General features: G+C 70.8%; 51 protein-coding genes and 2 tRNA genes (1 of these 53 running past the window's edge). 27 read left to right on the forward strand and 26 right to left on the reverse strand.

Annotated features, from left to right (window positions below; all coding sequences use genetic code 11):
- Positions 1-1100, reverse strand: partial view of a trans-sulfuration enzyme family protein gene (locus LXM90_RS05335; RefSeq protein WP_020090793.1) — the 5' portion only. 103 nt of this gene lie to the left of the window's left edge; 1100 of the gene's 1203 nt are visible here — the first part of the coding sequence; the start codon lies at positions 1098-1100; its stop codon lies beyond the left edge, outside the window.
- A 131-nt stretch (positions 1101-1231) separates the two neighbouring features.
- On the opposite strand from LXM90_RS05335, the gene LXM90_RS05340 reads away from it, so the two are divergent.
- Positions 1232-1750 (forward strand): TspO/MBR family protein, encoded by a 519-nt coding sequence (locus LXM90_RS05340; protein ID WP_020090792.1) that lies wholly within the window; start codon positions 1232-1234, stop codon positions 1748-1750.
- Between the two features lie 187 nt (positions 1751-1937).
- Here LXM90_RS05340 and LXM90_RS05345 read toward each other — a convergent pair whose 3' ends face one another.
- The 4 genes from LXM90_RS05345 to LXM90_RS05360 all read right to left on the reverse strand — a co-directional run bounded on the left by LXM90_RS05345 (position 1938) and on the right by LXM90_RS05360 (position 7696).
- Entirely contained in the window at positions 1938-2465 is a 528-nt protein-coding gene (locus LXM90_RS05345) for a phosphate-starvation-inducible PsiE family protein (protein ID WP_043712027.1), read from the reverse strand.
- A 123-nt stretch (positions 2466-2588) separates the two neighbouring features.
- Positions 2589-3146, reverse strand: coding sequence for a DUF4337 domain-containing protein (locus LXM90_RS05350; protein WP_020090790.1), 558 nt, complete (start codon positions 3144-3146; stop codon positions 2589-2591).
- Between the two features lie 107 nt (positions 3147-3253).
- The gene (locus LXM90_RS05355; RefSeq protein WP_020090789.1) at positions 3254-6391 is read right to left on the reverse strand and encodes an efflux RND transporter permease subunit; all 3138 of its coding nucleotides are present in this window, start codon (positions 6389-6391) and stop codon (positions 3254-3256) included.
- A 21-nt stretch (positions 6392-6412) separates the two neighbouring features.
- On the reverse strand, positions 6413-7696 hold the full coding sequence (locus tag LXM90_RS05360; RefSeq protein ID WP_081636434.1) for an efflux RND transporter periplasmic adaptor subunit: 1284 nt from the start codon (positions 7694-7696) through the stop codon (positions 6413-6415).
- A 177-nt stretch (positions 7697-7873) separates the two neighbouring features.
- On the opposite strand from LXM90_RS05360, the gene LXM90_RS05365 reads away from it, so the two are divergent.
- Complete coding sequence (locus LXM90_RS05365) at positions 7874-8056, forward strand: hypothetical protein (protein ID WP_020090787.1); 183 nt, start codon at positions 7874-7876, stop codon at positions 8054-8056.
- Between the two features lie 72 nt (positions 8057-8128).
- Here the strand turns inward: LXM90_RS05365 and LXM90_RS05370 are convergent, their stop codons facing one another.
- The 3 genes from LXM90_RS05370 to LXM90_RS05380 form a co-directional block, all read right to left on the reverse strand.
- A complete protein-coding gene (locus LXM90_RS05370; protein ID WP_020090786.1) occupies positions 8129-9163 on the reverse strand; it encodes a glycosyl transferase in 1035 nt (344 codons plus the stop codon).
- The gene (locus LXM90_RS05375; RefSeq protein ID WP_020090785.1) at positions 9160-10254 is read right to left on the reverse strand and encodes a glycosyltransferase; all 1095 of its coding nucleotides are present in this window, start codon (positions 10252-10254) and stop codon (positions 9160-9162) included. The genes LXM90_RS05370 and LXM90_RS05375 overlap by 4 nt, the downstream gene beginning before the upstream one ends.
- 107 nt (positions 10255-10361) lie before the next feature.
- Entirely contained in the window at positions 10362-11456 is a 1095-nt protein-coding gene (locus LXM90_RS05380; RefSeq protein WP_020090784.1) for a glycosyltransferase family 4 protein, read from the reverse strand.
- Between the two features lie 330 nt (positions 11457-11786).
- On the opposite strand from LXM90_RS05380, the gene LXM90_RS05385 reads away from it, so the two are divergent.
- Positions 11787-12767: an SPFH domain-containing protein gene (locus tag LXM90_RS05385; protein ID WP_056531508.1), complete on the forward strand. Its 981-nt coding sequence runs from the start codon at positions 11787-11789 to the stop codon at positions 12765-12767.
- Positions 12768-12772: 5 nt separating this feature from the next.
- Positions 12773-13228 (forward strand): NfeD family protein, encoded by a 456-nt coding sequence (locus LXM90_RS05390; protein WP_056531510.1) that lies wholly within the window; start codon positions 12773-12775, stop codon positions 13226-13228.
- Between the two features lie 9 nt (positions 13229-13237).
- Here LXM90_RS05390 and LXM90_RS05395 read toward each other — a convergent pair whose 3' ends face one another.
- Positions 13238-16117 (reverse strand): phosphoenolpyruvate carboxylase, encoded by a 2880-nt coding sequence (locus tag LXM90_RS05395; protein WP_234081962.1) that lies wholly within the window; start codon positions 16115-16117, stop codon positions 13238-13240.
- A 232-nt stretch (positions 16118-16349) separates the two neighbouring features.
- Here LXM90_RS05395 and LXM90_RS05400 point away from each other — a divergent pair, with 232 nt between their 5' ends.
- Positions 16350-16652, forward strand: coding sequence for a hypothetical protein (locus LXM90_RS05400; RefSeq protein WP_056531515.1), 303 nt, complete (start codon positions 16350-16352; stop codon positions 16650-16652).
- Positions 16649-17350: a hypothetical protein gene (locus LXM90_RS05405; RefSeq protein ID WP_234081963.1), complete on the forward strand. Its 702-nt coding sequence runs from the start codon at positions 16649-16651 to the stop codon at positions 17348-17350. The genes LXM90_RS05400 and LXM90_RS05405 overlap by 4 nt, the downstream gene beginning before the upstream one ends.
- 3 nt (positions 17351-17353) lie before the next feature.
- Here LXM90_RS05405 and LXM90_RS05410 read toward each other — a convergent pair whose 3' ends face one another.
- On the reverse strand, positions 17354-17713 hold the full coding sequence (locus tag LXM90_RS05410; RefSeq protein ID WP_234081965.1) for a helix-hairpin-helix domain-containing protein: 360 nt from the start codon (positions 17711-17713) through the stop codon (positions 17354-17356).
- 225 nt (positions 17714-17938) lie between these two features.
- Between LXM90_RS05410 and rpmF the strand changes: the two genes are divergently transcribed.
- Positions 17939-18127 carry a 50S ribosomal protein L32 gene (gene rpmF, locus LXM90_RS05415; RefSeq protein ID WP_003601373.1) on the forward strand — a complete coding sequence of 63 codons (189 nt, stop codon included), beginning with the start codon at positions 17939-17941 and terminating at the stop codon, positions 18125-18127.
- A gap of 19 nt (positions 18128-18146) precedes the next feature.
- Here the strand turns inward: rpmF and LXM90_RS05420 are convergent, their stop codons facing one another.
- Positions 18147-18461, reverse strand: a complete 315-nt coding sequence (locus LXM90_RS05420; RefSeq protein ID WP_234081967.1) for a hypothetical protein — start codon at positions 18459-18461, stop codon at positions 18147-18149.
- A gap of 93 nt (positions 18462-18554) precedes the next feature.
- The gene (phaR, locus tag LXM90_RS05425) at positions 18555-19151 is read right to left on the reverse strand and encodes a polyhydroxyalkanoate synthesis repressor PhaR (RefSeq protein ID WP_056531522.1); all 597 of its coding nucleotides are present in this window, start codon (positions 19149-19151) and stop codon (positions 18555-18557) included.
- 325 nt (positions 19152-19476) lie between these two features.
- Between phaR and LXM90_RS05430 the strand changes: the two genes are divergently transcribed.
- The 4 genes from LXM90_RS05430 (at position 19477) to LXM90_RS05445 (ending at position 22670) form a co-directional block, all read left to right on the forward strand.
- On the forward strand, positions 19477-20661 hold the full coding sequence (locus LXM90_RS05430) for an acetyl-CoA C-acetyltransferase (RefSeq protein WP_056531524.1): 1185 nt from the start codon (positions 19477-19479) through the stop codon (positions 20659-20661).
- Between the two features lie 114 nt (positions 20662-20775).
- Positions 20776-21504 carry an acetoacetyl-CoA reductase gene (phbB, locus tag LXM90_RS05435; protein ID WP_020090774.1) on the forward strand — a complete coding sequence of 243 codons (729 nt, stop codon included), beginning with the start codon at positions 20776-20778 and terminating at the stop codon, positions 21502-21504.
- Between the two features lie 428 nt (positions 21505-21932).
- Positions 21933-22409, forward strand: a complete 477-nt coding sequence (locus LXM90_RS05440) for a hypothetical protein (RefSeq protein ID WP_234081968.1) — start codon at positions 21933-21935, stop codon at positions 22407-22409.
- Between the two features lie 21 nt (positions 22410-22430).
- Complete coding sequence (locus LXM90_RS05445) at positions 22431-22670, forward strand: hypothetical protein (protein ID WP_234081969.1); 240 nt, start codon at positions 22431-22433, stop codon at positions 22668-22670.
- Positions 22671-22890: 220 nt separating this feature from the next.
- On the opposite strand, the gene LXM90_RS05450 is transcribed toward LXM90_RS05445, so the two are convergent.
- Together LXM90_RS05450 and LXM90_RS05455 are read right to left on the reverse strand one after the other, a co-directional pair.
- On the reverse strand, positions 22891-24117 hold the full coding sequence (locus LXM90_RS05450) for a glycerophosphodiester phosphodiesterase family protein (protein ID WP_234081970.1): 1227 nt from the start codon (positions 24115-24117) through the stop codon (positions 22891-22893).
- Between the two features lie 95 nt (positions 24118-24212).
- Complete coding sequence (locus LXM90_RS05455) at positions 24213-24641, reverse strand: cupin domain-containing protein (protein ID WP_234081971.1); 429 nt, start codon at positions 24639-24641, stop codon at positions 24213-24215.
- Positions 24642-24739: 98 nt separating this feature from the next.
- Here LXM90_RS05455 and LXM90_RS05460 point away from each other — a divergent pair, with 98 nt between their 5' ends.
- The gene (locus LXM90_RS05460; protein WP_020090768.1) at positions 24740-25363 is read left to right on the forward strand and encodes a ribonuclease D; all 624 of its coding nucleotides are present in this window, start codon (positions 24740-24742) and stop codon (positions 25361-25363) included.
- A gap of 164 nt (positions 25364-25527) precedes the next feature.
- Here the strand turns inward: LXM90_RS05460 and LXM90_RS05465 are convergent, their stop codons facing one another.
- Entirely contained in the window at positions 25528-26166 is a 639-nt protein-coding gene (locus tag LXM90_RS05465; protein WP_042672157.1) for a VOC family protein, read from the reverse strand.
- Between the two features lie 218 nt (positions 26167-26384).
- Positions 26385-27794 (reverse strand): type I glutamate--ammonia ligase, encoded by a 1410-nt coding sequence (gene glnA, locus LXM90_RS05470; protein WP_012322030.1) that lies wholly within the window; start codon positions 27792-27794, stop codon positions 26385-26387.
- Between the two features lie 332 nt (positions 27795-28126).
- Here glnA and LXM90_RS05475 point away from each other — a divergent pair, with 332 nt between their 5' ends.
- Positions 28127-29161, forward strand: a complete 1035-nt coding sequence (locus LXM90_RS05475) for a glutamine synthetase beta-grasp domain-containing protein (protein WP_012322031.1) — start codon at positions 28127-28129, stop codon at positions 29159-29161.
- Positions 29162-29428: 267 nt separating this feature from the next.
- Here the strand turns inward: LXM90_RS05475 and LXM90_RS05480 are convergent, their stop codons facing one another.
- Both LXM90_RS05480 and LXM90_RS05485 read right to left on the reverse strand, forming a co-directional pair.
- Complete coding sequence (locus tag LXM90_RS05480) at positions 29429-29608, reverse strand: DUF2735 domain-containing protein (protein ID WP_103984682.1); 180 nt, start codon at positions 29606-29608, stop codon at positions 29429-29431.
- A gap of 184 nt (positions 29609-29792) precedes the next feature.
- Positions 29793-30131, reverse strand: coding sequence for a P-II family nitrogen regulator (locus LXM90_RS05485; RefSeq protein ID WP_003600526.1), 339 nt, complete (start codon positions 30129-30131; stop codon positions 29793-29795).
- 194 nt (positions 30132-30325) lie between these two features.
- On the opposite strand from LXM90_RS05485, the gene LXM90_RS05490 reads away from it, so the two are divergent.
- Positions 30326-31828 (forward strand): NAD(P)H-hydrate dehydratase, encoded by a 1503-nt coding sequence (locus LXM90_RS05490; protein ID WP_234081974.1) that lies wholly within the window; start codon positions 30326-30328, stop codon positions 31826-31828.
- Between the two features lie 16 nt (positions 31829-31844).
- Here LXM90_RS05490 and LXM90_RS05495 read toward each other — a convergent pair whose 3' ends face one another.
- Positions 31845-33347 carry a multicopper oxidase family protein gene (locus LXM90_RS05495; RefSeq protein ID WP_020090764.1) on the reverse strand — a complete coding sequence of 501 codons (1503 nt, stop codon included), beginning with the start codon at positions 33345-33347 and terminating at the stop codon, positions 31845-31847.
- A 148-nt stretch (positions 33348-33495) separates the two neighbouring features.
- Between LXM90_RS05495 and LXM90_RS05500 the strand changes: the two genes are divergently transcribed.
- The 10 genes from LXM90_RS05500 (at position 33496) to LXM90_RS05545 (ending at position 42309) form a co-directional block, all read left to right on the forward strand.
- Positions 33496-33580 (forward strand) — tRNA-Leu (locus LXM90_RS05500).
- A gap of 131 nt (positions 33581-33711) precedes the next feature.
- Positions 33712-35145 carry a trigger factor gene (gene tig / locus LXM90_RS05505; protein WP_234081975.1) on the forward strand — a complete coding sequence of 478 codons (1434 nt, stop codon included), beginning with the start codon at positions 33712-33714 and terminating at the stop codon, positions 35143-35145.
- A gap of 126 nt (positions 35146-35271) precedes the next feature.
- Positions 35272-35898: an ATP-dependent Clp protease proteolytic subunit gene (locus LXM90_RS05510; protein WP_012322036.1), complete on the forward strand. Its 627-nt coding sequence runs from the start codon at positions 35272-35274 to the stop codon at positions 35896-35898.
- Between the two features lie 184 nt (positions 35899-36082).
- Positions 36083-37354, forward strand: coding sequence for an ATP-dependent Clp protease ATP-binding subunit ClpX (gene clpX, locus LXM90_RS05515; protein ID WP_020090762.1), 1272 nt, complete (start codon positions 36083-36085; stop codon positions 37352-37354).
- A gap of 246 nt (positions 37355-37600) precedes the next feature.
- Positions 37601-40027, forward strand: a complete 2427-nt coding sequence (gene lon, locus LXM90_RS05520; protein WP_020090761.1) for an endopeptidase La — start codon at positions 37601-37603, stop codon at positions 40025-40027.
- An 83-nt stretch (positions 40028-40110) separates the two neighbouring features.
- Positions 40111-40830 (forward strand): aspartate/glutamate racemase family protein, encoded by a 720-nt coding sequence (locus tag LXM90_RS05525; RefSeq protein ID WP_020090760.1) that lies wholly within the window; start codon positions 40111-40113, stop codon positions 40828-40830.
- A 61-nt stretch (positions 40831-40891) separates the two neighbouring features.
- Positions 40892-40967: transfer RNA gene (locus tag LXM90_RS05530), tRNA-Val, on the forward strand.
- Between the two features lie 340 nt (positions 40968-41307).
- A complete protein-coding gene (locus LXM90_RS05535) occupies positions 41308-41529 on the forward strand; it encodes a hypothetical protein (protein ID WP_020090759.1) in 222 nt (73 codons plus the stop codon).
- 77 nt (positions 41530-41606) lie between these two features.
- Positions 41607-41915: a hypothetical protein gene (locus LXM90_RS05540; protein ID WP_128083349.1), complete on the forward strand. Its 309-nt coding sequence runs from the start codon at positions 41607-41609 to the stop codon at positions 41913-41915.
- Between the two features lie 148 nt (positions 41916-42063).
- Positions 42064-42309, forward strand: a complete 246-nt coding sequence (locus LXM90_RS05545) for a hypothetical protein (protein WP_128083348.1) — start codon at positions 42064-42066, stop codon at positions 42307-42309.
- A 306-nt stretch (positions 42310-42615) separates the two neighbouring features.
- Here the strand turns inward: LXM90_RS05545 and LXM90_RS05550 are convergent, their stop codons facing one another.
- Both LXM90_RS05550 and LXM90_RS05555 read right to left on the reverse strand, forming a co-directional pair.
- Positions 42616-43341: a class I SAM-dependent methyltransferase gene (locus LXM90_RS05550; protein ID WP_234081976.1), complete on the reverse strand. Its 726-nt coding sequence runs from the start codon at positions 43339-43341 to the stop codon at positions 42616-42618.
- 685 nt (positions 43342-44026) lie between these two features.
- Positions 44027-44344 carry a GCG_CRPN prefix-to-repeats domain-containing protein gene (locus LXM90_RS05555; RefSeq protein ID WP_170855074.1) on the reverse strand — a complete coding sequence of 106 codons (318 nt, stop codon included), beginning with the start codon at positions 44342-44344 and terminating at the stop codon, positions 44027-44029.
- Positions 44345-44708: 364 nt separating this feature from the next.
- Between LXM90_RS05555 and LXM90_RS05560 the strand changes: the two genes are divergently transcribed.
- Positions 44709-45671, forward strand: coding sequence for a phytanoyl-CoA dioxygenase family protein (locus LXM90_RS05560; protein ID WP_020090755.1), 963 nt, complete (start codon positions 44709-44711; stop codon positions 45669-45671).
- A gap of 36 nt (positions 45672-45707) precedes the next feature.
- On the opposite strand, the gene LXM90_RS05565 is transcribed toward LXM90_RS05560, so the two are convergent.
- The 3 genes from LXM90_RS05565 to LXM90_RS05575 all read right to left on the reverse strand — a co-directional run bounded on the left by LXM90_RS05565 (position 45708) and on the right by LXM90_RS05575 (position 49201).
- Positions 45708-46631 carry an alpha/beta fold hydrolase gene (locus tag LXM90_RS05565; RefSeq protein WP_020090754.1) on the reverse strand — a complete coding sequence of 308 codons (924 nt, stop codon included), beginning with the start codon at positions 46629-46631 and terminating at the stop codon, positions 45708-45710.
- The gene (locus LXM90_RS05570; RefSeq protein WP_234081977.1) at positions 46632-47645 is read right to left on the reverse strand and encodes an SDR family oxidoreductase; all 1014 of its coding nucleotides are present in this window, start codon (positions 47643-47645) and stop codon (positions 46632-46634) included. It abuts the gene before it with no gap.
- Positions 47646-47770: 125 nt separating this feature from the next.
- Entirely contained in the window at positions 47771-49201 is a 1431-nt protein-coding gene (locus LXM90_RS05575) for a mannose-1-phosphate guanylyltransferase/mannose-6-phosphate isomerase (RefSeq protein WP_026604556.1), read from the reverse strand.
- 190 nt (positions 49202-49391) lie between these two features.
- Between LXM90_RS05575 and selA the strand changes: the two genes are divergently transcribed.
- Both selA and LXM90_RS05585 read left to right on the forward strand, forming a co-directional pair.
- A complete protein-coding gene (gene selA / locus LXM90_RS05580; RefSeq protein ID WP_020090751.1) occupies positions 49392-50846 on the forward strand; it encodes an L-seryl-tRNA(Sec) selenium transferase in 1455 nt (484 codons plus the stop codon).
- Between the two features lie 123 nt (positions 50847-50969).
- A complete protein-coding gene (locus LXM90_RS05585) occupies positions 50970-51440 on the forward strand; it encodes a MarR family winged helix-turn-helix transcriptional regulator (RefSeq protein ID WP_020090750.1) in 471 nt (156 codons plus the stop codon).
- Between the two features lie 21 nt (positions 51441-51461).
- On the opposite strand, the gene LXM90_RS05590 is transcribed toward LXM90_RS05585, so the two are convergent.
- Both LXM90_RS05590 and LXM90_RS05595 read right to left on the reverse strand, forming a co-directional pair.
- Entirely contained in the window at positions 51462-52832 is a 1371-nt protein-coding gene (locus LXM90_RS05590; protein WP_205833820.1) for a pentapeptide repeat-containing protein, read from the reverse strand.
- 45 nt (positions 52833-52877) lie between these two features.
- Entirely contained in the window at positions 52878-55196 is a 2319-nt protein-coding gene (locus LXM90_RS05595; RefSeq protein WP_026604554.1) for an FdhF/YdeP family oxidoreductase, read from the reverse strand.
- Between the last annotated feature and the right edge of the window lie 83 nt (positions 55197-55279).

Here is a 55279-nt window from a genome sequence, read left to right on the forward strand (position 1 = left end):
CTGCCCGGGCCTTCCACCGAGGCGCGGTGCTCGATGAGGCTCTCGACGCCGCCGAGCGAGGTCGCCCGCTTCCAGAGCCGCACCCGCGCCGCCGTGGCGATGGCGCCGGCCTCGCCGCCGGCGACCCGGATCGACAGCATGAAGCCGAACCCGTCCCGCATCTGCCGGCAGGCGACCGCGTGGCCGGGATCGTCCGGAAGGCCCGGGTAGAGGACGCGGGTCACGTGCGGGTGCCCGCTCAGGCGCCCGGCGAGGCGCAGGGCGCCCGCCGCCTGCGCGGCCGCCCGCAGGTGCAGGGTCCGGAGCGAGCGCATCAGCAGGTAGGCCTCGAACGGCCCGAGGATGCCGCCGCTACCGGCGCGGATCCCCCGGATCCGTTCCCAGAACGCGTCGGCCCGCGCGCCCGCCAGCACGCCCGCCACCACGTCGGAATGGCCGTTGAGGATCTTGGTGGCCGAGTGCATCACGATGTCGGCGCCGAGTTCCAGGGGCCGCGTGTGCACCGGCGAGGCGGCCGTGGAATCCACGGCCAGCCGCGCCCCCGCCGCGTGGGCGATCTCGGCCGCCGCGGCGATGTCGGTGACCGTCCAGAGCGGGTTGCCGGGGGTCTCGATCCAGACGAGCTTGGTCCGGCCGGGCTCGATCACGGCGCGCAGGGCGTCCGCATCGTCCGTGTCCACGAAACTCAGTGTGAGGCCGCGCCGGGGCGCCTCCTCGCGCAGCCAGCGCTTCAGCGCCCAGTACATGACCGTGCCGGCGACCACGTGGTCGCCGGGCTCCAGCGCGCCGAACACCGCGGTCGCCGCCGCCATCCCCGAGCCGAACAGCAGCGCGCCGGCGGCGGCGCCCTCCAGCATCGCCAGGACCGACTCCGCCTCGCGCACCGTGGCGTTGTCCGGCCGCGCGTAGCTGTAGCCGGAGCTGTAGCCGTTGTCGGGATCGCGGATGAAGGTGGTGGCGACGTGGAGCGGCATCACCACCGCCCGCGTCTCCGGCTCGATCCGCCCCATGGCCTGGGCGGCGAGGCTCCGGCGCGTGTATTCCGGCTCGGCGTCGCTCCGGGTATCCGACGGACCCTGCGGCGCGTAAGGCTGTGACATCTGGCGATTCTCGGCGGATGGAGACGGGCGCGTGCCACGGCGCGCGGGTGCCGGCAAGCCGCGCCACATGCCGGGCCACATGCCGCGCCACATGCCGCGCCACATGCCGCGCCCCGTGGAGACAGACGATCATGACCGCCGCCACACAGGTCCCCGAGGGATCGCCCCTGCCGCGCTGGCTGCGCCTCGCCGCCGCGATCCTGCCCGTCGCGGCCACGGCCGCCGTCGGCTCGGTGTCGACCCAGGCGGAGATCCCGGGCTGGTACGCGAGCCTGAACAAGCCGGCCTTCAACCCGCCGAACTGGGTGTTCCCGGTCGCCTGGACGATCCTCTACACGATGATCGCGGTCTCGCTCTGGCGCCTGCTCGGCGCCATGCCGCGCACGGGACCGAGCCGCCAGGGCTGGTGGCTCGCCCTCGCGGCGTTCGTGGTGCAGATCGCGCTCAACGCCGCCTGGACGCCGGTCTTCTTCACCGCCCACGCGATCGGCGCCGGCCTGATCGTCGTCGCGATGCTGCTGGTGATGGTGCTCTGGACGATCCGGCTGACCTGGCGGTTCGACCGGCTCGCGGCGTGGCTCCTCGTCCCCTACACGGCCTGGGTCGCCTTCGCGACGCTCCTCAACGCCGCGATCCTGCGGATGAACTGATTTCCAATTCCGGTTCGGTTTCCTTCCGTCATCGCGAGCGAAGCGACCCAGTGCAGCGTTACCTCGGTCGGCGTGGCGCAACTGGATTGCTTCGCTGCGCTCGCAAGGACGGTCAGGGCAATCCGGACGCCGTCAGGCGTACGGATCAGTGCAGGTCCTTCGTGAACGCCGCGAAGGCGCGCGGATCTCAGGACACGTGCTCGGGCTTCTCCTCGCCGGCCGGCTTGCCGTCGTCGCGCGCGCGGTGCAGCAGGAAGATCGCGAACACCATCGTGAGGATCAGCCCCGCCAGCACGCCGAGCTCGATCATCGAGGCCTGGAACAGCGCCTGCTTCTCCGGCGACCAGTCCTTGGCGTGCATGATCTCCGACGATTGCAGGGTGATCACCAGAACCCGCCGGATCGAGGCGATCAGCCCGACGATCAGGAACGGCTCGCAGGTCAGCGTCCCCGACCGCATCGAGACCCGGACCGTGTGCAGGATCTCGATCAGCATCAGCAGGAACAGCAGCCGGTCGATCACCTCCAGGATCTGCTGCGCGCCGCCGAGCGCCCGCATCGCCTCCCAGGTCATCCCGGCGGCCTCGATCAGCGCCACGAGGGCGGTGAGCGCCAGCAGGATGCCGAGGGCCGCGTAGATCGCGTGCTCGGTGTGCAGGAAGATCGCGCTGGCGACCTTCGTCAGGCGTCCCTGGTCTTCTGAGTGTTCCGACATCATTCCCCCCTGGAATGCGCCGAGACGATCAGCTTCCGGACCGCGCGTCCAGCCCGGCGACGCTTGTGCTCGATCGATCGGGATCGGGGGTGGCGTTACGTCGCTGCCGGCGGCCGGGGCCGCTCAGTGGAAGAACGGCAGGGCGTGCGGCGCGAGGTAGCCGAAGCCGAGCAGCGCCGCCCCGGCGAGGCCCAGGAAGCCGCCGGCGAAGACCAGCAGGCTGATCCCGGTGATGACCTCGGCCGAGGCCAGCACGATCCCGATCTGGAAGGCCGCCGAGGCCAGCTCGTAGTGGTGGTAGCGCAGCAGCGCGAGGTCGCGCCGGCCCTCCGAGGCGCGGGCCTTCTCGGACAGCTCCTTGCGGCCCTCGCCGGTCGACGGCTCTGAATCCCAGCGTGCCAGCGTCTTCGACCACTCGGCGCGCTTGGCGGCGATGGCCTCCTGGTTCGGTCCCGGGGGCACCAGCGCCAGGGCCTCGTCGGCGGTCTTGAGCACCGTCGCGCGGATCGTGCGGGCCTGGAAATAGGCCCACTGGTTCGCGGCCTCGACGTTGGCGCCGATCGAATCCGTCTGGGACGCCTTGCCCAGTGTCTCGCTGAACGCGAGGAACAGCGCCAGCACCGAGATCAGCAGCGCCACGCGCTTGTTCGACCCCTCGACCGCCCCGTGACCACCCGACATCGTCTCGCTCGTCTCCGTTGATTCGGCGGGGCCGAGTCACAGCCCATCGCGGCGCGCGACGCAATCCGCGACACCGATCCGGCACCCGCTCTCCGCGCCGACCCGCTCTACTCCGCGGCGATCCGCGGCGGCGGCGGGTGCCCGTCATTGGCCGGATGGGCCGGATCGAAGACGGAGGCATCCTCCGGATCGTCGCGCTCGCCGATGAAGCGGCCGAACAGCCGCGTCAGCAGGCGGGACAGGTCGTCCATCAGCACGAAGATTGCCGGCACGAAGACGAGCGACAGCACCGTCGAGACGATCAGGCCGCCGATCACCGCCACCGCCATGGGCGAGCGGAACTCGCCGCCGATTCCGTAGGCCATCGCGGAGGGGACCATGCCGGCCGCCATGGCGATGGTGGTCATCACGATCGGCCGGGCGCGCTTGCGGCCGGCATCGACGATCGCGACGTTCCGGTCGACGCCGGCGCGGATCTGCTCGACGGCGAAATCCACCAGCATGATGGCGTTCTTGGTCACGACGCCCATCAGCATCAGGATGCCGATCACCACCGGCATCGAGATCGGCATGTGGCAGATCAGGAGCGCCAGGATCGCGCCGCCGATGGAGAGCGGCAGCGAGAACAGGATGGTCAGCGGCTGCAGGAAGTTGCCGAACAGCAGGATCAGCACGCCGAAGACCATCATCAGGCCGGCGCCCATGGCCAGCGCGAATCCCTCGAAGACCTCGCCCATCACCTCGGCGTCGCCGGTCTGGCTGATCGTGACGCCGGGCGGCAGGTTCTTGGCGGTCGGCAGGTTCATCACCTGGCCGATCAGCGCGGCGAGCGCGTCGGTGCCCTGCATGTCGCCCTCGAGCGCGACGCGCACGGCGCGGTCGTAGCGGTCGATGCCGGTCGGGCCCTGGCCGAGGCTGATGTCGGCCACGGTCGCGAGCGGCACGGCCGTCCCGCCCTTCACCGGCACCTTCAGGGTCTCGAGGTCGGAGAGCCGGCCGCGCACGCTCTCGGGGAGCTGCACGCGGATCGGGATCTGCCGGTCCGTGGCGTTGAACTTGGCGAGGTTCATGCCGATGTCGCCGATCGTCCCGACCCGCACGGTCTCGGCGATGGTGTCGGTGCTGACGCCGAGATCGGCCGCCACGGCGGGCTTCGGCCGGATCCGGACCTCGGTCCGGTCGAGGGGGGCCGTCGACATGACGTTGACGAGGTGCGGGACCTGCTGGGCCTCGCGCTGGAGCTTGGCCGCCGTCTCGGCCACCACGGCCTTGTCGGGGCCGGCGATGATCAGCGCGAGGTCGCGCTGGCCGCCCTCGCGCAGGGCCCAGAAGCGCAGGTCCGGCTCCTCCCGGAGGATCGCCGCGACCTCGGCGTCGATCTGCTTCTGCGTCTTGTCGCGGCTGTTCTTCGGCGTGAGGTTGATGGTGAGGCTCGCGAGGCGCACCTCCTTCTTGGCCGGCAGCTGGCGGCCGCCGTCCACGAACACGCTCTTCACCTCGGGCAGCGCGCGGATCTTCTCCTCGATGCGGTCGGTGACCCGGACCGTGTCCTGGAGCCGGGCGCCCGGCGGCAGCTCGACCACGAACAGGGTGCGGGCCTGGTCCTCCGCCGGCAGGAAGCCCGCGGGCAGCAGGCCCGTGGAGGCGATGGAGCCGGCGAAGCACGCGAGGCCGAGCACCAGCGTGATGAACTTGTGCCGGACCGACCACGCCACGAGGCGGGTGTAGCCGCGCATGACGACGCCGTCCCGCTCGTGGTCCGGCCCGTGGTCGCGCAGGAAGTAGGCGGCGAGCAGCGGCGTGATCAGGCGCGCCACGAGCAGCGACATGAACACCGCGGCCGCGATGGTCAGGCCGAACTGCTTGAAGTACTGGCCGGCGATGCCGCCCATGAACGACACCGGCGAGAAGATCGCGATGATCGTCGCGGTGATGGCGATGACCGCGAGGCCGATCTCGTCCGCGGCCTCGAGCGACGCGCGGTAGGGCGATTTCCCCATCCGCATGTGCCGGACGATGTTCTCGATCTCCACGATCGCGTCGTCCACCAGGATGCCGGTGACGAGCGTGATCGCCAGCAGGCTGACGGCGTTGAGCGAGAAGCCCAGGGCGCTCATCACCCAGAAGGTCGGCAGCACCGAGAGCGGCAGCGCCACCGCGGCGATCAGGGTCGCGCGCCAGTCGCGCAGGAACAGCAGCACCACCACGACGGCGAGGAGGGCCCCCTCGATCAGGCCCATCATGGCCGAGTGGTAGTTGCCGATCGTGTTGACGACGCTGGTGTCGATCAGGTCGAACCGCACGTTGGGATTGGCCGCGTGCAGCGCCGCGATCTTCTTGGCGACGCCCACCGACACGTCGGCGTCGCTGGCGCCGCTGGCGCGGGAGATCGCGAAGGCGACCACCGGCTCGCCATTGAAGCGCGCGAAGGTGCGGGGCTCCTCGGCGGTGTCCGATAGGGTCGCGAGCTCGTCGAGGCGGACCTTGCGGTTGCCCGGCACCACGATGGAGGTCTTGGCGAGCGTCTCGAGACTCGCCGAGGCGGCCAGCGCTCGGATGGACTGCTCCTGGCCGCCGACCTCGGCCCGGCCGCCGGCCATGTCGGCCGAGGTCAGGCGCAGCTGCCGGTTCACGTCCGCGGCGGTGATGCCCAGCGCCAGCAGGCGGTCGGGCTTCAGGGTGACGCGGATCTCGCGGGCGACGCCGCCGAGGCGCTCGACGCCGCCGACGCCCTTCACGCTCTGCAAGCCCCGGGCGACGACGTCGTCCACGAACCACGACAGGTCCTCGGGCGTCATGGCGGGTGCTGAGGCGCCGTAGACCATGATCGGCAGGCCGGCGATCTCCACGCGCGAGACGATCGGCTCGTCGATCGTCCGCGGCAGGTTCTGGCGGATCTTGGCGATCGCGTCCTTGACGTCGTTGGTCGCCCGATCCTGGTTCACCTCCAGGCGGAACTCGATCGTGGTGGTGGAGGTGCCCTCCGTGATCGTCGAGAGGATGTGCTTGACGCCCTTCACGCCGGCGACCGAATCCTCGACCCACTTGGTGACCTGGGTCTGAAGCTCGGCGGGCGCGGCGCCCGACTGGGTGATCGTCACCGAGACGATCGGGATGTCGATGTTGGGGAACCGGGTGATCGGCAGCGCGCGGAAGCTCACCAGCCCGAGGATCATCAGGACCAGGAACAGGACCACCGAGGGCAGGGGCCTTCGGATCGCCCAGGCGGAGACGTTGAGGCGCATGGCCGGATCCTTCGACTCGTCCTACCGCGGGGCCGCGTCGGCGATCGGCGTGCTGGTGGGCGCCGGCACGGGGCGCACCCGGTCGCCGTCGCGCAGGAAGCTCCCCGCGCGGGCCACGACGCTCTCGCCGGCCGCGACGCCGGAGCGGAGCTCGGTGAAGCCGTCGGCCGAGAGCCCCGCGGCCACGGGCCGCGCCTCGACGCGCCCGTCCTTCACCACGAGGACGCTGGCGCGGCCGTCGGCCGCGTAGAGCAGGCTGGAGACCGGCACGGCGACGCCGGTGCGGCGCGCGATCTCGACGTTGCCGCGCGCGAAGGCGCCGATGCGCAGGGCCGGATCGTCGCCGAGGCGGATGCGCACCTTGCCGAGCCGCGTGGCCCGGTCGACCTCCGGGTAGACCCGGCGAACCTTGCCGGCGAGGCGGCGGCCGTCATCGAGGTCGAGGCTCGCCGGGTTGCCGACGTGGATGCGCGCCAGCGACGTCTCCGGCACCTCGCCTTCCAACTCGATCTCGCCCCGGGCGATCAGCCGGAACAGCGGCTCGCCCACCGCGGTGGCTGTGGCGCCGATCCGGGCGGTGCGGCGATTGACGATGCCGGCCTCCGGCGCCCGGATATCGGTGCGGGCACGCCGCAGGGCGATCTCGGCGCCGGCCGCCCGGGCGGTGGCGAGGTCGGCCTGGGCCGATTGCAGGCCGCCCCTGGCGGCGGCGAGGCGCCCTTCCGCCCCCTGCGCCGCCGAGACGCGCTGTTCCAGCACGGCCGCGGTTGCGTTCCCGGTCTTGGCGAGCGCCTGGGCCCGCTCCAGCGACTGCTTGGCTTCGACGTTGGCCGCCTCCGCCTGGACGATCTGGCTCTGGGCCTGGACGATGGCCGCCTCGGCCCGGGCGATCGCCGCGGCGTTCGAGGCCTCCTGGGTGACGATCATCTCCAGCGACAGCTTGGCGAGAACCTGTCCCTTGGTGACGCGGTCGCCCTCCTCGACGAGGAGATCGGTGATGCGCAGGCCCTCGACCTCCGGGGAGACGAGGATCTCGTCGCGTGGGACCAGCGTGCCGGTAACGACCGCCCGCTCGACGATCTCGCGGTTCTCGGCCGGGACCACGGTGACGGCGGGCGCGATGGCGGCCGCGTCGGGAACGGCGGCGGTCTCGACGGCCCTGGCCGGCGCCCCGGCGAGGATCGCGAGCCCGCACAGGAGAGTGAGGCGGGGCGCGCGCCAACGGACGGAGTTCACGACGGGGGCCTCGCAATCGGCGCTGGACTGGTATTGCCTCTCCCTCGCTGGGCAGGTCGGCGTTTTCATGGCGAGCCACTCCACCGGAGGTCGAGCATAGCGCCATCCGGCGGGGCCGTCGCCGGGCCTCGCGCCGCAGGTGATCGGGGCGGCCGGAGCGCGGCCGTTCACGGCGCTCAACCTGCAACCAGCCACGAATAGCGACGTTAATAGGCCGATGGTCTTCTCGGGACCGGGGAGGGGTCGATGAGCATTTTCCAGATTAGGCAGACGAAGAGCGGCGCGGTGCTCTGGACGGGGGCGGCCGACGACGAGCAGACGGCCCTCGACGCCATGGCGCGCGAGGCGGGCTATCGCGACTTCTCGTCCCTGCCGGACACGATCCGCGCCGACGGGATCGAGGCCGCGAAGCTCGACCTGATCTCCTGAGTCCGGACATGAGTGCGGACTGAGGCACCCGCGCCGGCGCGGCGACCGCCCGCTCCGTCGCGGCCCGGCCGTTCAGAGATCCGCGATCAGGGTCTGGATCGTCGCGGCGCAGGTCCGGACCGCGTCCGGGTCGTGCAGGCCGCCGATCACCGATGGGTCGATGGCGCGGGCCGCCGCGATGAGGCCAGGCCACGCCGCGGCCGAGGGCCAGCCGGGATGAACGATCGCGGCCCCGAGCCGGGCCAGAGCCTCAGCCTTCTCGGTCTGCTCCCCGTAGGCACGCTCCTCCGGGAGGCAGACGAAACGCTTCCGCTGCGCGGCCGCCAGGGCGACCACGCCGTCGCCGCCGCCGCCCACCAGCAAAGCCGCCCGGGCGACCCGCGCCTCGACGTCCGGGACCCAGCCGTGCAGGTGCAGGTTGCCGGGGACGGCGCCCGAGCCTGATACCGGTCCCAACACGTGCCACGGCCGGTCCGGCACCGCCCGCGCGGCCGCGGCGAGATCCCCGAGGTCGCCCCCCGCGCCGCCGCGGCCGAACACGACCACGATCTCGCGTCCCGCCTCGATCGGGGCCTGCGCCGGCGCGCCCAGGAAGCCCGCGTAGAGCGTCTTGGCCCGGACCCAGTCCGGCACGGCCGCGCCGTCGAGCGCCGCGGGGAAGGGGGCCAGCAGCCGCGTCGCGCCGCGGAAGGCCTCCAGATGCGGCCGGTCGGTCCGCGTCCCCGCGAGCCGCACCACCAGGGTCGGCACCGACAGGAGGCGCGCCAGGAGCGCCACCTCCACCGAGACGTCGACGACCAGGAGGGCCGGCTCGGCCCGCTCCGCCCAGGCGGCGATGCGCGCCATCCGCGCGCGGACCCCCGGATGGTTGAGCGGCGCGTAGTGCAGGGCCTCGGGCCGCCCGGTCGCGCCGTCCCGGCCGTCGAAGGCTCCGTCGCCGAGGGGGCGGTCGTCGGGCAGGTCGACGATGTCGAGGCCGGCGGTGTCGAACCCGGCCAGCGTCCCGAGGATCGTGCAGGGCCGGTCCAGGGCGCGGGCGACGGCCCGGGCCCGCTGGAGATGGCCGGCGCCCTGGTGATGGACGTACCAGCCGATGCCCCGGGTCACGCGGCGTCCCTCAGGGACGACGCGAGGGCGTCGAGATCGGCGACCGCCTGGTCGAGGGCGCAGTCCCGCGCCGGCGGGCTGCGCGACTCGAGGATCCGGTCGGCCCGCTCCACGAAGGCGATGTCGTTCGGGCAGGCCCCGACGGCGGCGAGGTCGTCGGCGTCGAGACCGAGCCGTGCGCAGGCCGCGGCGCGGGCCTGCGGGTCGAGGTGGAAGGCCCGGCGCAGGGCCGCGCGGCGCAGGATCAGCGCCTGCCAGTGCGCGGCCTCCGGCAGCAGGTAGGCCTCCCCGTCGAGGACGCGGGTCCGGCGCAGCATCTCGGTGGCCATGCCGCCCGAGACCCGCCCCTGGTGGCGGGACGAGACCAGCACCTGCACGTCCGGGCAGTGGCGCAGGCGCGCGCCGTTGGCGCGCAGCAGCCCGACGAGGGCGTTGTCCTCGCCGCAGGGCAGCGCCGGCAGCCCGCCGACCGCCCGGTACAGGATCGCGGGAACGGCGAGGCTCGCGCCGGTATGGTCGCCGTGACGGGGGGCGGGATCGTAGGGCGGCGGGTCGAGCAGATCCTCCAGGCGTCGGACGCCGGACCAGTAGCGCTCGATGCGCGCGTGCAGGTCCGTCAGGGCGGGGTCCGGCGTGCCGTCGTCGTCGATCACCAGCCGGCCACCGACGATGTCGGCGGCCTCCAGCGCGCGGAGGTTGGCCGCGACCCACTCGGCCGGCAGGCGGGCATCCGCGTCGGTGGTGAGGAGGATGCCGTCCGGCTCCCCGTCCGCCTCCAGCCACTCGGCCCCGGCATCGAGCGCCATGCGCCGCGCCGTGCCGACATGGGCGTCCGCGCCGCCGAGCTCGACCGCGATCAGCCGGAGGGTCAGGGTCGCGAGGATGCCCGAGGCCTCAACGTCCCGCACCGCCTGGACGGTCCCGTCCGTGCAGTTGTTGGCCAGCACCACGACGCGCAGGGGCGCCCGCGCCGAGACGCCGTTCTGCGCGGCCAGGGAGGCGAGCAGGCGCGGCAGGCGCTCGGCCTCGTTCCGGGCGGGGATGCAGACGACGCAGGGCGGTGGGGCCGGATGGTCGGCGTCGGTGGTCATGGCAGGTCTCCCGTGGCACCCTCGTGCGCCGCGGAGGTCGTGGGCGGCCCGTCATGCCGCCGGGCTCCGGGCTCGGGTGCGGATTGCGGCGCGCGGATCCGCGCCGTTCAGCCGCGTCCTCCGGCGACGCGCAGGGCCGGCCGCGCCCGCTCGGCGCAGCGCGCGATCACGGCGTCGTAGGCCTCCAGGTAGCGCCCGGTCATGGCGGCGGCATCGTAGAGCGCCTCGGCGCGGTCGCGACAGGCCCGGCGCGACAGGCCGGCGGCCTCCCGGATCGCCACCGAGAGATCCTGCGGGTCGTCCGGGCGGGCGAGGCGGCCGCAGGACGCGTCCAGGATGTCGGGCATGGCGCCGCGCCGGAAGGCGGCGACCGGCGTGCCGCAGGCCAGGGCCTCCGCCACGACGAGGCCGAAGGGCTCCTCCCAGCGGGGCGAGACGATCGCCACGCGGGCCCGGCCGAGATGATGGGCGAGGTCCCGGTGGGAGAGATGGCCGAGATGCGTCAGGTCCGGCCCGAGACGCGGGGCGATCTCTGCGGCCCAGTAGCCGGGATTGAGCTTGGGACCCGCGAAGGTCAGCGGCAGCCCGGCGGCGCGCGCCGCGTCGATCGCGAGGTGCAGCCCCTTCTCGGGCACGATCCGGCCCGACCAGAAGGCGAAGGGCGTATCGTCGGCAGCGTGTGAGAACGCGAAGGTCGAGAGGTCCACGCCGTTGTCGACCACCTGGGCGCCGGGCACGAGATGCGCCCATTCCTGCGCCAGCGACGGGGACACCGCCAGGAAGGCCATGTCGGGGTCGGCCTGGACGACGCCGCCGACCAGGGAGTCGAAGGGCGGCGTGTGCAGCACGGTGACCCAGGGCAGGCCGAGCCGGGCGCTCTCGCGCAGCGGCAGGGCGTGCAGCGCGTTGTTGTGGACGAGATCGAAGCCTCCGGCCGCGACCATCTCCATCATGCGCCGGTAGGCGTCCTCCTCCTCCCGGTCGATCGCCTCCTCCCGCTCCGGGTCGAGGAGCGCGTCCCCGGTCGGATCGCAGAGCATGACCGGGTCGAGCGCCGGGTCGGACCCGCGGCTCGCGAACAGCGTGACGTCGTGCCCGTGCCGCTTCAGCGCGACGGTCAGGAGATGCGTGTGCATCTCCAGGCCGCCGGCGTAGGGCTGGCCGATCGGGTATTTCAGATGTGCGAGGACAGCGATCTTCACGCGCGCACCGAGTCCGGTTGGGTGGGGATTTCTGCCGCCCGCAGCGGCGCGAAAGGACTTCTTTCCGCAGCGAGGGTGGCGGGGATCATGCCGAATATTTCTTCAACAAGCGTTGCGTTGACGGGGTCCGAGCGACGACGAACGCGACGCTTGCCGGCTTCCTAAGCGCGGCGGCCTGAACCATTGATGATCGACATCCGCGGGTGACCGTTCACGCCGCGGCGCGGCACGCCTCCGGGCTGCCCCGCGGACACGCGGTCGCGGAGCCCCGATCGGCCTGTTAGGCTGCGCGGCCGCGCCGGCCGTGGCGCCGTCAGGGGAGGGGTGTCGATGGGGCTTCCGTTGGGGCTGAGCGTGTTCGCCGTGGGCTTGGCGGTGCTGGCGATCATCACCCTGGCCGCGGGCGTGAAGATCGTGCCCCAGGGCCACGTCTACACGGTGGAGCGCTTCGGCCGCTACGCCCGCAGCCTCGACGCCGGCCTGGGCCTGATCACGCCCTTCGTCGAGCGGATCGGCCGCAAGGTCAACGTGATGGAGCAGGTCATCGACGTGCCGAGCCAGCAGGCCTTCACCCGCGACAATGCCGGCGTCACCATCGACGCGGTGGTGTTCTACCAAGTGCTCGACGCGGCGCGCGCCTCCTACGAGGTCTCGAGCCTCGACCTCGCGGCCACGACCCTGACCATGACCAACATCCGCACCGTGGTCGGCTCGATGGATCTCGACCAGCTCCTCGCCCACCGCGACGAGATCAACGAGCGCCTGCTCCGGGTGATGGACGCGGCGGCCTCGCCCTGGGGCGTCAAGATCAACCGGATCGAGATCAAGGACATCGTGCTCCCGGCCGACCTCGCGGGGGCGATGGCCCGGCAGATGAAGGCCGAGCGCGAGAAGCGCGCCTCGATCTTGGAGGCGGAGGGGCAGCGCGCCGCCGAGATCCTGCGGGCCGAGGGGCGCAAGCAATCGGCGATCCTGGAGGCGGAGGGCCGGCGCGAGGCCGCGTTCCGCGACGCGGAGGCGCGGGAGCGCTCGGCCGAGGCCGAGGCGGCGGCGACCGGGATGGTCAGCCGGGCGATCGCCGAGGGCGACATCGCGGCGGCGAACTTCCTCGTGGCCGAGAAGTACGTCGACGCGGTGCGGGCGATCGCCACCGCGCCGAACCAGCGGGTCGTGGTGGTGCCGATCGAGGCGGCGGCCCTCGCCGGCACGCTCGGCGGCATCGGCGAGCTCACCCGCACGGTCTTCGGCGACGGCGCCGCCGCGCCCCGGCGCACCGGGACCCCGCCGAACGTCGCGGCGCCGCGGGCCTGACGCCGGTGACGCTCGATTCCCTCGCCGGAACCCTCGGGGCCCTCGGGGCGGCCTGGAGCTGGGTCATCGCCGGCCTCGTGCTCGCCGGTGCCGAGATCCTGCTGCCCGGCGTGTTCCTGATCTGGCTCGGCCTCGCCGCCGTCGCGACCGGCCTCGCGGCCGCGGCGCTGCCCATGCCCTGGCAGGGCCAGACCCTGCTGTTCGCCGGTCTCGCCGTCGCCTTGGTGGCGCTCGCGGCCCGCCTCCAGCACCGCGGCAGGCGGGCCGGGCCGGACCTGAACCGCGCCGACCGCGGCCTGATCGGGCGCGAGGGCGTGCTCGACGAGCCGATCGTGCGGGGCGCGGGCCGGATCCGCTTCGACGACACGCTGTGGCGGGTCGAGGGGCCCGACCTGCCCGCCGGTCGCCGGGTGCGCGTCACCGGGATCGGCGGCACGGTCCTGCGGGTGGAGGCGGCCTGAGGACCGCGCCTACCCGAACGCCCCGACCTCGTGCTGGATCATCCCCGAGATCTCCCGCACCTGATCGAACATCCGGCGGATCGGCTGGAACAGGTTGGCGTGCTCCGCCTCGTAGGTGCCGACGTCGCGCGGGCCGGCCGGCTCGCCGAAATTGAGGCCGAGCGTCGGGTCCGGCGTCACCGGGAAGATCGCGTCGAGGAGCTTCAGGCAGCCGTCGATGTCCAGCCGCAGGAAGCGCTCCAGCAGCTGCTCGCGGGAGATGCCCGCCTGCGGCCGGAAGCCCGGGATGTGCACCGCCAGGAACCAGATCCGGTGGATCAGCGCGAGGCGCAGGGCGTGGAGCAGCGTCAGCCGGGCCGACATGGCGGGCAGGTCCGGGGCGGCCGCGCTCAGGGCGAGCCAGTCCCGGGTCAGGCGTCCGAACAGGTTCCGCAGCGCGGGGGCGAGGTCGAGGCGCTCCAGCGCCCCCGAGATCACCACCAGCTCGTCCCGGCGGAAATCCTTCTGGGTGCGCCGCGCCCGCTCCAGCCACACGGCCGGGTCGAGGGTGTCGATGTAGGCCCGTAGCACGTCGAGGTCGCCGACTGAGGCGGCGTGCTGGACCAGCCGGAAGGCCCGGGAGAAGCGCACCGAATCGCGCCGCATCTCGCGGAACAGGTCGGGGCCGCGCTGGGCCGCCCGGCCGATCCCGTGGAGGGAGTTCGCCAGGAAGCCGAGCTGGTGCAGGATCGCGTTGTTGGGGATCGCCCGCATCTGGCGCGGATGGGTGATCCGCGCAGGGCCGCCATTGTCGGTCTGGCGCGCCACCGGGCGCGACCCGGTCCGGTCGATCAGACTCGGGCCGAAGGTGCCGAGGAGCGCCGCGTAGCCCGGGTCGTCGACCAGCGACTCCATGTCCTGGCGGGCTGCGGTGAAGAATTCGAGGGCGAAATCCGGCTCGGCGTAGATCGGGTCGACCTTGCCGTCGGAGGCCCTCGGTCGGTCGTTCAGGGCGTAGTCCGAGAACGAGTCCTCCTCCGTCACGTCGAGCGCGTAGACGTGCTCGGCGATGCGGGCGACGCTGGCGCGCGCCAGCGCCTCGGTGCCGTACAGCAGGTAGCCGTCGGTGCCCTGGAAGCTCGATTCGAGCCGGACGCGGATGCCGGCCTTGCGGGCCCGGTCCCGGGCATCCTCCGGGGCGAGGTAGGCGAGGCGGTCGCGCAGGGAGGTCGGATGCGCGCCGCGCCCGATCGATTCGCCGTGCGTGTCGAAGATCGCGAGCTCGACGTCGGACAGGCCGTTCTGGACCAGCATCTCGGTGATGCGCAGCCGCAGCCGCTCGATCCAGAAGGTCGCCGCGAGCTGGCCGACGTAGCGGCCCGAATCGGAGTAGCCGAACTGCACGGTGAGCCGGCCGATGCGCTTCAGGTACTGCCGCCAGTGCGGGTTGCGCAGGGCGTCGTCGAGCACCCGGATGCCCTGCTCCAGCGCGCTCGCCGTCTCGAACAGCGGCGTGATCTCGAGCTTGTCGGCGATGCCGTAGTGGCGCGCGAGCCAGAGGGCGGCGAGCAGGGTGTAGCCGGTCTCGGTCTCGGCGATGAGGAAGCGCACCGGATGGGTGCCGTCCACGTGCTTGAGGATCTGGGCGATCGTCATCATCAGCCGCGCCGCCGAGGCCCGCTCGGCCGCGAGCGCCCCGAAATCGACCGCCACCGGGCGGACGTCGTTCAGCAGCGTGTGGATCGTCGCGAGGTGCGAGCGGCGGCGGGCCGCGTCGGTGGGCTCGCCCTCCAGGTCGATCACCCGCCGCACCGCGTTGTGGATCTGGCTGGCGTTCAGCCGGAAATGCGGCAGGGCGTTCGACAGGCCGTGCGTCGCGACGCCCGCGCGCAGGACGGCGATCCGGCGCTGGTCGGCCGCGTCGTCGGCGGCCTCCAGGGCCTTGGTCAGCGCGGCGACGAGGGCGCCGGCATCGGTCTGGGCGCGCTCCCGCTCGATGATGAGGGCCAGGGCGAAGCGGTGCACCGCCTCCAGGGACGGCTGGTCGCCGAGGCGCGGCGCCACGGTGAGCTGGCGGTTCACGGCCGCCAGGGCGTTCTCCGCGAGGGCCCGGACCTCGCGGCAGGCGGGGATCTCGGGCAGGTCGCGCATCACCCGGTCGAACTGCATGCGCTTCGAGATCAGCCGGTAGCGCAGGGTGTCCCACCAGCCGATATCGGTGCGCCCGTCGGTGTCGCAGCCGACCCAGCTGGCGATGGCGAAGGGGCGGGGCGTCAGCTCGGTCCAGCGGTCGGGCCAGCGGGCGCGGGCGGCGTCGAGCAGGGCGCCGTTGAAGGCGTCGAGGGCGAGCCGGCCGTTATTGGCCGCCGCGCAGGCCTGCTCGAACTCGACATCCAGGGTGATCGGCGCGTCCGGCCGGGTCGACAGGGCCGCCGCGCGCGCGACCAGCCCTGCGCGGTCCCTGGCGTCGGGCAGGCTCGCGGCCTCGGCGAGGAGGCCCGCGACGGCTCGGGGCATGCCGAAGGTGGGGTGGGCCGTGAACACCACCGCGAAGGCGGTGCGGTGGATCAGGGCCGCGAAGGCCTCGACGCCGTCCGGCCGGTCGGGTGCCGCCGCCACGAGCCGCGCGGGGATCGCCGCCTGCGGATCCTCCGGCCCGGCATCGAGCCCGACATAGGCCCGCAGCCGTTCCGCCCGCGCCGCCAGCGCTGCGGCACGCAGGCGCACGAACAGGCCGTCCAGGTCGCCCGTCGAGATCTCGTTCCGGTCGAAGCGCCGGGTGATCGCCAGGGTCACCGCCAGGACGGGATTGCGGAACGGGTCCTCCCGGGCCTGATCCCGGGCGGCCTCGATCAGTCCGAGGAGGTGCGCCTCCAGTTCCTCGGGCTCGCGGCTCGGCTCGTGCTGCATCGGTCGGTCCCGGCTCCGGTCTGCCCGCATCTACCCGGTCCGCCGGCCCACGCAAGGAGCGTTCCGCACGTGACCCGGGACTGATCGGCTACTGACCGAGGACGTGACCGGGGACGTGACCGGGGACGTGACCGGGGACGTGACGGGGAACACAACCGCGACGCGGCGGGGCGATATCGACGATGGGATGGGGTGGCGGCGGCCTGAACCGCAGGCTAGAGCTGACCTCCTGATGGAGCGCCTGTTCATCATCCTGGCTATTCTGGTCTTCGCTGTCGCCATCGTCGCCGTGGCCGCGATGGCGGCGCGCGGCCGGCGCGAGCCCCTGCGCATGGGTTCCGAACTCGACATCGAGGACGAGGACCTCGTCCTCGGCTCGGTCGGACCGCGCAAGAGCCCGATCGACCGCAGCGCCCAGGTGCTCGACCCGCGCGTGCTCGATCTGGACGCGATCGAACTGGAGCCGATCCGCGCCCTCGACCGGACGCAGCGCGACGCGGCGCTCCGCGGAGATCCGCCGGGAGCCGGGCGATGAAGCGATGCGCGCGCGGGGTGGCCGGGCTGCTGCTCGCCGGTCCTCTCTGCCTGTCGACGATGCAGGCGACCGCCGCGCCTGCCGGCAAGCCGGCGCCGGCCGCGCCTCCCCAGGCTTCGCCCGCGCAAGTCGCGCCTGCGCCGGCCGCGGCCGCCGCGACGGCGCCGCCGGGCCAAGCCGCCCCTCAGGCGGCGAGCCCTACGCCCGCCGCCGGCCCGACCCTCGAGCAGCCCTGCGGGACGCAGGCGGCCCGCTTCGAGAGCGCCAAGGGGTTCAAGATGGTGATCACGCGGGCCGGGCAGGTCCGCACGACGAACCCGCTCAGGCCGCTCACGCCCGAGGTGAACGAGGTTCTCCAGGTCGTGATCGCCGGAAAGGTCGCCACGGCCTACGGGCCCGATTTCACCACGCTGCGGCGCGGCGGCGCCGCGTCGGGTGTCGAGGCGATGCTGGGCAGCCCGATCCACTGGGAGCCGACGCTCCCGACCTTCCCCGACCCGATCGCGATCGTCAGCGAGGAGGGGACGCCCCTGGCGCAGCTGACCTTCCGCGCCTGCGAGGCGCCGCCCGCCGTCAAGGCGCCGAAGGTGCCGAAGGCCGAGGCCCGCAAGAAGGCGCCCCGCCAGGCGGCACCGAAGGCCGCGGCCCCGAAGACGCCTCCCGGCTTCTCCATGCCCCAGGGGGCGATCGCCGAGTAGCGGCTACTTCTGCTTGGCGATGACCTTGTCCTTGATGCCGTCGTAGACGCTCTGCGGGATGATCTTCTTCGAGACGAGATCGTCCTTCCCGCGATACGGCCGTCCCTTGATGATCGCGGCCGCGCGCGCCGCGCCGATGCCGGGCAGCGCGTCGAGCTCCTCGGTGCTGGCGCTGTTGAGATCGATCAGCGCCCCCTTGGCGGCGTTCGGCGATCCGGCGACGGGCGCGCTCGGGGCGGCGGGCTTCGCGGGGGCCGTCGGTGCCGCGGTCGTCGGCGCCTGCGGCGCCTGCGCCAGGGCCGGGGTCGCGACGAGGCTCGACAGGAGGGCGAGGAGGGCGAGGGTCTTGGTGGAGGAAGCCATGGCGTTCTCCCGAGAGGCGCGGCCCGCACCGCGGTGCCGTCCGGCCAGATCTGCGCCGCTCCGCTTGAACCCGCCCTTAACGGTTGTGGTCCGGCACCCCTAGTCACGGGCCGGCGCCGGAGCTATAAGCCCGGCCTCATCCGTATCCCGCGGTGTGCGTGGCGATCCTCGATCGAGGAGCCGCCCGCGCGCCGCTTTGTCCGCGGCGTCACGAAGGATCCTGCCATGGCCGTTCCGAAGCGAAAGACCTCCCCCTCCCGCCGCGGCATGCGCCGCTCGGCCGACGCCCTCAAGGCGCCGACCTACGTCGAGGACAAGGATTCCGGCGAGCTGCGCCGTCCGCACCACATCGACCTGAAGACCGGCATGTACCGCGGCCGTCAGGTCCTGAAGGTGAAGTCGGCCGAGGCCTGAGCCTCGCGAGGGCGGCGCCTCAGGCGAGGCGCCGCGCGGCCTCCGCGTAGCGCGCGGCGGCCATCCGGGTCCGTTCCAGGCGCGACGGCAGCAGCGTCGGATCGCCCGCCATCAGCAACTGCGCGATGAAGCCGGCGCGGGGTCTCCCCGCGGCCGCGCGTTCCGCTGTCAGGGGGGCGGGCGGCTCATCGGACCGGCCCCCGTCGATCAGGGCGAGCGCCTGGACCTCCGTCCGCGCCGTCTCGGGGGAGGTGTCCGCGTCCGGGACCGGCGCGCGCCGGGTGGAGCGGACCTGTGTCGGGCCGAGACGGCTGACTGTTCCGATACGCACCATGCGCACATTCTCCGCACGTTTCCGTGCCCGTGTCGCAAAGGTGGGGCCGACGTTTACCGATCGTCAACCCTTCGTCCGGTCGGTCCGGCCGAATTACTTTTTCGCGAGCGCCTCCAGGCGCTGCTGCATCTCCAGCATCTGGCGCTTGAGATCGTCCAGCTCGCCGCCCCCGTAGGTCGCGGGCTGAGTCGCGGCCGGCGCGGTCGGCTGGGCTCCCGGCGCGGGCGGGGCGAAGCCCGTGAACATCTTCATGGCATCGCCGAAGAAGTTCATGTTGGTGCGCACCTGCTGCTCGATGGCGTTCTGGAACGCCGCCGGGCCGAAGCTCTGGGCGAACTTCTCGCGCAGGCCGTCCTGGTCCTTGGCGAAGTTCGCCATCGAGAATTCGAGGAAGCTCGGCACCATCGTGCGCATGCTGTCGCCGTAGAAGCGGATCAGCTGGCGCAGGAACGCCACCGGGAGCAGGTTCTCGGCGCCGGCCTTGTTCTCCTGCTCGAAGATGATCTGCGTCAGGACCGAGCGGGTGATGTCGTCGCCCGTGCGCGCGTCGTAGACGACGAAATCCTCGCCGTTCTGCACCATCGTGGCGAGGTCCTCCAGCGTCACGTACGTCGAGGTGCCGGTGTGATAGAGGCGCCGGTTGGCGTACTTCTTGATGACGGTCTGGGTGGCCTTGACGGTATCCGCCATCGGGAACGGCCTTTCTGGACTCGGGACCGGGGGGCGTTGCAGACGCGCGGTGCTGTCTGACGGGGGCTGTCTTCGCGCCCGCAACACGATCCTTAAAGCCTTCCCCGGGCGCAGAAAACAGCAAACTGCAGCTGTTCAACGCAGAATAATGCAGAGCGGTCGGGGCGGTCGCGCCATTTCAGTCTCGCGGTCGCGTCATCGGCGCGTTTGGCGCGTTGATCCACAACCTTGACTTCGCCCACCTCAGGCCCTTCATCCCAGGGCCGGCACAGAGCGCGCCCCGGGACGTGGAAGGCGCGCCGGCTCGCGAGAGGAGAACGTTCACATGGCAGGCAGCGAAGAGATCGTCATCGTCGGGGCGGCGCGCACGCCGGTCGGCTCGTTCGGCGGCGCCTTCGGGGCGGTGCCGGCCCACGAGCTCGGCGCGACGGCGATCAAGGCCGCCCTGGAGCGCGCCAAGGTCTCGCCCGACGAGGTGGACGAGGTGATCTTCGGCCAGGTCCTCACCGCGGGCGCCGGCCAGAACCCCGCCCGGCAGGCCGCCATCAAGGCCGGCATCCCCGAGAAGGCCACCGCCTGGGGCCTCAACCAGGTCTGCGGCTCGGGCCTGCGCACGGTCGCGATCGGCATGCAGCAGATCGCCAACGGCGACGCCAAGGTCATCGTGGCCGGCGGCCAGGAATCGATGTCGCTGTCGCCCCACGCGCAGTACCTGCGCGGCGGCCAGAAGATGGGCGACGTGAAGCTCGTCGACACCATGATCAAGGACGGGCTCTGGGACGCCTTCAACGGCTACCACATGGGCCAGACCGCCGAGAACGTCGCCCAGGCCTTCCAGCTCACCCGCGAGCAGCAGGACCAGTTCGCGACCCGCTCGCAGAACAAGGCCGAGGCCGCCCGCAAGGAGGGCCGGTTCAAGGACGAGATCGTCCCCGTCACGGTGCCGGGCAAGAAGGGCGACACGGTCGTCGACACCGACGAGTACATCCGCGACGGCGCCACCCTGGAGGCGATGGGCAAGCTGAAGCCGGCCTTCACCAAGGACGGCACCGTCACGGCCGCCAACGCCTCGGGCCTCAACGACGGCGCCGCCGCCTTGGTGCTGATGTCGGCCTCGGAGGCCGAGCGCCGCGGCCTGACCCCGCTCGCCCGGATCAAGTCCTGGGCGACCGCGGGCGTCGACCCGAAGGTGATGGGCACCGGCCCGATCCCGGCCTCGCGCAAGGCCCTGGAGAAGGCCGGCTGGAAGCCGTCCGACCTCGACCTGATCGAGGCCAACGAGGCCTTCGCGGCCCAGGCGCTGGCCGTGAACAAGGACATGGGCTGGGACGACGCGAAGGTGAACGTCAACGGCGGCGCCATCGCCATCGGCCACCCGATCGGGGCCTCGGGCGCCCGCGTCCTCGTCACCCTGCTCCACGAGATGAAGCGCCGCGACGCCAAGAAGGGCCTCGCCACGCTCTGCATCGGCGGCGGCATGGGCGTGGCGATGTGCGTCGAGCGGACCTGATCGGTCTGTCACGACAGTATCGGCCCACAACATAGACTTAAGGCCGAAGTCAGAAAAAATCGCGTGCGGACGCCATCCGCACGCGGCATCAAGTGATGCGAACAGGAGGAAACAATGGCTCAAGGACGCGTCGCCCTCGTGACGGGCGGCACCCGCGGCATCGGCGCGGCGATCTCGAAGCGGCTCAAGGACAAGGGCTACAAGGTCGCCGCCAACTACGCCGGCAACGACGAGGCGGCCAACGCCTTCAAGGCCGAGACCGGCATCCCCGTCTTCAAGTTCGACGTGGGCGATCTCGCGAGCTGCGAGGCCGGCATCAAAGCGATCGAGGCCGAGCTCGGCCCGGTGGACATCCTGGTGAACAACGCCGGCATCACCCGGGACGGTGCCTTCCACAAGATGACGTTCGAGAAGTGGCAGGCGGTCATCAAGACCAACCTCGACTCGATGTTCACCTGCACCCGTCCGCTGATCGAGGGCATGCGCAGCCGCAACTTCGGCCGCATCATCATCATCTCGTCGATTAACGGCCAGAAGGGCCAGGCCGGGCAGACCAACTACTCGGCCGCCAAGGCCGGTGTGATCGGCTTCGCCAAGGCGCTCGCGCAGGAGAGCGCCTCGAAGGGCATCACGGTCAACGTGGTGGCGCCGGGCTACATCGCCACCGAGATGGTGATGGCGGTGGCGGAGGATATCCGCAACAAGATCATCTCCACGATCCCGACCGGCCGCCTCGGCGAGGCCGACGAGATCGCCCACGCGGTCGAGTATCTGGCGAGCGACGAGGCCGGCTTCGTGAACGGCTCGACGCTGACCATCAACGGCGGCCAGCACTTCGTCTGATCGCCGCGGGCGCGCCGGTTCGACCCGGCGCGCCCGCCCTGTGGGCGAGCCGCCCCACCGCGCCGGACGCGCAACTCTCCGTCCGGTGAGCGTTCCTTCCGACACTCCGCGCGGCCGAGCCCGACGACGGCGCTCCCCGCGCCGGCCCCACCTGCCGGCGACCGTCCCGGGCCGCGCCGGTTCGGCCCACGCGCCGCGCGCGCCGCCGGCCGTGGTCGCGGGCCCGGACCATCCGACCCATCAAGCGTGACGAAAGTCCTTCCCCGCGTGCGGAATCGCGCGTCGGGCGGGATAACGGGCATTGCGGGCAGCGATCGAGCCGCCGGCCCGCGTGTTCTGAGACACGAACAATTCGAACGGCCTCGTATAGACCTCCTTCCATCGGCTCACGGATGGTCCTGCCGATAGAAATCGAGGTCCTGAGGATCATGAACAACTGGTTTCACGGTAAATTCGGCGTTCAGTTTATCGGCGCGAGCCAGAATTGTTCTTCCCGCACGACCGCGATCCGTGACGACCGCTCCGGGCTGCCCGCAATCGCGAAGCTCGGGCTCGCGGCGGCCTGTGCCCTGGGGCTGGCGGCCTGCGTCACCCCGCAGGAGCGCCACGCGCTGGATCAGAACCAGTGCTACGCTTTCGGCTTCGAGCCCGGCACCGACGGCTTCGCCGAGTGCATGATGGGGCTCCACCAGCAGCGCGCCGTCGCCCAGTCCAACAGCAACCTGTACTGGCAGGCGCAGCTCGCCGAGCAGAACCGCCGCCGCGAGGCCCAGCAGGACCTCTACAAGGTCATGAGCCTGCAGCGCACCGGCGACGCGCGGTTCCCCGTCTGCGGCGCCTCCTCGGACGGCGGCATGGATCGCCGGACCATGACTTGGTACGGCCCGAACTGCCGCGCCCGCTGATCCGGATCGAGGGAGGTTCCCATGTCCGACATGACGACGCGCGGCCCGCGCAACCCGAGCCAGATCATCTTCGTGACGGTGGCCCTGATCGGCATCGCCGTCGGGTTCGCGACCGCCAGCCTCGTGTGGTTCACGCTGGCCGTTCTCGGCTCCGCCGCGCTGACCTGCGCGGGGTACGGCCTGATCCGGCGGCGGCTCGGCTGGAAGCCGCTGAACGGCGAGTACCTGTCCAACCTCCTCTACGTGCTGAGCCCGTACTAGACGGACACCACGCATGCCCCCGCGGTCGCGCCGCGGGGCTCATCGGCGGGCGGCGCAGGTCCACGAAGACCTGGCCGCGCCGCGCACCCATCCCCCAGACCGCGCCGCCTCCGAGGCCACCATGACGCTCGCCCTCATCATCACCGGCTTCCTGATCGTGAACTTCGTGATGGCCGGCCTCTTCTCCCTCGTGGCCCTCTGGGCCGACTGAGCGGCGGCGCTAAGGAGCGCCGACGCAGTTGGCGTAGAAGGTCGTGGTCGCGGGCCAGTCGGAGAAGACCCCCAGCACGCCCACCTGACCGTGCAGGACGTCGAGCAGCCGCAGGATGTCGCCGTCGCCGGTGACCACCGGCTTGATCGACTGGTAATAGTACCCGCCGCCGCCCTTCAGGGGGCCCGAGCGCTCCAGCGACCACGCGATCAGCCCCAGCCCGGCCGCCTTGGCCTCCCGGGCGTAGGTCGAGGGCTCGATCGTCCCGTCCGGGCCGGGCCGGACCAGCATCCACAGCGGCGGCGCCAGGATCTTCACGCCCTTCCGGGCGAGCTCGGCCATGCCGGGCTGCCACGTGGCGGGCTTCTCCGGGTCGAAGCCCTTCGCGGTCTCGTCCCGGTCGTCGAGGAAGATCGCCTGGCGGCCGAATTCCGGATCCTTCTCCAACCAGTAGAGGATGTCGCGGAGCTGGAAGCTCTGCGGGTAGACGTCGGAGGCCGGGATCCCGGCCTCCCGGTACTCTTCGACCAGCTGCTGGGCGTACATGTCCTGCGTGTAGGTGCCCTGGAACGGCATCGGGACCTGGGGCGCCTTCAGCTCGGGGGTGAATTTCCGCCCCATCCCCTTCACCAGCGCGATGTACTCCTTGTGCGACATCAGCGTGCCGGTGCCGGCGTAGAGGTCGGTGCGCCAGCGCGGCGTGGCGTTCATGTAGGCCGCCACCGTGGTGGCGTCCGGGTCGGACGCGTCCATCTTCCCGTTCAGCGACTTGAATTCGTCCAGCGTCAGGTCGCTGGTGCAGCACTTGGCCGAGGCCTTCCGCCCGTTGGCCGGGTCGGCCGGCGTGAAGCCCTGCGTGCACTTCGCCGCGAGCTCGGGCCGGGCGAGGATGTCGGTGGTCGTGTGCAGGTCGCACTGGCTGTGGCGGCAGACGAGCTGGCGGTCCTTGGTGAAGGCCACGTCGCACTCGATGATCCCGGCGCCCATCCGGTACGCGGCGAGCAGGCCCTCCCGGGTGTGTTCGGGAAACATCAGCGGCGCGCCGCGGTGCGAGATCGAGAAGGTCCGGGGCGTGTAGGTCCGGTCGACGCCGCAGGCGGCGAGCCTGTCCTTGAGCGGGCCGGGCTTCAGCTGGTCGACGAGATAGAAGGGCCGGGGGCCGAGCTGGGCGGCCTCGCCGGCGAGCGCGGCGCCCGCTCCCAGAAGCAGCCCCAGCCCCAACATGATCGCACGCATCGCGAACCTCCCGTTTCAGGCCGCCGGTAGAGGGGGACGGTGACAGGGGCGTGACCCCGCACGCCCCGGCGCGCCGCCGCCATGATAGCGGCGGATCATCCGCGCGGCGTCGGCCGCCAATCGGGCGGCGCCATCTCGAAGCCGGCGAAGTCGAAGCCCGGCGAGACCGTGCAGCCGACGAGCGTCCAGGCGCCCAGGCTGGTGGCGGTCTGCCAGTGGCCGGCCGGCACGACGCATTGCGGGCGCTGCCCGGCGGCGAGGTTCGGCCCGAGATGCCGGGCCTCGGCGTCGTGCCCGTTGGGGCTCGTGGTGATCACCAGCGGCGCGCCGGCGTGCCAGTGCCAGATCTCGGTGGCGTCGACCCGGTGCCACGCCGAGACCTCGCCGAGATCGAGCAGGAAGTAGATCGCGGTGCCGACCGAACGGCCGTCGACGGTCCGTGGATCGCGGAACGTCTCGCGGTAATGGCCGCCCTCCGGATGGGGCTTCAACCCCAGAGTCGCGATCACCTCGGCTGCCGTCATGTCCAGCTCCCTGTCGGTCCCGGCCGCGCGGATCGTCCGCGGCTTGCCGGCACTTGGCACCGATGCTACCGGCCGAAAACCCGCAAGGTCCGAGAACGATGCCGAGCCCGACCGTACGTCTCCACCGCGGCGACCTGCCCGCCACCTACGACGCGGGGCGGGCGGTGGCCATCGACACCGAGACGCTCGGTCTCAACCCGCATCGGGACCGCCTCTGCGTGGTGCAGCTCTCCACCGGCGACGGCACGGCCGACGTGGTGCAGATCCCGCAGGACGGGCCGGAGCCGGTCGTGCTCAAGCGGGTCCTGGCCGATCCCGGCATCCTGAAGATCTTCCACTTCGCGCGGTTCGACGTGGCGGTCCTGTACAGGGCCCTCGGCGTGATGCCGAGCCCGGTCTACTGCACCAAGATCGCCTCGAAGCTCGCGCGCACCTACACGGATCGCCACGGGCTGAAGGACGTGGTCCGCGAGCTGGTCGGCGTCGACCTGTCGAAGCAGCAGCAATCCTCGGACTGGGGCGCCGAGACCCTGTCGCAGGCCCAGCTCGACTACGCGGCCTCGGACGTCCTCCACCTCCACGCGGCCCGGGAGCGGCTCGACGCGATGCTGGCCCGGGAGGGTCGTACCGACCTCGCGTCCGCCTGCTTCGGCTTCCTGCCGACGCGGGCGCGCCTCGACCTCGACGGCTGGCCCGAGACCGACATCTTCGCGCACACCTGATCGTCCGGCGGGGCCTGCACACTTCCTGTGCGGAGTGAGACTTTCCTGTCACCGCACCGCGATAAGTCGCTGGTAGGTTGTGGCTGCCTGGGCTTCCGAGTCCCGGCCAGGCCCTCCTCGCCGGTCGCCCACCCGATCAGGCCGGCGAGGAGGGTCCGTCGCCCTCAGGTCAGGTTCCGCGGACCCGACGGCGTGCTGATCCGGGCGGTCCAGCGCGGGCCCCGGCCGGCCACAACCTGCGGTGGAGCGACGAGGCCCAGCGCCGCGTGAAGCCCCGCGACGGCGTCGGGATCCGGATCCGTTAGGACGAGCGCCTCCAGACCGGCGCCGAGATCCGGCATCGTCGCGGCGGGATTGCCGCGCGGTCCCCACGCCATCGCGCAGGGCGCGGCACCGTCCGCCGGCCACGCCCCGCCCGGGGGCACCGCGAAGCGCCAGGACAGGTCGCCCCGGGTCATCGTCGCCGCCGCGCCGAGGAGCGCGCCGTGCGCGGCGAGGAGGCCGTCGAGATCGTCCGCGCGGGCGACGAAGCCGCGCAGCCGCCGGCCCGAATCCCAGTCGGCCCGCACCCGCGCCGCGTCGCCGAGGCCGAACCAGCGGGCGCCCGACGGCGGCGGCGCCTCCGGATCGACGGCGATCACCTCTAGGAACAGGGCGTCGCCGAGGCGCAGCAGGTGGTTGCGCGTGCCCATCTCGCGGTGGCGACCGCCCTCGGGCATGGCGAGGCCGAGGCAGTCCCGCACATGGGCCACGCCCTCCGCGAGGTCGGGCGCGACGACGACGAGGTGGTCGAGGGTGAGCATCGTTCGGGCTCCGTGTGCGCGGGCACCTATGCAGCCGGCCGCCGGGCATGCCCGGGACCGCACCGGTCCCGACCCGGTCTCGGCGCTCACGGGCTGCCTCGGGTGAGGTGGCGAGGGGTAACGTCTGAGCGTCCCCAAGAAAAAGGCCGGGGCCCCGCGAGAGGCCCCGGCCCGGAGGTGCGTGCCGGGCCGGGCCTCGTGCCCGGCCGGCTCTCACATCACAGCGAGTAGTACTGCACGAACTCGATCGGGTGCGGCGTCATCTCGTAGCGCAGCACCTCGGTCATCTTCAGCTCGATGAACGAGTCGATCTGGTCGTCCGAGAACACGCCGCCCTCCTTGAGGAAGGCCCGGTCCTTGTCGAGGCTGTTCAGGGCCTCCCGGAGCGACCCGCACACGGTCGGGATCTTCTTCAGCTCCCGCGGCGGCAGTTCGTACAGGTCCTTGTCCATGGCCGGGCCCGGGTCGATCTTGTTGCGGATGCCGTCGAGGCCGGCCATCAGCAGCGCCGAGAAGGCGAGGTAGGGGTTCGCCATCGGGTCGGGGAAGCGGACCTCGACGCGCTTGGCCTTCGGGCTCTTGGTCCACGGGATGCGGCAGGAGGCCGAGCGGTTGCGCGCCGAGTAGGCGAGCAGCACCGGCGCCTCGTAGCCCGGCACCAAGCGCTTGTACGAGTTGGTCGACGGGTTGGTGAAGGCGTTCAGCGCCTTGGCGTGCTTGATGATGCCGCCGATGTACCAGAGGCACTCCTGGGACAGGCCGGCATACTTGTCGCCCGCGAAGACCGGCTTGCCGTCCTTCCAGATCGACTGGTGGACGTGCATGCCCGAGCCGTTGTCGCCGTAGACGGGCTTGGGCATGAAGGTCGCGGACTTGCCGTAGCTCTGCGCGACGTTGTGGATGCAGTACTTGTAGATCTGCATGTGGTCGGCGAGCAGGGTCAGCGTGTCGAACTTCATGCCGAGCTCGTGCTGGGCCGAGGCCACCTCGTGGTGGTGCTTCTCGACCTTCACGCCCATGGACTGCATGGCCGCGAGCATCTCGCCGCGCATGTCCTGCGCCGAGTCCTGCGGCGGCACCGGGAAGTAGCCGCCCTTGGTCTGGACCCGGTGGCCGAGGTTGCCGCCCTCGTAATCGGTGAAGCCGTTGGTCGGCAATTCGGTGGAGTCGAGCTCGAAGCCCGTGCGGTACGGGTCGGCGCCGAACTTCACGTCGTCGAACACGAAGAACTCGGCCTCGGGGCCGACGTAGATCGTGTCGCCGATGCCGGTCTGCTGCAGGTAGGCCTCGGCGCGCTTGGCGGTGCCGCGCGGGTCACGGCCGTAGGGCTCGCCGGTGGCCGGCTCCAGCACGTCGCAGACGATCGACATGGTCGCGGCCGAGAAGAACGGGTCCAGCGTGGCGGTGACGGGATCCGGCATCAGCAGCATGTCGGACTCGTTGATCGCCTTCCATCCGGCGATCGAGGAGCCGTCGAACATGGTGCCCTCGTCGAAGATCTCCTCGTCGATGAGCGACACGTCGAACGTGACGTGCTGCCACTTGCCGCGCGGGTCGGTGAACCGGAAGTCCACGTAACGCACGTCGTTGTCCCGGATCGTCTTCAGCACCTCGGCCGCAGTCGTCATCGTGGGCATCCTCCAGGGATCTCTGAATCGGCTCTCGTGGCGCACCCGCACGCGGTCGCGCGCCGGCAAGCGGCGCTTGATATCCGGCGCGGGCGTGCCTTGCCACCCGCCGGACAGCGGAATCGGCCGACGGATGAGACGATCGGCCCGTTCGCGCACCCGATCTCGTAACCGTGATCGGCAGCTCCGTTTCTAGGGCACCGTTGTTCTCCGGCAATGGCCTTCCTGGCACGATCCATGCAATTGCGGCCGCAGCCGTCGACGAGGCGGCAAGCCGTTCGCGTCTTCCCGGGTTGCCCAGGTCGCGCATCGATACGGACGAGAGAACCGGAATGACCAAATACAAGCTCGAGTACATATGGCTCGACGGGTACACGCCGACCCCGAACCTCCGCGGTAAGACGCAGATCAAGGAATTCGACAGCTTCCCGACCCTCGAGCAGCTCCCGATGTGGGGCTTCGACGGCTCGTCCACCAAGCAGGCCGAGGGCGGCAGCTCCGACTGCATGCTGAAGCCCGTGCGCCACTTCCCCGACCCGGCCCGCAAGAACGGCGTGCTGGTGATGTGCGAAGTGATGATGCCGGACGGCGTGACCCCGCACGAGTCCAACAAGCGCGCCACCATCTTGGACGATGCCGGCGCCTGGTTCGGCTTCGAGCAGGAGTACTTCCTGTACAAGGACGGCCGCCCGCTCGGCTTCCCGGCCTCCGGCTACCCGGCGCCGCAGGGCCCGTACTACACCGGCGTCGGCTACTCGAACGTCGGCGACGTCGCCCGCAAGATCGTCGAGGAGCACCTCGACCTCTGCCTCGACGCCGGCATCAACCACGAGGGCATCAACGCCGAGGTGGCCAAGGGCCAGTGGGAGTTCCAGATCTTCGGCAAGGGCTCCAAGAAGGCCGCCGACGAGATGTGGATGGCCCGCTACCTCCTGCAGCGCCTCTGCGAGAAGTACGGCATCGACGTCGAGTACCACTGCAAGCCGCTCGGCGACACCGACTGGAACGGGTCGGGCATGCACTGCAACTTCTCGACTGCGTTCATGCGCGAGCACGGCGGCAAGGCCTACTTCGAGAAGCTCATGGAGGCGTTCAAGAACGCCCGCGAGGAGCACATCGCCGTCTACGGTCCGGACAACCACATGCGCCTGACCGGCAAGCACGAGACCGCCTCGATCCACGAGTTCTCGTACGGCGTGGCCGACCGCGGCGCCTCGATCCGCGTGCCGCACTCCTTCGTGAACAACGGCTACAAGGGCTACTTGGAGGACCGCCGTCCGAACTCGCAGGGCGACCCCTACCAGATCGCCTCGCAGGTGCTGAAGACGATCGCTTCCGTGCCGACCGAGGCCGCTGCAGCCGCGTAAGACGCGGAGCTTCGACAGACGATACGAAGCCGGGCCCTCGGGTCCGGCTTCGCCGTTTCCGGGGTAACGGGCTTCCGATCTACCACGTCCTCGGGGTTGGAGCGCGGCGCAGGCCTCGACGGAGGCCTCCGGGGATCGCGCGGACCGTCGGGCGCCCTCTCGAGGCCCGCTGGCGCGGGCACGTCAGGATGAGTGGGTCGGGTGAGGGAGCCCGTCGGGCCCGCTCGACGGCCGCAGGGGCACCATCGCTCCCGAATTACCTCCACCTCAGGGCCGCCGCGGGCGCTCGTCCTCGCGGATGGCGGCCTCGTGGTACCACGCGCCCCCGCCGAAGCTCGGCACGGGCGAAGGCTTCGCCTCCGGAGCCGCCCGGGCGGTCTCGCGCGCGCGTCGGAACGCGGACAGATCGTAGATCTTGGCGGTCTCGCGCGGGTCCGTGGCGGCCATCGCACTTCCTCCTGCATCCGGTTCGAGCGGCCGGTCGGGCCGGTCGTTCCCGATGATGTGGGGTGCGGGAAGCGGCGCTCCAGGGCCGGAGGCGCCGATGCCGGACATTCGCGCAGTGCGAAATCTTAGGCAGTGTCGCGCGGTGCGCGGCCGCCGGCGGTCCTGGACCGCGGGCGGGCTCGGGTCAGATCGCGTCCGTGCCGGTCTCGCCTGTGCGGATGCGGATCGCCTCCTCGATCGTCGAGACGAAGATCTTGCCGTCGCCGATGCGCCCGGTCTGGGCCGACTTGCGGATCGCCTCCACGGCGCCCTCGACCAGGGCGTCCGACAGGACGATCTCGAGCTTCACCTTGGGCAGGAAGTCGACCACGTACTCGGCGCCCCGGTAGAGCTCCGTGTGGCCCTTCTGACGGCCGAAACCCTTCGCCTCGATGACGGTGATGCCCTGGAGGCCGACCTCCTGGAGCGCCTCCTTCACCTCGTCGAGCTTGAAAGGCTTGATGATCGCTTCGATCTTCTTCATGCCGCTCGGGCCTGCGCTGCGGTGCCTGGCATTTCTAACATCCTCGTGACGCCTTCGCCACGCCGTTTTCGCGGCGTGTCCGACCATAGTGCCTATTTGCTGTGCGATGCACGCACATCCTTAGAGCGCTTCACCGGAATCTGGCGCGATTTTAGTCAGGGCTGATCGGTGCACGGGCAGAGGCGGAGACGGATATGCGGTTGCTGACGGTTGCGGCAATGAGGCGGGTCGATGCCGCGGCAATCGAGGGCGGCGTGCCGGGCCTGACGCTGATGGAGGCGGCCGGGGCCGCTGTGGCCGGGCGCGCCCGGGCGAGGCTCCCGGCCGGTGGCCGCGTCGTCGTCCTGTGCGGGCCGGGCAACAACGGCGGCGACGGCTTCGTGGCCGCGCGCCTGCTGGCCGAAGCCGGCTACGCGGTCGAACTCCTCTGCCTCGGCGCGGTGTCGGCGCTGACGGGGGACGCCGCGCTCGCGGCCGCGGCCTGGACGGGGCCGGTGCACCCGGCCGAGGGCGGCGCGCTGCCGTCCGGCGACCTCGTGATCGACGCCCTGTTCGGCGCCGGCCTGTCGCGCGACCTCGACGGCGCCGCCCGCGCGCTCGTCGAGGCGGTGAACGAGGCCGGGATGCCGGTGCTCGCCGTCGACGTGCCGAGCGGGGTCGACGGCGATACCGGCGCGGTGCGCGGCGCCGCCATCCGGGCAGTGGAGACCGTGACCTTCGTGACCTTCAAGCCCGGGCACCTGCTCCAGCCTGGGCGGGGCCTGTGCGGCCAGCTCAGCCTCGCCGATATCGGGACCGGCCCGGCGGCGCTGGAGGCGGGCCTGGCCGCCCGCGCGCCCCTCGACCGGAACGGGCCCGACCTGTGGGGCCGGGACTTCCCGCGCCTCACCGGCGCGAGCCACAAGTACACCCGCGGCCACGCCCTGGTCCTGTCCGGGCCGGCCACCAAGACCGGCGCCGCCCGGCTCGCCGCCCGCGGCGCCCTGCGGGTCGGGGCCGGGCTCGTCACCGTCGCGTCCCCGACCGCCGCGCTGCCCGAGAACGCCGCCCACCTCACGGCGATCATGCTGCGGCCCTGCGAGAGCGCCGACGACCTCGACGACCTGCTCACCGACGAGCGGCTGAACGTGATCCTGGCCGGACCCGGGCTCGGCACCGGCGAGCCGACCCGGGAGCGCGTGGCCGTCGCGGCCGCGGCCGGGCGCGGCCTCGTCCTCGACGCCGACGCGCTGACGAGCTTCGCCGGCAAGGCGCCGCTGCTCGCCGCCCATCTCGCCGACGGGGACGCGCGGGCCGTGCTGACCCCGCATGCCGGCGAGTTCGCGCGGCTCTTCGACGGGACGGACGCGATGGCCGAGGGCGCCGACAAGGTCGCCCGGGCCCGCGCGGCGGCCGCGCTCACCGGTGCCGTGGTAGTCTTCAAGGGGGCCGACACGGTGATCGCGGCCCCCGACGGCCGTGCGGCCATCAACGACCACGGCAGCCCCTATCTCGGGACGGGCGGGTCCGGGGACGTGCTCGGCGGCCTGATCGCCGGCCTGCTCGCGCAGGGCATGGAGCCCTTCGCGGCCGCCGCGGCCGGCGTCTGGCTCCACGGGGATGCGGGCCTGCGCCACGGGCCGGGCCTGATCGCCGAGGACATCCCCGAGTTGATGCCGGCGGTCCTGCGCGACCTCGTCGCGTCGACCGGGGGCTGACACGGCGGCCGACCGCTCAGGTGACCTCGAACATCGTCCAGAGGCCGGTGTCGAACCGTTCCAGCACCGTGGCGCTGATCAGCCAGCGCCCCGGATTGTCCGCCAGGAAGCCGATCCGGGCCGTCCGCCCCTCCAGGAGCTGGAACGTGTCGAGCCAGTAGGGCTCCCAGCCGTCGTCCAGGGGATGAAGCAGGCGGAAGCAGTGGCCGTGCAGGTGCAGGGCCTGCGGGAAGGCGGTCTCGTTGCGCAGGGCCAGCACCACCACCTGCCCGCGCTTCACCGAGAAGATCGGCGCGAGGCCGGCGGTGCCGCTCGCGCCGTTCACCGACCAGATCTTCTGCGGGTCGCCCGTGTAGACCGGATCGGGCGCGGGGCCGTCCTTGGCTCCGTCCTTCACTCCGTCCTTGCCCTTCGGCACGAAGGCGCCGCCGGTGATCACCACGTCGCGGCGCAGGGCGTTCTGGAGCTTGATCTCGGCCGGCAGGCGCTTGTTCTCGCCGATCGGCCCGATCGGGGGCCGCTTCTCGGTGATCCGGGCACCCTTGGTGACGACGCTCGCCAGGACCAGGCCCTTGCCGATCAGCGCGTGGATCTCGCAGGTGGCGCCTTCCTCCTCCGGCAGGTCGACCAGCAGGTCGTAGCGGGTGCCGGGCGGGAAGGGCAGGGTCGCCCGCAGGGGCTCGAACGTGTCGGTGGGCTGGCCGTCGACCGCCGCCACGTAGACCTTCACGCCCTCGAACTTGATGCGCGTTGCCCGGGCGTTGCAGGCATTGCCGAGACGCAGGCGGATTCGGGAGCCGGGCCTCGCCTCGAAGGCGCCCGGCACCGGCTTGCCGTTGACGGTCACGAGATTGCCGAGGCGCCCGTGCGCGGCCGCGAGCGCCGTCTGCCCGAACGGCATGAGGGTGCCGTCGTCCTGGAGCCGCCAGTCCTGCAGGACGACGCTGACGTCGGCGTCGACCGCGGGCGGGTTCGTCTCCTCGACGACCAGCATGCCCGCGAGGCCCCGGCCCGACGGCTCGCTCGCCCCGCCGACGACCAGGGGCCGGATCAGGTAGGAGCCGGCATCCGGCGGCGTGAAAATGTAGAGGAAGTCGCTGCCCGGCGGGATCGGCGCCTGGGTCACGCCGCCGACACCGTCCATGGCGTTGACGTTGCGCACCCCGTGCCAGTGCAGCGACAGCGGCTTGTCGGTCCGGTTCTCGACCTTGAGGCGCAACGCCTGCCCGAGCTTCACCCGGACCACGGGCGGCAGGGCCTTGCCGTCGAAGCACCAGACCGCCGTCTCGGGTGCGGGGTCCGGCCTGAACCGGGCCTTGCCGGGCGCCGCCGGCAGGGCCGCCGGCGCGGGCTCGGGCTGCGGCTGGACGGGCGCGGATGTCCCCGGCGCGGCGGCCGGCGCCTGGGCCCGCGCGGCCTCCGGCGCGAGCCCGAAGGCCGCCGCGGCGGCGAGCAGGGTTCGTCGCGACGGCGTGCCGGCGCGCGAATCGGTCGGCGGCACGGTGCGGGATGGCGGCATGGGATCTCGGCTGCGGCTCGCGACGGACCCGCTCCTTAGCGGCGCGCGGGCTCCCGCGCCACAGGGGCAAGTTTTTTGCTGCGGGCCCGCCGGCCCATGCTATAGGGCGCGCTTCCGGCGGCCGGCGATGCGCCGGATGTCGGCGCGCGCGGGCGTGGCGGAACTGGTAGACGCGCTGGATTTAGGTTCCAGTGTCGCAAGACGTGGGGGTTCGAGCCCCTCCGCCCGCACCAGGACCTCTGCTGAGGTTGCGGTCCCCTCGGGACCCTCCGCCCCGTACCCGACATCTCGGCATCCCGGTCCGCGCGAGCACGACGCCGGCCCGGCCGGCGAACCCAGGTTTCTTTGAAGAGCGACGACGACGATGCAGGTGACCGAGATCAACGCCCAGGGGCTGAAGCGCGAGTTTCAGGTTCTGCTGGCCGCCCAGGAACTCGAGGAGCGCCTGACCAACGAGCTGTCCGGCATGAAGGACAAGGTGCAGCTCAAGGGCTTCCGTCCCGGCAAGGTGCCGGTCGCGCACCTGCGCAAGGTCTACGGCCGCTCCGTGATGGCCGAGGTGGTGCAGAACGCCGTCAACGAGGCGAACCGCCAGATCGTCACCGATAACGGCCTCAAGCTCGCCCTGGAGCCGCAGGTCGAGTTCCCGACCGACCAGGCCGAGGTCGAGAAGGCGCTCGACGCCAAGGGCGACCTCGCCTTCAAGGTCGCCCTCGAGGTGATGCCGAGCTTCGAGCTCGCCGACCTCTCCGACGTCAGCCTGACCAAGCTCGTGGCCAAGCCCGCCGACGCCGAGGTCGACGAGGCCCTGGAGCGCATGGCCGGCCAGAGCCGTCCGTTCACCGAGCGCGAGGAGGGCGCCGAGGCCCAGAGCGGCGACCGCGTCACCATGGACTTCGTCGGCCGCATCGACGGCGAGGAGTTCCAGGGCGGCAAGGGCGAGGGCATCGACCTGGAGCTCGGCTCCGGCTCGTTCATCCCGGGCTTCGAGGAGCAGCTCGTCGGCGCCAAGGTCGGCGACAAGCGCCTCGTGAAGGTCACCTTCCCGGCCGAGTACGGGGCCGAGCACCTCGCCGGCAAGGACGCCGAGTTCGACGTGACCGTCACGAAGATCCAGGCGGCGGGCGAGGCGAAGATCGACGACGAGCTCGCCAAGTCCATGGGCATGGAGTCGCTGGAGAAGCTCCGCGAGGCCGTTTCCGAGGCGATCGGCCGGGATTTCGAGGCCGCCTCGCGCCGCCGGCTCAAGAAGGAGCTCCTCGACGCGCTGGACGGCAAGTACGCCTTCGAGCTGCCCCCGTCGCTGGTGGCCCAGGAATTCGCCGCCGTCTGGGCCCAGGTCGAGCAGGACCTCAAGACCCGCGGCAAGACCTTCGAGGACGAGGACACCACCGAGGAGAAGGCCCAGGCCGAGTACCGGAAGATCGCGGAACGGCGCGTCCGTCTCGGTCTCGTGCTTGCGCAGGTCGGCGAGAGCGCCGATATCAAGGTCTCGGACGAGGAGGTGAACCAGGCCCTCATCGCCCGGGTCCGGCAGTTCCCGGGCCAGGAGCAGCAGGTCTGGGACTTCTACCGGAAGAATGCGCAGGCGCTCGCGGAACTCCGCGCGCCCTTGTTCGAGGAGAAGGTCGTCGACCACGTCCTCGGGCAGGTCAAGCTCGTCGAGGAGCCCGTCTCGAAAGAGGCGCTTTTCGCGGACGAAGATGACGACGACACGACCGGCGGCAAGCCGGCAGACAAGGCCGAGGCCAAGGGCGAGTCCAAGACCGACGCCAAGACCGAAGCCAAGGCCGACTGAGTCCCGCTCTGTCCCAGGACGGCGGGCAAGGGTTAGGCGATGGTTAAGCATCGCCGGTGTTCGCTGACATGCCCGGGGCTGCCCTGATTCGCGGCAGCCCCGGGCCTCACTCCGGGGCAGGATGAGATGAGAGATCCGATCGACGTCTACAACAACGCGCTCGTGCCGATGGTCGTCGAGCAGTCGAGCCGCGGCGAGCGCGCCTTCGACATCTACTCCCGCCTGCTCCGCGAGCGCATCATCTTCCTCACCGGCCCCGTGGAGGATTACGGCGCGTCGCTGATCGTGGCGCAGCTGCTCTTCCTCGAGGCGGAGAACCCGAAGAAGGAAATCTCCTTCTACATCAACTCCCCCGGCGGCGTGGTTACCTCGGGCCTGTCGATCTACGACACGATGCAGTTCATCCGCTGCCCGGTGACGACCCTCTGCGTCGGCCAGGCCGCCTCGATGGGCTCCCTGCTGCTCACCGCCGGCGAGCCGGGCCACCGCTTCGCCCTGCCGAACGCCCGGATCATGGTCCACCAGCCGTCCGGCGGCTTCCAGGGTCAGGCGACCGACATCCTGATCCACGCCCGCGAGATCGAGGCGCTGAAGCGGCGCCTGAACGAGATCTACGTGAAGCACACCGGCCGCGACTACGACACGATCCACACGGCGCTGGAGCGCGACAACTTCATGACCGCCGACGCGGCCAAGGAGTTCGGGCTCATCGACGAGGTGATCGAGAAGCGTCCCGAGCCGGCGGCCGCCTGACCGGCCCGCGTCGCCTGACCGCCGCGGCGCGGCCTTGATCCCGCCGCGGCAGCGTGTTTGCATCGAGGTTCGGGCCCTTCGGTCAAAGGCGCGCAGCACACTGTTTCTTTAAACGGGCCCCCTACATTCATGCGATGCGCGTCCGCCCCTTGCCGGCGGCGGACGCGAGGAATCGGAGACCGATATGAGCAAGACTGGCGGCAACGACTCGAAGAGCACGCTGTATTGCTCGTTCTGCGGCAAGAGCCAGCACGAGGTCCGCAAGCTGATCGCCGGCCCCACGGTGTTCATCTGCGACGAGTGCGTCGAGCTGTGCATGGACATCATCCGCGAGGAGTCGAAATCCTCGCTGGTGAAGAGCCGCGACGGCGTGCCGACCCCCAAGGAGATCCGCCGCGTCCTCGACGACTACGTCATCGGCCAGGACTTCGCCAAGAAGGTCCTCTCGGTCGCGGTGCACAACCACTACAAGCGGCTCGCCCACGCGACGAAGCACAACGACGTCGAGCTGGCCAAGTCCAACATCATGCTGATCGGGCCGACCGGCTCGGGCAAGACCCTGCTCGCGCAGACGCTGGCCCGGATCCTCGACGTGCCGTTCACCATGGCGGACGCCACGACGCTGACCGAGGCCGGCTACGTCGGTGAGGACGTCGAGAACATCATCCTCAAGCTGCTCCAGGCCTCGGACTACAACGTCGAGCGGGCCCAGCGCGGCATCGTCTACATCGACGAGATCGACAAGATCTCCCGGAAGTCCGACAACCCGTCGATCACCCGCGACGTGTCGGGCGAGGGCGTGCAGCAGGCGCTCCTGAAGATCATGGAGGGCACGGTCGCCTCCGTCCCGCCCCAGGGCGGAAGGAAGCACCCGCAGCAGGAATTCCTGCAGGTCGACACCACCAACATCCTGTTCATCTGCGGCGGCGCCTTCGCGGGGCTGGAGCGGATCATCTCCCAGCGCGGCAAGGGCACCTCGATCGGCTTCGGCGCGACCGTGCAGGCCCCGGACGACCGCCGCACCGGCGAGATCTTCCGCTCGGTCGAGCCGGAGGACCTGCTGAAGTTCGGCCTCATCCCCGAGTTCGTCGGCCGTCTGCCGGTCCTGGCGACCCTGGAGGACCTCGACGAGGCCGCGCTGAAGAAGATCCTGCAGGAGCCGAAGAACGCCCTGGTCAAGCAGTACCAGCGGCTGTTCGAGATGGAGAACGTCGACCTGACGTTCCAGGACGAGGCGCTGTCGCTCGTCGCTCGCAAGGCGATCGAGCGCAAGACCGGCGCCCGCGGCCTGCGCTCCATCCTGGAGACGATCCTGCTCGACACGATGTACGACTTGCCGGGCCTCGAGTCCGTGGAGCAGGTGGTCATCGGTCCGGAGGTGGTGGAGGGCAAGTCGCGCCCCCTCTACATCCACGGCGACCGCAACAAGGACACGCCCGCGAGCGTCAGCGCGTAGGCACTCGGCAGGGTTGCATCAGGCGCCCGGCCCAGGCCGGGCGCGCTGCGGGGATCGCCTTGAAAACGCGCTTCCTCGCAGCCACCTCAGGCTCAGCGCGGTGGCCGCACGCTCCTTCGAGGTCCGGTCCGCGTCGCCAGCCGCAAAGTTAGCGAAATCCGACCCTCGCGGCCCGGTCGGCACCCGGCTGTAGGCGCGCTCCGTGCATGGGGGCGCCGAACCCGGGCGTCCCTGAGAGGAAGTCACATGTCACAGTCGAAATCGCGCCAGCCGGTGGTCCCGGGTTCGACGGGCACCTACGCCGTCCTCCCCCTGCGCGACATCGTCGTCTTCCCGCACATGATCGTGCCCCTGTTCGTGGGCCGCGAGAAGTCGATCCGCGCCCTCGAGGAGGCCGTCCGCACCGACCGCCACATCCTGCTCGCCACCCAGATCAACGCGGGCGACGACGACCCGGCGACCGACGCCATCTACAAGATCGGCACGCTCGCTTCGGTGCTCCAGTTGCTGAAGCTGCCCGACGGCACCGTGAAGGTGCTGGTCGAGGGTGTCGGCCGCGCCAAGGTCGTCGACTTCACCCGCTCGGACGAGTTCTACGAGGCGACCGCCGAGGCGCTCCACGACGAGCTCGGCGACCGCGTCGAGGCCGAGGCGCTCGCGCGCTCCGTGCTCTCGGAGTTCGAGAACTACGTCAAGCTGAACAAGAAGATCTCGCCCGAGGTCGTCTCCGCCGTGACCCAGATCGACGAGCCGTCCAAGCTCGCCGACACGATCGGCTCGCACCTGCTCGTCAAGATCTCCGACAAGCAGGGCATCCTGGAGACCCCCACGGTGGCGCAGCGCCTCGAGCGCGTGCTGTCGCTGATGGAGAGCGAGATCTCCGTGCTGCAGGTGGAGAAGCGCATCCGGACCCGCGTCAAGCGGCAGATGGAGAAGACCCAGCGCGAGTACTACCTGAACGAGCAGATGAAGGCGATCCAGAAGGAGCTGGGCGACTCCGAGGATGGCCGCGACGAGCTGGCCGAACTGGAAGAGAAGATCGAGAAGACCAAGCTCTCCAAGGAGGCCCGCGACAAGGCCACCGCCGAGCTGAAGAAGCTGCGGCAGATGTCGCCGATGTCGGCCGAGGCGACCGTCGTGCGCAACTACCTCGACTGGATGCTCGGCATCCCGTGGAGCAAGCGCTCGAAGATCAAGAAGGACCTGCTGGGCGCCCAGGCGCTGCTCGACGAGGATCATTTCGGCCTCGACAAGGTCAAGGAGCGGATCGTCGAGTACCTCGCGGTGCAGCAGCGCGCGAACAAGCTCACCGGCCCGATCCTGTGCCTCGTCGGTCCTCCCGGCGTCGGCAAGACCTCGCTCGGCAAGTCCATCGCCAAGGCGACGGGTCGCGAGTTCGTCCGGATGTCGCTCGGCGGCGTGCGCGACGAGGCCGAGATCCGCGGTCACCGCCGGACCTATATCGGCTCGATGCCCGGCAAGATCGTGCAGTCGATGCGCAAGGCCAAGACCTCGAACCCGCTCATCCTGCTCGACGAGATCGACAAGATGGGCATGGACTTCCGCGGCGATCCGTCGGCGGCGCTCCTCGAGGTTCTCGACCCTGAGCAGAACAGCACCTTCAATGACCACTACCTGGAGGTGGATTACGACCTCTCGAACGTGATGTTCGTGACCACGGCCAACACCCTCAACATCCCGGGCCCGCTCATGGACCGGATGGAGGTGATCCGCATCGCCGGATACACCGAGGAGGAGAAGGTCGAGATCGCGCGCAAGCACCTGATCCCGAACGCCCTGAAGAAGCACGGCCTCGGGACGCACGAGTGGTCGATCGACGACGATGGCTTGATGATGCTGGTCCGCCGCTACACGCGGGAGGCGGGCGTCCGCAACCTGGAGCGCGAGCTGTCCAACCTGATCCGCAAGGCGGTGAAGGAGATCCTGATCACCAAGACCAAGTCGGTCGCGGTGACCCCGGACACCCTTCCGGTCTTCCTCGGCCCGCCGAAGTTCCGCTACGGCGAGATCGACGCGGACGATCAGGTCGGCGTGGTGACGGGTCTGGCCTGGACCGAGGTCGGCGGCGAATTGCTGACGATCGAGGGCGTCATGATGCCCGGCAAGGGCAAGATGACGGTCACCGGCAACTTGAAGGACGTGATGAAGGAGTCGATCTCGGCGGCGGCGAGCTACGTCCGCTCGCGGGCGATCGATTTCGGGATCGAGCCGCCGCTGTTCGACCGGCGCGACATCCACGTTCACGTTCCGGAGGGGGCGACCCCGAAGGACGGTCCGTCGGCCGGCATCGCCATGGCCACCGCGATCATCTCGACGCTGACCGGGATTCCGGTCCGCCGCGAGGTCGCGATGACCGGCGAGGTGACGCTCCGCGGCCGGGTCCTGCCGATCGGCGGCCTGAAGGAGAAACTGCTCGCCGCGCTGCGCGGCGGCATCAAGACGGTGCTGATCCCCGAGGAGAACGCCAAGGACATCGCCGAGGTGCCCGACAGCGTGAAGAACGGGCTGGAGATCGTGCCTGTGTCGCGGATGGATCAGGTGCTGGAGAAGGCGCTGGTCCGTCAGCCCGAGGCGATCGAGTGGGAGGAGCCGCTCCCGGTGGCGAAGCCCGCCCGGACCGAAGAGGACGGCGCTGCCTTCGTGGCGCACTGAGCCGCCCGATCGATTGAGACGAGCCCCCGGTGCCCCGAGCCCCGGGGGCTTTTTCATGCGCGAACGCGAGCGCGGAGGCCCGGATGCGCATCCTGCTGATCAACCCGAACACGAGTGCGCACGTCACCGATCTCGTCGCCGGCCATGTCCGCACCCAGCTCGGCGGCCGTGCGGAGCTGCGCGCCGTCACCGGCCGGTTCGGAGCCCGCTACATCGCGAGCCGGGCGGCGGCGGCGATCGCCGGCCACGCGGCCCTCGACGCTCTCGCGGAGCACGGCGCCGGCTGCGATGCGGTCTACCTAGCCTGCTTCGGTGATCCGGGCCTCCTCGCCCTGCGTGAGCTGTCGCGGGTACCGGTCATCGGCATGGCGGAAGCGGCCTGCCGCGAGGCCGCTGCGTCCGGTCGCTTCGGGATCGTCACCGGGGGCGCGGCCTGGGAGCCGATGCTGCGGGAGTTCGTGGCGGCCCTCAACCTCGCCGACGCCCTCGCGGCCCTCCGCACGGTGGCTCCGAGCGGCGGCACCATCGCCCGTGACCCGGACGCGGCCCTGGAGATCCTCGCCCAAGCCTGCCGCGCCTGCGCGGGGGCCGGCGCCGAGTCGGTCATCCTGGGCGGTGCCGGTCTGGCCGGGCTCGCCGCGCGGATCGCTCCCCAGGTTCCCGTTCCGGTGATCTGCTCGGTCGAGGCGGGGACCCGCGCGGTTCTGGCCGCGGGCGCATTCGGGCAGGCCCCGTCGAGGCCTGACCCTGTCGAGAGCATCGGCCTGACACCCGCGCTGGCGACGCGGCTCATCGACCCCTGATAAGGATCCGGGGTGCGGACCCTTGCACCGGACCGGGACCATGCCGTAACGGTCGCCAGCCGGGCGGTTAGCTCAGTTGGTAGAGCGTCTCCTTTACACGGAGAGGGTCGGGGGTTCGAGTCCCTCACCGCCCACCAAGATTGTTTCTCGTTTTCCATTGTTTGCTGATGTGAGGCCGGCAAATTCCGGCCTCAACAACCGTTCTGACGGCGCCTTACGGCACCGTGTTCCGGCTAGGCCGCGGCCCACAGGAGAGGACTGGTGAAGCCGCGGTCGACGGCTCGAGCGCCTCGGTCATCTTCTGGCCGTCGCGCTTGCGCTGCTGCGCCTAGGACACGCCGAGCCGAACCGAGCTGGTGCGCCTCAAGGGCGAGATGAAGGCGCTGGAAAAGGTCTCCGTCCAGAAGACATGCGGGATTAGTTCGAGCGGCAGGCTGCCCGCTGACCGGCTTGGCGGGGCGTGCTAACCTAAGCCGCATGCCCCGCTGGCTCCAATTCGCCCTCGGCCTCGTCACGCTGATCGCGCTCGCCGCGGGCATCGTGCGTACGCTCGTGCGTCACATGCCGGGCGCGGTCGCATCGTGGCTCGGGCCGTGGGCTTACGAGGCGTTGATCCTGCTGCTGGCCGTCAGCGTCGTGGCGATCATCGTGCGGGCCGCCCAGGGCTATCGCTCTCCTCGATCTGATAAGGTGCGGTAATGCTCCGCCGGCTCGCGATCCTCCTCCCTTTGCTCGTCTCCACGGTCGCGCACGCTGCGGGCCCCGGAGCCAGGGCGGTGGGCACCTTCGAGCACCAGGAGGACGGCTACGAGCAGGGCGTCGAGGTGAAGGCCGCGGGCGCAGCCGGCTTCACGGCCCAGTTCTCAACGGGAACCAAGGGCTGCGGCGGTGAGGTGACGATGAAAGGGCGGCCGACCGGACCCGACACGGTCGTCTTCAGCAAAACCAACGGTGGGCAAACCTGCCGGATCACCGCCCGCTACGCTTCGGATTTCCGGTCCGTCGTCCTGGAAGAACAGGGCTGCACGATGTGGCACGGCGCCTCGTGTGAGTTCCAAGGGACGTTGAAGCGAACGGGACGCTAGCTGCCCCGCTACGAGGCGGCGCGCCTGTGGAGGCACCGATAAATCTGACGAGGGCGAATATCAGTACTAGGACACAATTACAGAGTGGGCCTGTTGCAAAAGCAGGAGGATCTACGGATGCTTCGCCCTGATTCGAGGGCGGGCTCACGTGTCGATGGCGTTCAATCAGATTTTATTTTCGATTTTTGTGTATCTAGGTGCCGCTATTTGCGGGGCAGTGGTGGGTGGAATACTGGGTTTTCTCGTCGGTGCTTGGTATGTTGACATCATGAAGGTAACTCAGCGAGAAGGCACGGCCGGCTATATGGTCGTTTTGCTTTTCACGCCAATCGGGGCGTCCTTGGGAGCCGTTGCTGCCCTCATCGCGCTGATCATTCGCCGTCACTATTATTGATGAGTTCAATCAGGCATTGTCGGGCGCCAACTCGACCTGGCTGAACTGCCGCGCGCACTGCGCCACACCTTCGCGACGGGGGGCATGAGGGCGGGCGTGCCGTTCGGCAAGGTTGCTCGAGCACTCGGCACCAACGAGCAGGACGTGGAGCAGGTTTATGGCCACCACCTCCCGGAGCATCTGCGCGGCGTTGTGGAGACCGTGTCTCGGGGTGGTCGGGCGGAAGGCAGACAGGAACTCCATCGAAAAGCGACACAGAATCATGCACATAAGTGCAGAATAACAATCTTGATTACGGCTTAAATATTACTTTGGCCGCGCTTTTATCACATGTTGAACTGAAAAAAGGGCGGGCGCGATCCTGCAGAGCTGGCCGAGCACAAAACTCTTCTGATCTTGAGGGAGAAAGCGAAAGGGCGTGTAGCGGTATACGCCCATCCAGCCACCCGCGGCACCGCGAATATCTTCAACTTCATATCCCGCCGCCTCGAACAAACGACGTACACTCCTGCGCGTGAACCATCGGAGATGTGTGGCATCCATTATCCCGGTCGGCTTGTAGTTAAAATTTCCGAATAATAATTGCGCTCTTACGGTCCAATGCGCAACATTTGGAATAGAGGCCAGCACGCGACCATCTGGCGCCAGCGAATTTTTTACTTCTCTCAACATTTCTGCTGGGTCTACAAGATGCTCTAAAACGTCTGCAAATAAGATGTAGTCAAATTTCTCGTTTCTCTGTGCGAAAGTTTGATCATAAACACCAGTGATGACATTTAATCCTTCTGTGCGCGCTTGCTCGGCTCTCTCGGGATGAGGCTCAACGCCAACTACATCAAGAGAGAGAGCGTCTCTCAGTGTGGATGTGATCGTCCCTGTTCCGCATCCAACATCTAATAGCTTTTTGTTTTTTTTCATAAACGAAATCAATAATCCCGTGCTTTCGTATCGATTATTGTTTCTGCTGTTATACCTCAGAGAAGAAACATTCTGTTTGCTGAGTCCGGCGACGGCCTCTCGAGTATGTGTCATGTTCGGAAGCTCCATTCTGTCGCCTGCGTTGTTATAGGCATTTTCGGAATCGGCTTAGGGCCGATCCGTCAGCAGATTTTGATGCTCAAAAATATGGAAAAATCAGCATTCATGAGTGACAAATAAACAAACAACAGTCAAGAAGTCAGAGGTCCGCCAATAGGGTTTTTCAATCGTCCATAGGTCTATACGAGAGCTTGCCGACAAGCTGGCCGAGATCCGCGCCGGGGTCGCGCAGTTGGAACGGACTGCGGCGATCGCGACGTGCCGGGAGGTCGGGTGCGATATACGGCGCGCCGGCGGGCGCAATGTGGCCGGCGGCGTCAGGTGCTGTTCCGCGCTCGACAGCGTCTGTACCCGGTGCGGCGATAGAGACGATGGCGACAAGGCCGAAGCAGTCGAGCGACAAGCCGGGTGCGACGACCGCGTGACCAATTACGGGCCGACATGGGTGCGCTGTAGAACACAGGGAGCATCCGACGAACCGGCCCGGAACAGGTCTCCGGACATTTTCCGGAAACGAAGGCCCGACGGGCCTCCAGATGGCCCGCTACGTTTTTTTTCCTGTGCCGTCGCTCTACGGCCTGGGAATGCCAATCCTTCCACGGAGAGGGTCAGGAGTTCGAGTCCCTCACCGCCCGCCGGCGCTCCGGCGCCCGCCTCCGTCGACGGTGAGGGCGGGCGGCTACCGGTAGCCGCCGTTCGGCAGCCGTCCGTGATACGGCGTGTTGCGGCAATGGCCCCACGGTCCGCGCCAGTAGCCGGGCGGGCAGCCGTTCCCCGCTCGCACCTGATACCAGCCGCCGGGCAGCGGACCGACATAGGGCGTGCTGCGGCAGTGGCCCCAGGGGCCGCGCCAGGCGCCCGGCCCACATCCCCCCGCCACGAGCGTGATCGGCGCCGCGAGGCCCGGATCGGCCACGACCGGCATCGCCTGCGCGGCCGAGACCGGCAGCGCCGCCAGGGCTACGGCCGCGGCAGCTTTCGTTAAGATATTCATCATCACTCTCCGGGAAATCGGTCCGTATTGATCGCCCCGATCTTTCACAGAACTCATCAATACCCCCCGCAGATGCATTAAATATCGGCCATGAAAGAAAATGGTTCCGGAAATGCGATCAATCCGATGCATTGGCGCGGCGCTTCCGCGCCGGCATCGCCGGTCAGCGGGAGCGCCGCTGGCGACCGGCAGCCGCGTCCGGCCCCGGAAAGAGCTGCAACCGGAAATCTCAACCGGAGGTGGTTCATGATGAAGCTGAAGGCAAATGCCTGAGGCCGTGACGCTCAGTCATACCTAAGAATCGGTACTGTAAGCCTCGGAATAGACGTGGGCATCTTCGCGGAATCACTTCGAAGCGGAGAGTGCGATGCCAGTCACGATTCCGGATCGCCTGGGGCTCGGCGTCGCCGATGCCGGGAACGGCCTCTCCGCCCGCGCGGCCGAGGCACGGTCGCGGCTCGTCCGCTGGATCGTGGGTAATCGCGCGCAGGCGCGCGTCCCGACGCGGATCCTGACCGACGACGAGATCGCCGCGTTCCGGCGCAACGGGTTCGTCACCGTCCCGGCGATCACTACCGCCGAGGAGCTCGACACCCTGCGCGGCGCCTATGACCGTCTGTTCGAGGAGGCGCGCGGCTGGAAGGACGGGAGCCTGTTCGACCTCGTCGACGTCGACCGCGGCGCCAGCGAGGCGCGCTCGCCCCAGCTACTCAACCCGTCCCGCTTCGAGCCGCTCCTCCGGGACATCCTGTTCCGGGCCAACGCCCAGGCCATGTCGCGCCAGCTCCTGGGGAACCGCGCGGCCCTCGTCTTCGAGCACGCGATCCGCAAGCCGCCGAAGATCGGCGCCGCCACCGCGTGGCACCAGGACGAGGCGTTCTACGCCGCCTACACGAATTACCGGGCGATCACGGTCTGGATGCCCCTGCAGGACGTCTCGCCGGAGAACGGCTGCATGCTCTACGTCCCGGGCAGCCACCGTGAGCCGCTCCTCCCCCATCGCAGCATCGGCGGCGACCCGCGGATCCACGGGCTCGAGGCCCTCGGCGTTCCGGTGGAGCGCGCGGTCCCGTGTCCGCTCCCGGCGGGCGGCGCCACCTTCCACGATTGCCGGACCCTGCACTGCGCCGGGCCGAATCTCAGCGCCGGACCGCGGCGCGCCTACGCCCTCGGCTTCGGGGTCCGCGCGCCGGAGCACACGCTCCGCCACGAGCATCCCTGGAACGCCGAGAAGCGCACGCTGCGGCAGGAGCGCGAGCGGCAGGCCCGCGGCGGGCTGGCCCGGTTGAAGGCGGGCGCCAAACAGCAGATCAAGGCGCTCATCCGCTGAGGGAGGCCCCGCCCGCGGGGCTCGTGACCGGGTCCGTCAGGCCTCCGACCGCACCGCCAGGGCCGCGCGCACGACCGCGTCGGTCTGCAGGTGGTGCAGCATGTGGCCGGCCCCCGGAAGGGACTCGAATCGCGCCCCGGGGATCAGGCCGGCCGCGCGCCGGCCGTGCAACTCGGTGTTCACCACCAGGTCGGCGCTGCCGCCCAGGATACGGGTGGGCCGGCGCAGGGACCGGTAGCCGAGGACGCTACGCGCGAGCCCCGGCCAGAGCCAGCCCGCATCCTCGCCCTCGGCGGTGATCTGCGCCGGGCGACCCGCGAGGGCGAAGGGGAAGTCCCGCGCGAAGCGCGCCGGCATCGCCTCGGGGAAGAACATCGCGTTCCACAGGAGCGGGAGCAGCGCCCGGTCGCTGCTGGCGCCCAGGAACGCCGACAGCGCGTCGCCGCCGAAGGGCAGCGCCCGCGGCCCGAACAGCACCTGCTCCAGCCGCGGCTCGGGGAAGCAGATCGGCGCCAGGGCGACGATGCCGGCCACCTCGTTCGGATGGAGCATGCCGTAGGCGAGGGCGACGGCGCCCCCGAACGAGTGGCCCAGGATGACCGGGCGCTCCAGGCCGAGGCGCCGCACCGCCTCCCGGATGGACGCCGCCTGATCCCAGATGTCGGCGCCGCCGCCGCGCGGCCGGCGGCTGAAGCCGTGGCCCGGGCGGTCGACGGCGACCACGCGGAAATGCTCGGCCAGAGCCGGCACGGGCCCGAGCCAGACGTCCTCCAGGCACATCAGCGTGCCGTGGATCGCCACGAGGTCCGACCCGGCGCCGGTCTCCGCGTAGGCGATCGTCCGGTCGTCGGCCAGGGACACGATCCGGCGCGGCACGATCCGGGGATCGGCCTCGGTGCCGGTCCCGGCCTCCCGCGCCGGTCGGGCGGGGCCGGGCAGGGTCTCCGTCGCGACAGCCATTTACAGGCGCCGCCGGCGCCCGGACGAGGTGCCGAGCACCGCGAAGGCCGTGGCCGCGCCGACGCCGAGGAGGCCGGCCGCCGCCGCGAGGGGGTGCAGGGTCGCGCGGGTATAGGCGCTGGTCCGCATGACCGGGACGGGCGGGTCGCCCCGCGTCTCGCCCGCCGAGACCGGCGAGTGCAGCGCGCCGTCCGGGTTGCGGGGCGCGCTCCGGCGCTTCTGGAGCGCGATGATGGCCGGGCCGAGATAGTCGTAGGCGCCGGGCGCGAATTCCTTGCCGGCCACGAAGGCCTTGCCGGCCCCGCCCACGAAGATGTCGCGCTGCGGGTGGACGGCCGCGTGCAGGATGGCGTTCGCCACCTCCTCCGGCGGGTAGATCGGCGGCGGCAGGCTCGGCTCGCGGTCCATGTAGTTGCGCGCCCGCTGGGGCAGGGGGGTGTCGATCGAGGCGGGCTTGATCAGCGTCACCGAGATCGGTGCGTTCTCGTCCATCAGCTCCATGCGCAGGGCGTCGGTGAAGCCCTTCACGGCGTGTTTCGAGGCCGCGTACATGCCCTGGAACGGGAAGGCGAGGTCGGAGGCGATGCTGCCGACGTTGATGAGGGCGCCGCCGTGTTGGCGCAGGTGCTCGGTCGCCACGAGGGAGCCGTAGACGGTCCCCCAGAAATTCGTCTGGATCAGGCGCTCGTGGTCGGCGTCGCTGATCTCGCGCAGCCGGCCGTAGATCGAGCCGCCGGCCACGTTCACCCAGGTGTCGAAGCCGCCGAAGGTCGCCTCGGCCCGGTCGGCGACCGCCTGCACGTCGGCCCGCCGGCCGACATCGGCGACGACGTCGATCGCCTTGCCGCCGACGCCCTCGATCTCGGCGCGGATGCGCGCCAGGGCGTCGCCGCTGCGCGCCGCCAGCACCACCCGGGCGCCGCGCTCGGCCGCCATCCGGGCCGTTGCGAGACCGATGCCCGACGAGGCGCCGGTGATCACGATGACCTGCTCGCGGAGCGGCTTGTGCTTCATGCGGTATCCCCAGCGCTGCGGCGCGGCCGCACGGGAGCGGCCACACGCTAGGCTATCGATCGGGGTGGCCGCATGTTCCGGGCGCGCCTGCGGGTGATCGGGTCGCAGGCTGCCCGGCCGGGCGCTCAGCGCCCGTAGATATCCTCGACGCGGATGATGTCGTCCTCGCCGGTGTAGGAGCCGACCTGGACCTCGATCAGCTCCAGCGGGATCTTGCCCGGGTTGGCCAGCCGGTGCATCGAGCCGATCGGCAGGTAGACCGCCTCGTTCTCGTGGACCAGCACCACCCGCTCGTCGATCGTGACCTCGGCGGTGCCGCGCACCACCACCCAGTGCTCCGCCCGGTGGTAGTGCTTCTGCAGCGACAGCCGCCCGCCCGGCACCACCTGGATCCGCTTCACCTGGAAGCGCTCGCCGAGGTCGATGCGCTGGTACCAGCCCCAGGGCCGATACATCCGCAGGTGCGCGTCCGCCTCCGGGGCGCCCTGCGCCCGCAGGGCGCCGACCAGCTCCTTCACCTTGCCCGAATGCGCCTTGGAGGCCACCAGCACCGCGTCGGGGGTCGAGACAACCACGACGTCCTCCAGGCCCACCACCGCGGTCAGGCCCTCGCCCTGGCTGTGCACGAGGCTGTTCTTCGTGCCGATCAGCGACACCCGGCCGCGCACGGCGTTGCCGGCCTCGTCGTGGTCCAGCACCTGCCAGACCGCGTCCCAGGTGCCGACATCCGACCACGCGAACGACACCGGCAGCACGCCGGCCCGGGCGGTCCGCTCCATCACCGCGTAGTCGATCGAGATCTTGGGCGCCTGGGCGAAGGCCGCCGCGTCGAGGCGCACGAAGTCGAGGTCGGTCACCGCCGCCTCCAGGGCCGCGCGCGCGGCCGCTAGCACCTCGGGGACGAACGCCTCCAGCTCGGCCAGCATCAGGTCGGCGCGGAACAGGAAGTAGCCCGAGTTCCACAGGGCGCCGTCGGTGATCAGCGCCTCGGCGCCGGCCCGGTCGGGCTTCTCGACGAAGCGGGCGACGCGGGCCGCGCCCGGGGCCTCGGCGATCGGCTCGCCGCGGCGGATGTAGCCGTAATCGGTGGCCGGCCGGTCGGGCTCGATGCCGAGCGTCATCGTGTAGCCGGCCTGGGCGCCGGCGGCCGCGCGCCGCACGGCGTCGACGAAGGCCGCCGTGTCGGGCACGACGTGGTCGGCGGCCATGATCAGCACTACGGCCTGCGGGTCGCTGGCGGCGGCGTGCAGCGCCGCCACCGCCACGGCGGCGGCGGAGTCGCGGCCCTGCGGCTCGAGCAGGATGTCGGCGGAGAGACCGAGCTGGTCGCGCTGCTCGGCGACGATGAAGCGGGCCTCGGCCGAGGCGATGACGGTGGGCGTGGCGAAGACCGTGGCGTCCGACACCCGCGCCAGCGTCGCCTGGAAGGTCGAGCGCTCGGCGTCGACCAGCCGGGCGAACTGCTTGGGCATGCTCTCCCGCGAGGCCGGCCACAGCCGCGTCCCCGTCCCCCCGCACAGGATCATCGGGTGGATCTGGATCGAAGGTCGGGACATGGTGACGTCTCCCGAGAGGGCTCGGCGGGGTCGGCGCGGCCGAGCCCGCCCCGCGCGGGTGCGATGGACTCTCGGGCGCCGATTTCAGGATCTGCCCTTACCGTCGGGCCGGGACCGGAACAACCTGCGCGCATTATCCGCGCGTCGACGGGCTGGCTCCGTGCACCGGGATGGTTATCTCTGGCCTGCCATGAACGCGCCCGTCCCCACCCAGCAGGCCGACGACCCGGCGCCGTCCCCGCGCCGAATTCCCGCGGTGGAGCGCCTCGTCGGCGGCGCGCCGCCGGCGGAGCTCGAGACCTACGGGCGGACGGCCTTCACGGACGCGATCCGGGCGGTGCTGGCCGAGATCCGGGCCGGGGGCGGCCCCGTCCCGGACGCGGAGTCGATCCGGGCCGCGGCGTCGGCGCGGCTCGCCGCCGAGCGCCGGCCGTCGCTGCGGCCGGTCTTCAACCTGACCGGCACGGTGCTGCACACCAATCTCGGCCGCGCCCTGCTGCCCCGCTCGGCTGCGGAGGCGGTGGCCGCCGTGATGGTGCAGGCGAGCAACCTCGAGTTCGATCTCGAGACCGGCGCCCGGGGCGAGCGGGACGACCATGTCGAGGGCCTGATCTGCCGCCTGACCGGCGCCGAGGCCGCGGTGGTGGTCAACAACAACGCGGCCGCGGTGCTGCTGGTGCTGAACGCGCTCGCCATGCGCAAGGAGGTGGTGGTCTCCCGCGGCGAGCTCGTGGAGATCGGCGGCTCGTTCCGGGTGCCCGACGTGATGGTGCGGGCCGGCTGCCGCCTGCGCGAGGTCGGCACCACCAACCGCACCCACCTGCGCGACTACGCGGAGGCCCTGGGACCCCGCACCGGCCTCGTGATGAAGGTGCATCCGAGCAACTACGCCATCGCGGGCTTCACCGCGGCGGCCGATCCCGTGGCCCTCTACGCCCTCTGCCGGGAGCGCGGCGTGCCGCTGGCGGACGATCTCGGCAGCGGCAGCCTCGTCGACCTCGCGGCCTACGGGCTGCCCCCCGAGCCCACGATCCGCGCCGCCCTGGAGCGGGCCGACGTCGTCACCTTCAGCGGCGACAAGCTGCTCGGCGCGGTCCAGTGCGGCATCGTGGCCGGCCGGAAGGACCTGATCGCCCGCGTGCGAAAGAATCCGCTGAAGCGGGCCCTGCGCGTCGACAAGATGACCTACGCGGCCCTCGAGGCCGTGCTGCGGCTCTACCTGCACCCGGAGCGGCTGCGCGCGGAGCTCCCGACCCTGCGGCTCCTCACCTGCGACCGCGACAGCATCGCCGCCCAGGCCGAGCGCCTCGCCCCCGCAGTGGCGGAGCGGCTCGCCGGCCGCGCCGCGGTCACGGTCGCCGAGTGCATCAGCCAGATCGGATCCGGCGCATTGCCGGTGGAGACGCTGCCCAGCGCCGCCCTGGTCCTGGCGCCGGCCTCGGCGGGCAGCCGCGGGGCGGGCGGCCGGTGCCGGCAGCTCGCCGAGGAGTTGCGCCGGCTCCCCGTGCCGGTGATCGGCCGGATCAGCGACGAGGCCGTCCGCCTCGATCTCCGGACGCTCGAGGACGAGGCCGGCTTCCTCGACAGCCTGGCGGCGCTCCCGCCCGTCGCGGGCGGGGGACGAACACCGAGACGAACCCCATAGGGTTGTTAAGAGAACGGGCCGGACGACCGGAGCTTGCGCGCCGGTATCCCGTGTTATGGTATGGTGACGAACCCGCGGTCGCGGTCGAGAATGGCGGTGCGTGGACCGCGATGGGCAAACGATATGGCGTATATTGCCGATACGGCTGAGGCGCAGCCGGAGACGGATCCGCTGCTTCTCGATAATCAGCTCTGCTACGCGCTCTATGCTGCCGCGCATCGGATGACCAAGTCGTACCGGCCGCTGCTCGAGCGGCTCGGACTGACCTATCCGCAATATCTGGTCCTGCTGGTGCTGTGGGAACAGGACGGCGTCACGGTCTCCGAGATCGGCCGGCGCCTGCGCCTCGATTCCGGCACGCTGACACCGGTGCTCAAGCGCCTGGAGAGCGCGGGCTTCCTGCTCCGGACCCGGCGCCAGTCGGACGAGCGCGAGGTCGAGATCGCCCTGACGCCGGAGGGCGCCGCCCTGCGCGCCGACGCGGTCTCGGTCCGCGAGAGCGTGATGTGCCAGCTCGAACTCAGCGAGCCGGAGATCCGCGCCCTGCGCAAGGATCTGAGCCTCGTCATCGAGCGGCTCAGCGTGAACGACTGAGCGGCCCGGACGCGATCGGGGTCACCGCCGCAGGCGGTTGCCGAGGACGAAGCCGTACAGCCCCATCAGGATGATGCCGACGCCGCCCTCGATGCCGACCAGCAGGTTGGTGACGCGGCCGGTGGGCTTCAGGCCGATCTCGGGCGGGTTCGCGGTCATCATGTTGAGCGCGCTGTAGCTCAGGAGATCGAGGGGATTGTAGGTCGGCCCGGCCTCCGGTCCCTCCACGATGAACAGGCCGCCCGTCAGGCCGAAGAGCCCGCCGAACAGCACGATCAGCAGCGCGAAGGCGCGGGCGATGCGCGACAGGCTCTCGCCGTAATCGCACAGCCACTCGACGAAGCGGTCGGCGGTCCAGCGATAGCCGTGCCGCAGGAATCCGGACCAGTCCCGGTCGGACCAGGCGGCGCGGGCCTGCTGCCCGGCATGGAACCGGCCCATCCGGCGGCCGCGCTTGTAGGCCCAGCTCGCCGCGTCGTGGCTGCCGATGCTCTTCCAGTTCTGCTCCAGGGCGAGGTAGCTCGCCTGGGCGGCGTCGTAGGCGCCGGCCACCTCCTCGCCGACCGCGCCGCCGAGCTGCTCGACGCTCATCCGCGTGCCGTTCAGCCACGCGCCGGCGAAGCGCGCGTGCCGCAGCCGGCAGGTCGCGAGGTTGAGCCGCACGAGGTCGGTGTCGGAGAGATCCGCCCCCGAGAGATCGGCGCCGTCGAGCTTCGCGCCGGTGAAGTGCGCGCCCCGCAGCCGCGAGCCGGCGAGACTCGCCTTGGTCAGGCTGGCCTCGGCGAAATCCGCGTGGGTCAGGTTGGCGTCGGCGAGCTTGGCCTCGTCGAGCCGCGCCCCGCGGAAGACCGTGTCGTCCGCGTCCGCCCCGGAGAAATCCGCGCCCCACAGATCGGCGCCGGCGAAGTCGGTCCCGTCGAGCAGGGCGCCGGACAGGTCGGCGAAGCGCATCGCGGCCTGGCCGAACCGGGCATCCTCCAGCATCGCCCCGGCGAACTTCACCTGCCCGGCGACGATGCCGGTGAAGTCCGCCCCCGAGAGATCGGCCTCCGACAGGTCGGCCGCCTCCAGGATCGCCCCGGTGAAGCGGGTCGAGCGCCCGACCGCGCCGGACAGGCTCGCCCCGCGCAGGTTCGCGCCGGAGAGATCGGCCTCCTCCATGCGGGCGCGGGACAGGTCCGCGCCGGCGAGCGCCAGGCCGCCGGATTCGGCGTCGGTGACGAGGCCGGCCTCCGGCACATCCGCGAGGGCGCCCGGCCCGGCGCTCAGCTGCGACAGGTCCGCGCCCGGCTCGCGCAGGGGCGCCCCGGCGGCGATCCGGCCGACGAGCGCGCGCAGCCGCGATTCCACCGGAGCGTCCGGTCGCGCGTCGGGAGGAGTCGCCTGTTCCATGGTCGTTCCTTGCCGGAAGGCGCGACCGGACGCCAGACGCTCCGCTCAGGGTGCGGCGGTCGCGGCCGTCACCCGCACGGTGATCGCCTTGGCGGCGGGAGTCTTGGACTGCTCGTCGTAGTGCCAGAGCGGCAGCAGGACGTTCAACTCCGGGTAGTATCCGGCGCAGTTGCCCTCGGGGATGTCGTAGGCGATCACCCGCAGCCCGCCGACGCGCCGCGTCACCTGGTCGTCCGCCTCGGTCGCCACGTCGACGCTGATCCCGTCCCTCAGCCCCAGCCGCGCGATGTCCCGGCGGTTCATGAACAGCACGTCCCGGGTGCCCTTCACCCCGCGGAAGCGGTCGTCGTAGCCGTAGACCGTGGTGTTGAACTGGTCGTTCGAGCGCAGCGTGATGAGGTCGAGCACCTCCGGACCCCGGTCGGGCAGGTCCGGATCGGCCTCCAGGCCCTCGGGGACCGCGAAATTCGCCCTGCCGGTGTCGGTCTCCCACTTGCGGTCGCGGGCGCCCAGCGGCTTCAGCAGGCCGCCCGGGTGGAACATGCGGCCGTTCAGGTCGTGGAACACGCTCGGATAGGTCGCCTCGATCGCGTCGCGCACACGGGCGTAGTCGGCGACCCAGGCATCCCAGTCGATGCGGGGATTGGGCGGCAGGGTCGCCTTGGCGATCTCCGCCACGATCCAGGGCTCGGAGCGCAGGTGCGGTCCGACCGGGTCGGCCACGCCCCGCGAGCCGTGGAACTGGGCGGTGGAGCTCTCCATCGATACGGCCTGCGGGCCGCTCGCCTGCCGGTCGATCTCGATCCGGCCGAGGCAGGGCAGGATGTAGGCGACGGCGCCGGTCACGAGGTGCGAGCGGTTGAGCTTGGTCGAGATCTGCACGGTGAGCCGCTGCCGCCGCCAGGCCGGTTCCATCCGGGCGGTGTCGGGCACGGCCCGCAGGAAGTTGCCGCCGAGCCCGATGAACGCCTTCACACGCCCGTCGAGAACGCCCTCGCAGGTCTCGACGGTGTTGAGGCCCTTCTCCCGCGGCGGCTCGAAGCCGTAGAGTTCCCGCAGCTTGTCCAGCGGCGCCAGCTCCGGCTTCTCGGTGATGCCGACGGTGCGCTGGCCCTGCACGTTCGAGTGGCCCCGCACCGGGCAGATCCCGGCTCCGGGCTTCCCGATATTGCCGCGCAGCAGCAGCAGGTTCACGAGCATCCGGACGGTCTCGGTGCCCTTGCGGTGCTGGGTCAGGCCCATCCCGTAGATGCCGATCACCGCCTTCGCGCGGGCGTAGACCTCGGCGGCGGCCTCCAGAGCAGTCCGGGTGAGGCCGGAACGCCGCTCCAGCGCGGCCCAGTCCTGACCGTCACAGAAGGCGACGAAGGTCTCGAAGCCGTGGGTGTGCTCGGCGATGAAGGCGTGGTCGAGCACCCGCGGCCGGCCGGCGGCCTCCGCGGCCCGGTCGAGGGCGATCAGCGCCTTGCACAGCCCGGTGAGCGCCGCGAGGTCGCCGCCGGCCTTCACCTGATGGTACTGCGTCGAGATCTTCGTGGACGAGCGGGTGAGCATCTCGACCGGCGATTGCGGGTCGGTGAAGCGCTCCAGCCCGCGCTCGCGCAGCGGGTTGAAGGTGATGATCTGCGCACCCCGGCGCCGCGCCTCCTGGAGCGGGTGCAGCATCCGCGGCGAGTTCGACCCGACGTTCTGGCCGAAGAAGAAGATCAGGTCGGTGGTCTCGAAATCCTCCAGCAGCACCGTGCCGACCGGCGCGCCGATCGACTGCGGCAGCGCCACCGAAGTCGGCTCGTGGCACATGTTGGAGGAGTCGGGCAGGTTGTTGTTGCCGTAGAGCCGCGCGAGCAGGGCCCACATGTAGCTCGTCTCCAGCGACGCCCGACCGGAGGCGTAGAACACCACCGACCGCGGGTCTTGCGCGCGCAGCTCCTTCAGCTCACGGCCGATCTCGGCCAGGGCCTCCGCCCAGGCGACGGGCCGGTAGCGGTCCGTCGCCGGATCGTAGCGCATCGGGTGGGTCAGGCGGCCCTGCTCCTCCAGGGCGTAGTCGCTCCAGCCGAGAAGCTCCGTCACCGTGTGCGCGGCGAAGAAGTCCGGCGTCGCGCGGCGGCGCGTCTGCTCCCAGGCCGTCGCCTTGGCGCCGTTCTCGCAATACTCGAACGCCAGCGGCTTGGCGGGCTTCGCCCAGGCGCAGGAGGTGCACATGTAGCCGTCCGGCTTGTTCTGCTTGAGCAGCATCGCCGAGCCGGTGACCGGCACGCCCTCGCGGGTCAGGATCTCGACGAGGGAGCGGGCCGAGCCCCAGCCGCCCGCAGGCCCGTCATAGGGCTCGATCCGGACGTCGTCGGTGTTCTGATCGGCCATGGCGCCCTCCACCCGGCGCAGCGAGCACCGGACCTGGGGAACGCGCGAGCGGGCGAATGGGATCACGGGCGCGTCACCGCGCC

Source organism: Methylobacterium oryzae (assembly GCF_021398735.1).
Lineage (GTDB): Bacteria > Pseudomonadota > Alphaproteobacteria > Rhizobiales > Beijerinckiaceae > Methylobacterium.

Coding starts and splice junctions, on each gene's coding strand:
- LXM90_RS05460 (WP_020090768.1), top strand. CDS start 24,740: ATGCCGAGCCCGACCGTACGTCTCCACCGCGGCGACCTGCCCGCCACC.
- lon (WP_020090761.1), top strand. CDS start 37,601: ATGTCACAGTCGAAATCGCGCCAGCCGGTGGTCCCGGGTTCGACGGGC.
- LXM90_RS05400 (WP_056531515.1), top strand. CDS start 16,350: ATGGAGCGCCTGTTCATCATCCTGGCTATTCTGGTCTTCGCTGTCGCC.
- LXM90_RS05565 (WP_020090754.1), bottom strand. CDS start 46,631: ATGGCTGTCGCGACGGAGACCCTGCCCGGCCCCGCCCGACCGGCGCGG.
- LXM90_RS05485 (WP_003600526.1), bottom strand. CDS start 30,131: ATGAAGAAGATCGAAGCGATCATCAAGCCTTTCAAGCTCGACGAGGTG.
- LXM90_RS05550 (WP_234081976.1), bottom strand. CDS start 43,341: ATGACACATACTCGAGAGGCCGTCGCCGGACTCAGCAAACAGAATGTT.
- LXM90_RS05450 (WP_234081970.1), bottom strand. CDS start 24,117: ATGCGTGCGATCATGTTGGGGCTGGGGCTGCTTCTGGGAGCGGGCGCC.
- LXM90_RS05385 (WP_056531508.1), top strand. CDS start 11,787: ATGGGGCTTCCGTTGGGGCTGAGCGTGTTCGCCGTGGGCTTGGCGGTG.
- glnA (WP_012322030.1), bottom strand. CDS start 27,794: ATGACGACTGCGGCCGAGGTGCTGAAGACGATCCGGGACAACGACGTG.
- clpX (WP_020090762.1), top strand. CDS start 36,083: ATGAGCAAGACTGGCGGCAACGACTCGAAGAGCACGCTGTATTGCTCG.
- LXM90_RS05355 (WP_020090789.1), bottom strand. CDS start 6,391: ATGCGCCTCAACGTCTCCGCCTGGGCGATCCGAAGGCCCCTGCCCTCG.
- LXM90_RS05535 (WP_020090759.1), top strand. CDS start 41,308: ATGCCCCGCTGGCTCCAATTCGCCCTCGGCCTCGTCACGCTGATCGCG.
- LXM90_RS05490 (WP_234081974.1), top strand. CDS start 30,326: ATGCGGTTGCTGACGGTTGCGGCAATGAGGCGGGTCGATGCCGCGGCA.
- phaR (WP_056531522.1), bottom strand. CDS start 19,151: ATGGCGGATACCGTCAAGGCCACCCAGACCGTCATCAAGAAGTACGCC.
- LXM90_RS05465 (WP_042672157.1), bottom strand. CDS start 26,166: ATGCTCACCCTCGACCACCTCGTCGTCGTCGCGCCCGACCTCGCGGAG.
- LXM90_RS05560 (WP_020090755.1), top strand. CDS start 44,709: ATGCCAGTCACGATTCCGGATCGCCTGGGGCTCGGCGTCGCCGATGCC.
- LXM90_RS05585 (WP_020090750.1), top strand. CDS start 50,970: ATGGCGTATATTGCCGATACGGCTGAGGCGCAGCCGGAGACGGATCCG.
- LXM90_RS05590 (WP_205833820.1), bottom strand. CDS start 52,832: ATGGAACAGGCGACTCCTCCCGACGCGCGACCGGACGCTCCGGTGGAA.
- LXM90_RS05345 (WP_043712027.1), bottom strand. CDS start 2,465: ATGTCGGAACACTCAGAAGACCAGGGACGCCTGACGAAGGTCGCCAGC.
- LXM90_RS05475 (WP_012322031.1), top strand. CDS start 28,127: ATGACCAAATACAAGCTCGAGTACATATGGCTCGACGGGTACACGCCG.
- LXM90_RS05525 (WP_020090760.1), top strand. CDS start 40,111: ATGCGCATCCTGCTGATCAACCCGAACACGAGTGCGCACGTCACCGAT.
- LXM90_RS05350 (WP_020090790.1), bottom strand. CDS start 3,146: ATGTCGGGTGGTCACGGGGCGGTCGAGGGGTCGAACAAGCGCGTGGCG.
- LXM90_RS05360 (WP_081636434.1), bottom strand. CDS start 7,696: ATGAAAACGCCGACCTGCCCAGCGAGGGAGAGGCAATACCAGTCCAGC.
- LXM90_RS05480 (WP_103984682.1), bottom strand. CDS start 29,608: ATGGCCGCCACGGACCCGCGCGAGACCGCCAAGATCTACGATCTGTCC.
- tig (WP_234081975.1), top strand. CDS start 33,712: ATGCAGGTGACCGAGATCAACGCCCAGGGGCTGAAGCGCGAGTTTCAG.
- LXM90_RS05420 (WP_234081967.1), bottom strand. CDS start 18,461: ATGGTGCGTATCGGAACAGTCAGCCGTCTCGGCCCGACACAGGTCCGC.
- LXM90_RS05395 (WP_234081962.1), bottom strand. CDS start 16,117: ATGCAGCACGAGCCGAGCCGCGAGCCCGAGGAACTGGAGGCGCACCTC.
- rpmF (WP_003601373.1), top strand. CDS start 17,939: ATGGCCGTTCCGAAGCGAAAGACCTCCCCCTCCCGCCGCGGCATGCGC.
- LXM90_RS05410 (WP_234081965.1), bottom strand. CDS start 17,713: ATGGCTTCCTCCACCAAGACCCTCGCCCTCCTCGCCCTCCTGTCGAGC.
- LXM90_RS05595 (WP_026604554.1), bottom strand. CDS start 55,196: ATGGCCGATCAGAACACCGACGACGTCCGGATCGAGCCCTATGACGGG.
- LXM90_RS05375 (WP_020090785.1), bottom strand. CDS start 10,254: ATGACCACCGACGCCGACCATCCGGCCCCACCGCCCTGCGTCGTCTGC.
- LXM90_RS05575 (WP_026604556.1), bottom strand. CDS start 49,201: ATGTCCCGACCTTCGATCCAGATCCACCCGATGATCCTGTGCGGGGGG.
- LXM90_RS05570 (WP_234081977.1), bottom strand. CDS start 47,645: ATGAAGCACAAGCCGCTCCGCGAGCAGGTCATCGTGATCACCGGCGCC.
- LXM90_RS05555 (WP_170855074.1), bottom strand. CDS start 44,344: ATGATGAATATCTTAACGAAAGCTGCCGCGGCCGTAGCCCTGGCGGCG.
- LXM90_RS05340 (WP_020090792.1), top strand. CDS start 1,232: ATGACCGCCGCCACACAGGTCCCCGAGGGATCGCCCCTGCCGCGCTGG.
- LXM90_RS05405 (WP_234081963.1), top strand. CDS start 16,649: ATGAAGCGATGCGCGCGCGGGGTGGCCGGGCTGCTGCTCGCCGGTCCT.
- LXM90_RS05365 (WP_020090787.1), top strand. CDS start 7,874: ATGAGCATTTTCCAGATTAGGCAGACGAAGAGCGGCGCGGTGCTCTGG.
- selA (WP_020090751.1), top strand. CDS start 49,392: ATGAACGCGCCCGTCCCCACCCAGCAGGCCGACGACCCGGCGCCGTCC.
- LXM90_RS05430 (WP_056531524.1), top strand. CDS start 19,477: ATGGCAGGCAGCGAAGAGATCGTCATCGTCGGGGCGGCGCGCACGCCG.
- LXM90_RS05495 (WP_020090764.1), bottom strand. CDS start 33,347: ATGCCGCCATCCCGCACCGTGCCGCCGACCGATTCGCGCGCCGGCACG.
- LXM90_RS05510 (WP_012322036.1), top strand. CDS start 35,272: ATGAGAGATCCGATCGACGTCTACAACAACGCGCTCGTGCCGATGGTC.
- phbB (WP_020090774.1), top strand. CDS start 20,776: ATGGCTCAAGGACGCGTCGCCCTCGTGACGGGCGGCACCCGCGGCATC.
- LXM90_RS05445 (WP_234081969.1), top strand. CDS start 22,431: ATGTCCGACATGACGACGCGCGGCCCGCGCAACCCGAGCCAGATCATC.
- LXM90_RS05455 (WP_234081971.1), bottom strand. CDS start 24,641: ATGACGGCAGCCGAGGTGATCGCGACTCTGGGGTTGAAGCCCCATCCG.
- LXM90_RS05440 (WP_234081968.1), top strand. CDS start 21,933: ATGAACAACTGGTTTCACGGTAAATTCGGCGTTCAGTTTATCGGCGCG.